The 57454-nt window shown below is 65.2% G+C and carries 47 protein-coding genes and 3 pseudogenes (2 of these 50 cut by a window edge); 25 read left to right on the forward strand and 25 right to left on the reverse strand.

Annotation, left to right across the window (positions count from 1 at the left end; all coding sequences use genetic code 11):
* Positions 1-747: the 5' end (the start) of a GMC family oxidoreductase gene (locus ACVMB0_RS20605; protein WP_461347474.1), read on the reverse strand. The gene continues 897 nt to the left of window position 1, outside the view; only the first 747 of its 1644 coding nucleotides appear in the window; its start codon is at positions 745-747; its stop codon lies off the left edge, out of view.
* 298 nt (positions 748-1045) lie between these two features.
* Between ACVMB0_RS20605 and ACVMB0_RS20610 the strand changes: the two genes are divergently transcribed.
* Positions 1046-1672 (forward strand): pyridoxamine 5'-phosphate oxidase family protein, encoded by a 627-nt coding sequence (locus tag ACVMB0_RS20610; RefSeq protein WP_456755849.1) that lies wholly within the window; start codon positions 1046-1048, stop codon positions 1670-1672.
* Positions 1673-1675: 3 nt separating this feature from the next.
* Here ACVMB0_RS20610 and ACVMB0_RS20615 read toward each other — a convergent pair whose 3' ends face one another.
* Positions 1676-2101, reverse strand: coding sequence for a hypothetical protein (locus tag ACVMB0_RS20615; protein WP_461347475.1), 426 nt, complete (start codon positions 2099-2101; stop codon positions 1676-1678).
* A gap of 274 nt (positions 2102-2375) precedes the next feature.
* Between ACVMB0_RS20615 and ACVMB0_RS20620 the strand changes: the two are divergent.
* Positions 2376-3002 (forward strand): annotated as a pseudogene (locus ACVMB0_RS20620) (amidohydrolase); the annotation flags it as partial.
* Complete coding sequence (locus ACVMB0_RS20625) at positions 2932-3549, forward strand: amidohydrolase (RefSeq protein ID WP_461347476.1); 618 nt, start codon at positions 2932-2934, stop codon at positions 3547-3549. The pseudogene ACVMB0_RS20620 and the gene ACVMB0_RS20625, both read left to right, overlap by 71 nt.
* Positions 3550-3720: 171 nt before the next feature.
* Here the strand turns inward: ACVMB0_RS20625 and ACVMB0_RS20630 are convergent, their stop codons facing one another.
* Positions 3721-4902 carry a cytochrome P450 gene (locus ACVMB0_RS20630; protein ID WP_461347477.1) on the reverse strand — a complete coding sequence of 394 codons (1182 nt, stop codon included), beginning with the start codon at positions 4900-4902 and terminating at the stop codon, positions 3721-3723.
* A 136-nt stretch (positions 4903-5038) separates the two neighbouring features.
* Between ACVMB0_RS20630 and ACVMB0_RS20635 the strand changes: the two genes are divergently transcribed.
* The gene (locus tag ACVMB0_RS20635) at positions 5039-5947 is read left to right on the forward strand and encodes a LysR family transcriptional regulator (protein WP_461347478.1); all 909 of its coding nucleotides are present in this window, start codon (positions 5039-5041) and stop codon (positions 5945-5947) included.
* Between the two features lie 85 nt (positions 5948-6032).
* Here the strand turns inward: ACVMB0_RS20635 and ACVMB0_RS20640 are convergent, their stop codons facing one another.
* Together ACVMB0_RS20640 and ACVMB0_RS20645 are read right to left on the reverse strand one after the other, a co-directional pair.
* Complete coding sequence (locus ACVMB0_RS20640; protein WP_461347479.1) at positions 6033-7655, reverse strand: inorganic phosphate transporter; 1623 nt, start codon at positions 7653-7655, stop codon at positions 6033-6035.
* 586 nt (positions 7656-8241) lie between these two features.
* Complete coding sequence (locus tag ACVMB0_RS20645) at positions 8242-9675, reverse strand: UdgX family uracil-DNA binding protein (RefSeq protein ID WP_461347480.1); 1434 nt, start codon at positions 9673-9675, stop codon at positions 8242-8244.
* A gap of 258 nt (positions 9676-9933) precedes the next feature.
* Here ACVMB0_RS20645 and ACVMB0_RS20650 point away from each other — a divergent pair, with 258 nt between their 5' ends.
* From ACVMB0_RS20650 to ACVMB0_RS20675, 6 genes are all read left to right on the forward strand, one after another.
* On the forward strand, positions 9934-10728 hold the full coding sequence (locus ACVMB0_RS20650; protein ID WP_461347481.1) for an ImuA family protein: 795 nt from the start codon (positions 9934-9936) through the stop codon (positions 10726-10728).
* 85 nt (positions 10729-10813) lie between these two features.
* The gene (locus ACVMB0_RS20655) at positions 10814-12424 is read left to right on the forward strand and encodes a Y-family DNA polymerase (RefSeq protein ID WP_461349690.1); all 1611 of its coding nucleotides are present in this window, start codon (positions 10814-10816) and stop codon (positions 12422-12424) included.
* A 67-nt stretch (positions 12425-12491) separates the two neighbouring features.
* Positions 12492-15953, forward strand: a complete 3462-nt coding sequence (locus ACVMB0_RS20660; RefSeq protein ID WP_461347482.1) for an error-prone DNA polymerase — start codon at positions 12492-12494, stop codon at positions 15951-15953.
* Between the two features lie 472 nt (positions 15954-16425).
* Positions 16426-16962, forward strand: a complete 537-nt coding sequence (locus tag ACVMB0_RS20665) for a GlcG/HbpS family heme-binding protein (RefSeq protein WP_456755839.1) — start codon at positions 16426-16428, stop codon at positions 16960-16962.
* A 236-nt stretch (positions 16963-17198) separates the two neighbouring features.
* Positions 17199-17432, forward strand: coding sequence for a hypothetical protein (locus ACVMB0_RS20670; RefSeq protein ID WP_461347483.1), 234 nt, complete (start codon positions 17199-17201; stop codon positions 17430-17432).
* Positions 17433-17447: 15 nt separating this feature from the next.
* Positions 17448-17858, forward strand: a complete 411-nt coding sequence (locus ACVMB0_RS20675) for a hypothetical protein (RefSeq protein WP_461347484.1) — start codon at positions 17448-17450, stop codon at positions 17856-17858.
* A gap of 548 nt (positions 17859-18406) precedes the next feature.
* On the opposite strand, the gene ACVMB0_RS20680 is transcribed toward ACVMB0_RS20675, so the two are convergent.
* The gene (locus tag ACVMB0_RS20680) at positions 18407-18694 is read right to left on the reverse strand and encodes a hypothetical protein (RefSeq protein ID WP_461347485.1); all 288 of its coding nucleotides are present in this window, start codon (positions 18692-18694) and stop codon (positions 18407-18409) included.
* Positions 18695-18842: 148 nt separating this feature from the next.
* Between ACVMB0_RS20680 and ACVMB0_RS20685 the strand changes: the two genes are divergently transcribed.
* From ACVMB0_RS20685 to ACVMB0_RS20695, 3 genes and pseudogenes are all read left to right on the forward strand, one after another.
* Positions 18843-20249: a CoA transferase gene (locus ACVMB0_RS20685; RefSeq protein ID WP_461347486.1), complete on the forward strand. Its 1407-nt coding sequence runs from the start codon at positions 18843-18845 to the stop codon at positions 20247-20249.
* 150 nt (positions 20250-20399) lie between these two features.
* Positions 20400-21650: an efflux RND transporter periplasmic adaptor subunit gene (locus tag ACVMB0_RS20690; RefSeq protein WP_461347487.1), complete on the forward strand. Its 1251-nt coding sequence runs from the start codon at positions 20400-20402 to the stop codon at positions 21648-21650.
* An 89-nt stretch (positions 21651-21739) separates the two neighbouring features.
* Positions 21740-24875 (forward strand): annotated as a pseudogene (locus tag ACVMB0_RS20695) (efflux RND transporter permease subunit).
* On the opposite strand, the gene ACVMB0_RS20700 reads toward ACVMB0_RS20695, so the two are convergent.
* The gene (locus tag ACVMB0_RS20700) at positions 24868-25836 is read right to left on the reverse strand and encodes an amidohydrolase family protein (protein ID WP_461347488.1); all 969 of its coding nucleotides are present in this window, start codon (positions 25834-25836) and stop codon (positions 24868-24870) included. The pseudogene ACVMB0_RS20695 and the gene ACVMB0_RS20700 sit on opposite strands and share 8 nt — an antisense overlap.
* A gap of 138 nt (positions 25837-25974) precedes the next feature.
* On the reverse strand, positions 25975-27393 hold the full coding sequence (locus ACVMB0_RS20705) for a TolC family outer membrane protein (protein ID WP_461347489.1): 1419 nt from the start codon (positions 27391-27393) through the stop codon (positions 25975-25977).
* Between the two features lie 241 nt (positions 27394-27634).
* Between ACVMB0_RS20705 and ACVMB0_RS20710 the strand changes: the two genes are divergently transcribed.
* Entirely contained in the window at positions 27635-29497 is a 1863-nt protein-coding gene (locus ACVMB0_RS20710; RefSeq protein ID WP_461347490.1) for an acetyl-CoA hydrolase/transferase C-terminal domain-containing protein, read from the forward strand.
* Here ACVMB0_RS20710 and ACVMB0_RS20715 read toward each other — a convergent pair.
* Together ACVMB0_RS20715 and ACVMB0_RS20720 are read right to left on the reverse strand one after the other, a co-directional pair.
* Complete coding sequence (locus tag ACVMB0_RS20715; protein WP_456755830.1) at positions 29494-30273, reverse strand: enoyl-CoA hydratase; 780 nt, start codon at positions 30271-30273, stop codon at positions 29494-29496. The genes ACVMB0_RS20710 and ACVMB0_RS20715 overlap by 4 nt on opposite strands.
* 119 nt (positions 30274-30392) lie before the next feature.
* Positions 30393-31064 (reverse strand): hypothetical protein, encoded by a 672-nt coding sequence (locus ACVMB0_RS20720; protein ID WP_456755829.1) that lies wholly within the window; start codon positions 31062-31064, stop codon positions 30393-30395.
* Positions 31065-31388: 324 nt separating this feature from the next.
* On the opposite strand from ACVMB0_RS20720, the gene ACVMB0_RS20725 reads away from it, so the two are divergent.
* Together ACVMB0_RS20725 and ACVMB0_RS20730 are read left to right on the forward strand one after the other, a co-directional pair.
* Positions 31389-31934 (forward strand): sigma-70 family RNA polymerase sigma factor, encoded by a 546-nt coding sequence (locus tag ACVMB0_RS20725; RefSeq protein WP_456755828.1) that lies wholly within the window; start codon positions 31389-31391, stop codon positions 31932-31934.
* Between the two features lie 2 nt (positions 31935-31936).
* Positions 31937-32575: an NrsF family protein gene (locus ACVMB0_RS20730; protein ID WP_456755827.1), complete on the forward strand. Its 639-nt coding sequence runs from the start codon at positions 31937-31939 to the stop codon at positions 32573-32575.
* Positions 32576-32889: 314 nt separating this feature from the next.
* Here the strand turns inward: ACVMB0_RS20730 and ACVMB0_RS20735 are convergent, their stop codons facing one another.
* Both ACVMB0_RS20735 and ACVMB0_RS20740 read right to left on the reverse strand, forming a co-directional pair.
* Positions 32890-33996, reverse strand: a complete 1107-nt coding sequence (locus ACVMB0_RS20735) for a DUF2336 domain-containing protein (RefSeq protein ID WP_456755826.1) — start codon at positions 33994-33996, stop codon at positions 32890-32892.
* Between the two features lie 60 nt (positions 33997-34056).
* A complete protein-coding gene (locus tag ACVMB0_RS20740; RefSeq protein WP_461347491.1) occupies positions 34057-35205 on the reverse strand; it encodes a GGDEF domain-containing protein in 1149 nt (382 codons plus the stop codon).
* Between the two features lie 415 nt (positions 35206-35620).
* Here ACVMB0_RS20740 and ACVMB0_RS20745 point away from each other — a divergent pair, with 415 nt between their 5' ends.
* The 3 genes from ACVMB0_RS20745 (at position 35621) to ACVMB0_RS20755 (ending at position 38196) form a co-directional block, all read left to right on the forward strand.
* Positions 35621-36190, forward strand: coding sequence for a sigma-70 family RNA polymerase sigma factor (locus tag ACVMB0_RS20745; RefSeq protein ID WP_456755824.1), 570 nt, complete (start codon positions 35621-35623; stop codon positions 36188-36190).
* Positions 36190-36939, forward strand: coding sequence for a hypothetical protein (locus tag ACVMB0_RS20750; RefSeq protein WP_456756586.1), 750 nt, complete (start codon positions 36190-36192; stop codon positions 36937-36939). The genes ACVMB0_RS20745 and ACVMB0_RS20750 overlap by 1 nt, the downstream gene beginning before the upstream one ends.
* A 762-nt stretch (positions 36940-37701) precedes the next feature.
* Entirely contained in the window at positions 37702-38196 is a 495-nt protein-coding gene (locus tag ACVMB0_RS20755) for a TIGR03809 family protein (RefSeq protein ID WP_456755823.1), read from the forward strand.
* Between the two features lie 59 nt (positions 38197-38255).
* On the opposite strand, the pseudogene ACVMB0_RS20760 reads toward ACVMB0_RS20755, so the two are convergent.
* Positions 38256-39627 (reverse strand): annotated as a pseudogene (locus tag ACVMB0_RS20760) (TIGR03808 family TAT-translocated repetitive protein).
* A gap of 444 nt (positions 39628-40071) precedes the next feature.
* Between ACVMB0_RS20760 and ACVMB0_RS20765 the strand changes: the two are divergent.
* From ACVMB0_RS20765 to cyoD, 4 genes are read left to right on the forward strand one after another with little or no spacing between them, the layout of a single operon-like run.
* Positions 40072-40905, forward strand: a complete 834-nt coding sequence (locus ACVMB0_RS20765; RefSeq protein WP_456798340.1) for a cytochrome ubiquinol oxidase subunit II family protein — start codon at positions 40072-40074, stop codon at positions 40903-40905.
* Positions 40895-42898 carry a cytochrome o ubiquinol oxidase subunit I gene (gene cyoB, locus ACVMB0_RS20770; RefSeq protein WP_461347492.1) on the forward strand — a complete coding sequence of 668 codons (2004 nt, stop codon included), beginning with the start codon at positions 40895-40897 and terminating at the stop codon, positions 42896-42898. The genes ACVMB0_RS20765 and cyoB overlap by 11 nt, the downstream gene beginning before the upstream one ends.
* The gene (locus ACVMB0_RS20775; protein ID WP_456755819.1) at positions 42898-43539 is read left to right on the forward strand and encodes a cytochrome (ubi)quinol oxidase subunit III; all 642 of its coding nucleotides are present in this window, start codon (positions 42898-42900) and stop codon (positions 43537-43539) included. Before cyoB ends, ACVMB0_RS20775 begins: the two co-directional genes overlap by 1 nt.
* Positions 43536-43925 (forward strand): cytochrome o ubiquinol oxidase subunit IV, encoded by a 390-nt coding sequence (gene cyoD / locus ACVMB0_RS20780; RefSeq protein WP_456755818.1) that lies wholly within the window; start codon positions 43536-43538, stop codon positions 43923-43925. Before ACVMB0_RS20775 ends, cyoD begins: the two co-directional genes overlap by 4 nt.
* A gap of 20 nt (positions 43926-43945) precedes the next feature.
* Here the strand turns inward: cyoD and ACVMB0_RS20785 are convergent, their stop codons facing one another.
* The 12 genes from ACVMB0_RS20785 to ACVMB0_RS20840 form a co-directional block, all read right to left on the reverse strand.
* Positions 43946-44593: a pyroglutamyl-peptidase I gene (locus ACVMB0_RS20785; protein WP_461347493.1), complete on the reverse strand. Its 648-nt coding sequence runs from the start codon at positions 44591-44593 to the stop codon at positions 43946-43948.
* On the reverse strand, positions 44590-45582 hold the full coding sequence (meaB, locus tag ACVMB0_RS20790) for a methylmalonyl Co-A mutase-associated GTPase MeaB (RefSeq protein WP_461347494.1): 993 nt from the start codon (positions 45580-45582) through the stop codon (positions 44590-44592). The genes ACVMB0_RS20785 and meaB overlap by 4 nt, the downstream gene beginning before the upstream one ends.
* A gap of 301 nt (positions 45583-45883) precedes the next feature.
* A complete protein-coding gene (locus tag ACVMB0_RS20795; RefSeq protein WP_461347495.1) occupies positions 45884-46684 on the reverse strand; it encodes an RsiV family protein in 801 nt (266 codons plus the stop codon).
* Between the two features lie 36 nt (positions 46685-46720).
* On the reverse strand, positions 46721-48877 hold the full coding sequence (gene scpA / locus ACVMB0_RS20800) for a methylmalonyl-CoA mutase (RefSeq protein ID WP_461347496.1): 2157 nt from the start codon (positions 48875-48877) through the stop codon (positions 46721-46723).
* Positions 48874-49035: a hypothetical protein gene (locus tag ACVMB0_RS20805; RefSeq protein WP_461347497.1), complete on the reverse strand. Its 162-nt coding sequence runs from the start codon at positions 49033-49035 to the stop codon at positions 48874-48876. The genes scpA and ACVMB0_RS20805 overlap by 4 nt, the downstream gene beginning before the upstream one ends.
* Before the next feature lie 50 nt (positions 49036-49085).
* Positions 49086-49556, reverse strand: a complete 471-nt coding sequence (locus ACVMB0_RS20810; protein WP_461347498.1) for a GFA family protein — start codon at positions 49554-49556, stop codon at positions 49086-49088.
* Positions 49553-51427: a methylmalonyl-CoA mutase family protein gene (locus ACVMB0_RS20815; protein WP_461347499.1), complete on the reverse strand. Its 1875-nt coding sequence runs from the start codon at positions 51425-51427 to the stop codon at positions 49553-49555. Before ACVMB0_RS20815 ends, ACVMB0_RS20810 begins: the two co-directional genes overlap by 4 nt.
* A gap of 105 nt (positions 51428-51532) precedes the next feature.
* A complete protein-coding gene (gene folK, locus ACVMB0_RS20820; RefSeq protein ID WP_461347500.1) occupies positions 51533-52024 on the reverse strand; it encodes a 2-amino-4-hydroxy-6-hydroxymethyldihydropteridine diphosphokinase in 492 nt (163 codons plus the stop codon).
* Entirely contained in the window at positions 52017-52397 is a 381-nt protein-coding gene (gene folB, locus ACVMB0_RS20825; protein WP_461347501.1) for a dihydroneopterin aldolase, read from the reverse strand. Before folB ends, folK begins: the two co-directional genes overlap by 8 nt.
* A complete protein-coding gene (gene folP, locus ACVMB0_RS20830; RefSeq protein ID WP_461347502.1) occupies positions 52394-53251 on the reverse strand; it encodes a dihydropteroate synthase in 858 nt (285 codons plus the stop codon). The genes folB and folP overlap by 4 nt, the downstream gene beginning before the upstream one ends.
* A 98-nt stretch (positions 53252-53349) precedes the next feature.
* A complete protein-coding gene (locus tag ACVMB0_RS20835; RefSeq protein WP_456755808.1) occupies positions 53350-53757 on the reverse strand; it encodes a DUF4332 domain-containing protein in 408 nt (135 codons plus the stop codon).
* Between the two features lie 57 nt (positions 53758-53814).
* Positions 53815-54180: a DUF2267 domain-containing protein gene (locus ACVMB0_RS20840; protein ID WP_461347503.1), complete on the reverse strand. Its 366-nt coding sequence runs from the start codon at positions 54178-54180 to the stop codon at positions 53815-53817.
* 389 nt (positions 54181-54569) lie between these two features.
* On the opposite strand from ACVMB0_RS20840, the gene ACVMB0_RS20845 reads away from it, so the two are divergent.
* Together ACVMB0_RS20845 and ACVMB0_RS20850 are read left to right on the forward strand one after the other, a co-directional pair.
* A complete protein-coding gene (locus tag ACVMB0_RS20845) occupies positions 54570-56189 on the forward strand; it encodes a helicase HerA-like domain-containing protein (RefSeq protein WP_461347504.1) in 1620 nt (539 codons plus the stop codon).
* Positions 56190-56284: 95 nt separating this feature from the next.
* Positions 56285-57454, forward strand: the 5' portion of a protein-coding gene (locus ACVMB0_RS20850; protein WP_461347505.1) for a M20/M25/M40 family metallo-hydrolase. It continues 231 nt past the right edge of the window; only the first 1170 of its 1401 coding nucleotides appear in the window; it begins with the start codon at positions 56285-56287; the stop codon falls past the right edge of the window.

Below are 57454 nucleotides of genomic sequence, written 5' to 3' on the forward strand. Positions count from 1 at the left end.
GCCTTGCCCGTTGCCTTGCTCGTTGCCTTGGCGGAACAGCACGCCGGCGGCCCGGCCGCTCTCGATGATCAGGCGGTCGACCAGCACGCCGGTCTCGAGCCTGAGATTGCTGCGGTTCAGCGCCGGCTTGAGGAAACCGCGCGCCGACGACCAGCGGCGGCCGCGCTTCTGGTTGACGTGGAAATAGCTGGTGCCTTCGTTGTCGCCGGTGTTGAAATCAGGGATGCGCTTGATGCCCATCTGCTCGGCGGCATCGCCGACCGCATCGAGGATCTGCCACGACAGCCGCGGCGCCTCGATGCGCCAGCCGCCGCCGGTGCCATGATGCTCGCTGGCGCCGAGGAAGTGATCCTCCAGCTTTTTGAATGCCGGCAGCACGTCGCTGTAGCTCCAGCCGGTGAGGCCGAGCTGCCGCCAGTGGTCGTAATCCGCGGCCTGGCCGCGCATCGAGATCATGGCGTTGATCGCCGACGAACCGCCGATCACCTTGCCGCGCGGATAGGCGAGCGATCGGCCGTTGAGGCCGGGTTCGGCCTCGGTCTTGAACATCCAGTCCGAGCGCGGATTGCCGATCGCGAAGAGATAGCCGACCGGGATGTGAAACCAGATCCAGTTGTCCTTGCCGCCGGCTTCCAGCAGCAGCACGCGCTTGCTCGGATCGGCCGACAGGCGGTTGGCCATGATGCAGCCTGCTGTGCCTGCGCCGACGATAATGTAGTCGTAATCACCCTCGAGCCTTCGCGGCATGTCCTCGTTCCCGGCAAACGTCTCTTGTTGGGCTCCTTCTATAGCGTTTTCGAGCGAAGTGGAGCCCGGTTCGCGTGATGAAAACGCGTAATACAAGAAAATAGAACTCGGTTCGGACCGAGTCGGGACCGAGTTCTATCCAGGCGCAGCCGGTCGAGACAAGCCCGGCGGTGGATGCCGGGCTCGGGCCTTTGCGCATAATTCGGACCGGATGTGGACTTGGGCGGCTTTTCACGCCCATTCCGAATGAATAGGCTTTCTCCTGATAGATGGTTGCTCAACTTGCCGGAGGATTGCCGTGGCAGACCCAGTCCGCGCCGCATTTTACCACGACGGAATGCGTGAGTTGCAGGATCGCTTCGATGGTCGTCGCGTCGCCGACGGCCTCGAGAAGCATCGCCTCCACTTCGAATTCTGGGAGCAGGATCGCAGGCTCATCGAGGAGACGCGTTTCTTCTTCATCGCGACGAGCTATCAGGACAACGTCGATTGTTCGATGCGTTCCGGCGATCCCGGCTTCGTGAAGATCACCGGGCCCGATACGCTTGAATTCCCGGAGTATGACGGCAACAACATGTACCGCACGCTCGGCAATATTCATCGCAACCCGAACGTCGGGTTGCTGTTTGTGCGCCTCGACGGCAAGACGTTTCGCACGCGCATCCGAGGCAAGGCAACGATCCACGACGACCCGGAGACGCTTGCCAGGCACCATGGCGCGAAGGTCGTCGTGCGCGTGACATGCGAGATCTTCCCGAATTGTCCGCGCTACGTTCCGGACCTGATGGGCGCTTCAGCGGATGTGCCGCCGAATCTGTTCGTTCCCCGGCCCGGCTACGAGCCGCCTGCACCGGAATGGAAGAGCCGGGATTACCTCAAGGACGTGCTTTCGAAATACGATCCGCATCGGAAGCGTGAGGTCTAGCGATCAAGGCAGCGGTGCCATGTAGGGAATGCTGGCCACCAGCGCGAACACCTGCACCGCATTGCACGCCATGCCGCCCCAATGCAGCCGGCGCAGCCGCCGCACGGCGGTCGGATCGCCTGAATCTCTCGCGTCTGCCTCGGCATCGAGCCGGCGCAGGAACCATCGCCGCGCCAGCACCGCGAAACCGGCGATCAGGGCGACGCAGAGTGCGGTGAGCGGCCGGCCCGCCGCGACAAAGGCGAGCGTCCCGATCACGCCGGAGACGGTCAGCACGAGGAAGTAGGCGTTGAACATACCGCGCAGCAGCCGGGTGACCGGCGGGACGTCGAGCTTCACCAGCAGGAACGCCGGCGCTGCCAGCAGGAAGTATCCCATCGGCACCAGCAGGATGATGGTGGAGAACAGGACCGCTTGATCCGGCGTCATGCAGCCGCTCCGTGTTGAAGGCGAGAGGATGTGCCGCGGAGAACCTGGGGTAGTATCCCTGCGGGATATCTCCTGCACCATTGGGCTTTGGTCGGATGCGGTCGCATCGCTCCTGACATAGCAGCATCGAAGCCGGTTGATCCTGTGCCGGAGGAACAGATGCATCCGGCTTGTGAATGCAGGTCCTAGCCAGAAGCATGCCACATCTGTTTGGGTGGACTGGCTCTTGCATGCTAGAGGTGACTTTCGTCCAACCTTCGAGGCCAGAATTCTCATGCCCATCGTCAACCGCGTCGCCGATCTGCAACCCGATATCCAGGCCTGGCGCCGCGACATCCATGAAAACCCCGAGCTGCTCTATGATGTGCACCGCACTGCATCATTCGTGGCCGACCGTCTCAGGGAGTTCGGCTGCGACGAGGTCGTGACCGGGCTCGGCAAGACCGGCGTGGTCGGGGTCATCAAGGGCAACAAGGGGCCGGCCAAGGGCGACGTCAAGGTGATCGGCCTGCGCGCCGACATGGACGCGCTGCCGATCCACGAAGAGACCAATTTGCCTTACGCCTCGAAGACGCCGGGCAAGATGCATGCTTGCGGCCATGACGGCCACACCGCGATGCTGCTCGGCGCCGCGCGCTATCTCGCCGAGACGCGCAATTTCGCCGGCGACGTGGCGGTGATCTTCCAGCCCGCCGAGGAGGGCGGGGCAGGAGCGGCCGCCATGATCAAGGACGGCCTGATGGACCGCTTCGGCATCGAGCAGGTCTACGGCATGCACAATGGGCCGGGAATTCCGATCGGCTCGTTCGCGATCCGTCCCGGGCCCGATCATGGCATCCACCGACGAGGTCAACATCAACATCGAAGGGCTCGGCGGCCATGCCGCGCGGCCGCACAAGTGCATCGATTCGGTGATGGTCGGCGCGCAGCTCATCACCGCGTTGCAGTCGATCGTGTCGCGCAGCGTCGATCCGTTGGATTCCGCCGTGATCTCGATCTGCGAATTCCACGCCGGCAACGCCCGCAACGTGATCCCGCAGACCGCGGTGTTGCGCGGCACGGTGCGCACCCTGACGCCGGAGGTCCGGCAATTGATCGAGAAGCGCATCGGCGAAGTGGTCAAGGGCGTGGCCCAATTGACCGGCGCGCGGATCGATCTCGACTACAAGCGCGGCTATCCCGTCACCGTCAATCACCCCTCGCAGACCGAATTCGCCACCCGCATCGCCAGGGAAGTGGCCGGCGACGGCAACGTGCACACGATGCCGCCGCTGATGGGCGGCGAGGACTTCTCCTACATGCTGGAAGCCCGCCCCGGCGCCTTCATCTTCTGCGGCAACGGCGACAGCGCGGGCCTGCACCATCCTGCCTACAATTTCAACGACGAGGCGATCGTGTACGGCACCTCGTATTTCGTGAAGATCGTGGAGGACGCGCTGGCGGCGTGAGCTTCGAAGTCGGCGTAACGCTTTCTACCGTCATTGCGAGGAGCGAAGCGACGAAGCGATCCATATCGCCGCTTGCGGTGCTGTGGATTGCTTCGCGGAGCCTGTCATCGGGCGCGCGTTTGCGCGACCCGTTAACTCGCAATGACGGTGAGCGTTGGTCTTGGCGCCGGCTCACGCGTCCCAGCGCACCGGCAGCGTCACCGGGCCGCGGAACACCCAGCCGCGGACGACCGGCGGCGCCTCCGCGCGGAGGCGCAGATTGCGCAGGCGGGCGAACAGCATCGGGGCCACGATCTTGCCGACGGTGAGCCGCGACACCCAGGTGCCGGCGCAGAAATGCGGTCCGGCGCCGAATGCCAGGTGCGATTGCCTGGGCCGCATCACGTCGAAGCGATCGGGCTGGGCGAAGCGATTGCCGTCGCGGTTGGCTGCGCCGACGCAGAGGCCGATCTGAAGGCCCTCGGGCAGCGCTGTGCCGGAGAGATCGACGTCGCGGGTGACGCGGCGCGGATACATGCCGATCGGCGAGATCCAGCGCACCGCTTCCTCGAGCGCCGCCGGCCACAGCTCCGGCTTCGCCAGCACGTTGTCCTTCTGCGCCGGGTTTTCCAGCAGACCGAGCACAAGGGTCAGGATCGCGTCGCGCGGCTCGTTCAAGCCGCCGCCGATGATTACCTTGATGTTGGCGCGGATGCCCTCGATCGGCATCGGCGGATCGGCATGGACCATCGAGGACAGGATCGATGGATTCGGCCGGCTGCGATGCTCGTCGAGCACCGCGTCGATCGCGGCATCGACAGCGGCGCTCGCCTGCATCGCCTTGCGCTCGATCTCGGCATCGGCGGCATAGTTGCCGGCGCCGTCGATCAGCGCCTGCGACCATTCGGCGAGCGTCTGCCACGGCATCGCGCGAAAGCCGATCATCGCCATCAGGCTGAGGGAAGCCATCGGCGCGGCCAGCGCGGCGAACAGATCGGCTTCTCCCGCCGCCGCCAGCTCATCGATCAGTCTGTCCGCGATCGCGGTGAATTGCGGCGCCCAATGCTCCTTGATCGTGGCCGGGCGGAACGAGGGCTCGATCGCCTTGCGGCCGATCGTATGCTCGGCGCCGTCCTTCCGCATGAATGTCGGCCCCATCACCCTGTTGACCAGCGAGGCGGGATTGTCGGCCGAGTAGGTCGCGCCATCGCGCTCGATTCGCGTGATGTCGTCGAAGCCCGTCACCAGCGTCAGCTTGGCGGCCTCGACATGGACCGCCGGCGCCAGCTCGCGCAGGCGGCGGAAGATCGGATAGGGGTCGTCGAGCAGGTCCTGATAGGCGATGTCGGTGACGATGGGCACGCTGCTGGCCATGGGTCCTCCCGGAGCGGTTTTTTGCGAAGGCTAGCGCCGGGCGGGTAATCGCTCAATTCGATGGGATTGATATCATCCATCGAATTATTCCATGACCTTGTGCTAGGCTGGACCGCAGCAATGCGGGAGGTGCAGCGTGGCGGTGAATTCCTCGATCGATCCGATCGACATCGGGACCTTGCGGACGCTGGTGCTGGTCTACGATCTGCAATCGTTCTCGGCGGCGGCCAAGCGGCTCGACGTCAACCAGTCCACCATCAGCTATGCGGTCGAACGGCTGCGCGGCGCGCTGCACGATCCGCTGTTCGTCCGCAACGGCAATGGCGTGACCGCGACCGAGCGCTGTGCGGTGCTGGTCGGCTGGGCGCGGGACATGATCGGCGAGATCGACGGGCTGGCCTCACCGGTCGAATTCGACCCGGCGATCGCGCAGGGCAGCGTGACCATCTCCTGCAACTATCACGAACGCCAGACCCTGATCCCGCAGTTCAGCGCGCGGCTGCGTGCCGGCGCGCCGCAGGTTCGTCTCGTCCTGCTCGATGCCGGAGGCCATGGCGACGTCCATCTCAAGCAGAACCAGTGCGACATCGTGCTCGGTCCGGTCGGGATCGTCGGCGAGAGCTTCTTCCGCCGCCACATCCTCACCGATCACTATGTCTGCGTGATGGATCCGGCCAATCCGCTGGCGCGGGGCCGGATCGCGCTGTCGGCCTATGCGAAGGCGGCGCATGTCTTCATCACCCATAGCGGCGAGTGGCAGCCGCTTTATCTCGCGGCGCTGAAGGCGAGGAAGATCGAGATCGCGCCGATCGTCAGCCTGCCGAACCACGACAGTCTGGAGCGGATCATCACCGGCACACGGCTGGTCGCGACCATCCCGCATCATCTGGCGCGGGCGATGCGCGGCGGCCTGCACGTCGCTGCGCTGCCGTTCCGGGTGCCGATCTCGATCGACATGTACTGGAGCGCCAGGACGGCCAAGTCAGGCCTGCACAAATGGGCGCGCGGCCTGCTGGCCGAAGTCGCCAAGGCCTACGCCGGCTGAGCGTGGAGCACGTCTTGCGTTCCAAATGCAAAAGGCCCGCACCTGAGGTGCGGGCCTTTCGTCTGTCGCGGCGAAAGCGGGGCCATCAGAACACGTGGTAGAACACGTAGTACAGAACGCCCGAGAGGATCATCGCGGCGGGCAGGGTCAGCACCCAGGCCATTGCGATGTTGCGGATCGTCGACCATTGCAGGCCGGAGCCGTTGGCGGCCATGGTGCCCGCGATGCCTGACGACAGCACGTGCGTGGTCGAGACCGGCAGGCCGTAGCCGTCGGCCGCGGCGATCGTCGCAGCCGCGGTGATCTCGGCGCAGGCGCCCTGCGCGTAGGTCAGGTGGGTCTTGCCGATCTTCTCGCCGACGGTGACGACGATGCGCTTCCAGCCGACCATGGTGCCGAGGCCGAGCGCGATGGCGACGGCGAACTTCACCCAGCTCGGGATGAACTTCGTCGCGGCGTCGAGCGAGCCCTTGTACTCGTTCAGCGTGGCGACGTCGGCGGCGGAGAGCTCGGCTTCCTTGTCCTTCATCAGGAAGCGGATCGCCTCGGACGCCAGGTACATGTCGTTGCGGGTGTTGCCGACCGCTTCGGCCGGGAACTTGGCCAGCGATCCGTACTCGGCGACCTGCTTGCCGATGTCGCGCACCAGCACCGCCAGCGACGGATAGGTGCCTTCGTTGATCTGGTGCTGCGCGACATAGTTGGTCACGGCCGGGCGCGGATTGCCGATCACGTTGTAGCCGGCGGCCTTGCCTTCGATGACCTTGCTGGCCGCGCTCGAGTGCGCGGCGAAGTACTCGATCTGGGCCGCCGGCAGCGCGCGGTTCAACGCGTAGGCGGTCGGCACGGTGCCGATCAGGATCAGCATGATCAGGCCCATGCCCTTCTGACCGTCGTTGGAGCCGTGGAAGAAGCTCACCAGCGTGCAGGTCAGGATCAGGATGCCCCGGATCCACCACGGCGGCGGCTGGTTGCCAACCGGCTCGCCGAACAGTGCCGGCGTTGCGCGCGCCAGCACGACCTTGAGGATGTAGAGCAGGCCGGCCGCGAGCACGAAGCCGAACAGCGGCGACAGCAGCAGCGCCTTGGCGATGCCGGCGGCCTGCGTCCAGTCCACGCCCGAGGTGCCGTCACGGCCGCGCAGCAGCGCATTGGTGATGCCGACGCCCATGATCGATCCGATCAGAGTGTGCGAGCTCGACGCCGGCAGGCCGAGCCACCAAGTGCCGAGATTCCAGAGGATGGCGGCGATCAACAGCGCGAACACCATCGCAAAGCCGGCGCTCGAGCCGACTTGCAGGATGAGTTCGACCGGCAGCAGCGAGACGATGCCGAACGCGACGGCGCCGCTCGAGAGCAGCACGCCGAACAGGTTGAACATGCCCGACCACACCACGGCGACATGCGCCGGCAGCGAGCGGGTGTAGATCACGGTGGCGACCGCGTTGGCGGTGTCGTGAAAGCCGTTGACGAATTCGAAGCCGAGCGCGATCAAGAGCGCGACGAACAGCATGATGTAGGGCAGGAACGACGTGACGCGCGTGCCGGTGGCGTCGACGTCGGCATAGATGCTGTAGGCAACGAACAGCAGCGCGGCCGCAACCACGCCCAAATAAATAACCCCGGTCATGGGGTGGAAGCCTTTGTCGAGGTCCGGGCCCTTTTTCAAGGCGGGCTCGATCGAGCCGGGTAACGCCATATCGCTCATGGTAAACTCCTGTCCCAATGCCTCCGATTTTGATCGATGCATATGACAGGCAATTGAAATCGGGCCGTGAAATGAGGCGTTCGTCTGCGGCCGTGGATATCGAGCGGAATTTATGTGCAACGCATTGATGGCTCACGCGCCTTGGCGGCCTCGTGGCAATCTTCAGCAATAGACGACCACCGATCACGACGGAGTTCACCGTCCGGTTTCGCGAGGTGAGGCAATTGAGGGAGGCGAGGACGTCGCCGGAGAGACGTGGGGCCACGTGGCCAGCACATCTGGATTTCAGCACGCCTGTATTTCAAGTCGCCTGGAATCTAAGTCGTCAAGACTCCGCGTCACCAGGAAGCCGGTGCGGACTGGAAGCGAGCGAGAAGGAAGGATTGCGAGATGAGGTGGCGCGCCGCACGATCGGGGCTAGCAAACCGCGCGGCGCGCCCGCCTCGGGGTACGCCATGGCGTGAACATGACGCCCGATTACCTGCGGAACATGTCACAGTACCACGGATCAATTAAAGGTTGTAGGTATTTGTTTGCAGCTTAGAACAATTTCACGTTGAAGTGTGGTTCCACAAACCGGTGGAACTCAGGCCGCGCGGGCCGAATTGCGCAACCGTTCCGCGGCGATTTTCAGGTCGCCGATAAAGCGCTGATATTCCAGCGCCTTGGCTTTCTCGTCGGGCAATCGCAACAGATAGGACGGGTGCACGGTGACGAGCACCTTGGTGGCGTCGTGGTTAATCAGATGGCCGCGGTTCTTGTTGATCGGCGTGATCTTGCCGAGCACGCTTTGCGCTGCGGTGGCGCCGAGCGCAACCACGAGTTCCGGCTTGATGGCGGCGAGCTCGCGCTCATACCACTGACGACAAGCGCGGATCTCCGGCGTGTTCGGCTTCTGGTGCAGCCGGATCTTGCCGCGCGGCACGAATTTGAAGTGCTTCACCGCATTGGTGATGTAGACCTTGCGGCGATCGATGCCGGCTTCCCCGAGCGCGCGATCGAGCAGCTGCCCGGCCGGTCCGACGAAGGGGTGGCCGACGAGATCCTCCTTGTCGCCGGGCTGCTCGCCGACCAGCATCAGCGTTGCGCTTTGCGGTCCTTCGCCGAACACGGTTTGCGTCGCGTCCTTCCACAGCGGGCAGGCGCGGCAAGCGGCGGCCTCGTCGCGCAAGGCGGCGATCGTGTCGTGGGCCTGTTTGTTTGCAGTCGGCTTGCGGGGCATCGGCTGATCCTGAGGCTGCTGCGGCTCGGCCGCCCTGCGTGCGACGAAGGGGCCGCTGGTCATGCGCATGGCGTCTTCGATCAGCGGCTTAATGATCGAATCCTCCGGCAGGTTCCTCCAATAGGCCTGCGGCATCTCCATCACTTTCAGCCGCGCCGGATTGGAGAAGCTGTTGTCATGACGCCGCCAGGCCTCTTCGAGCCGGTCCTCGCTCGGCACTTCGGATTTGGCGACGCCGGGCGTGATCGAGATCGCGTGCCCGTCCCAATGGGCGCAGACGTCGGGCGTGAGGATCGACCACGGCATGTCGGCGAAACGGCCGGCGAAGAAAGGCGCGGCGAGCTCGACGATGTGATGCTCCGGCTCGAACCAGGCGACGTAATGCGCCGTCCGCTCGCGGCCGATCTCGCGAAAGCGAAGCTGCGCGTGCATCCGGTCGATGTCGCGATAGACCGCGCGCGCCATCGCGTGGACCTCGGCGACGTCGGGATCGGCGGTCGCGCCGAGCAGATCGTGGTGGCTGCGCAGCCGCCACAGCAGGCGATAGAGCAGGGCGAAGCGCCGATCGTCGCGATGCAGGATCGCGGCCTTTGCCAGCTCGATGAATTTGGCCGACACGCTGAACTGCGCCTGCGGCGTGTCAGGCCATTCATTCGCGCAGGCGGCCGACGACAATTCGTCGTTGCGGCGTATGGTCCAGGTGACCTCAGCGGGCTCCACGTCATGTGTCGCCAGGCGCCGCGCGGCCTTGCGCCAGCCCTCGAAATCGGTGTCGTTATCGAGCACGATGATACGCATGCGATTGCTCCATTTCCGTCACGCCCGCCATTTTCGGGGCCTTCCGCGCCCGACGCTGCGGGCGATCCGGCTGCGGCCGCTGTTCGGCTGCTGAATCCCATTGATTCCACTGATGAATCGATGGGCTCACCAATCCGATTGACTCCGCGGGCCCTGTTAGCTTTATATTAGAACATATCATGAACAAATGAGCCAGTCCCTGGTTCTCTGTTCAGATCAGTGACGGCCTCAAATTTTGGTTGGGAAGGAGCAGCGCATATGAATGGCGCACGCATGGGTACGCTTGCGTCTCTGCGCGGCAGCATCGCGCGCATCGAGGCGCCATCGGAGGCGGCGATGCCGAACCGCGTCGCGCTCGGCCACGCGAGCGCGGACGCGATGTTGCGCGGCGGGCTTGCGCCGGCCGCGCTGCACGAGGTGTTCGCCGCCGGCCATCAAAGCGGTGCTGCGACCGGCTTCATCGCGGGGCTCGCCGGACGCGTGTCGACGCGCAAGCCCCTGGTCTGGGTGCGGCAGGATTTTTCCGATCGCGAGAACGGCGCGCTGTCGATGCGCGGCATCGCCGAACTCGGCCTCGATCCGCGCCTTTTGGTCACGGTGCGCGCCGCCGATGTCGACGGCGCCCTGCGCACCGCGGCCGATGCGCTGGCCTGCGATGCGCTCGGCGCGGTCGTGCTCGAAATCTGGGGCCAGGCGCGCCAGCTCGATCTCGTCGCCAGCCGCAAGCTGACTTTGGCCGCGCAAGCCTCCGGTGTCACCGCGCTGGTGCTGCGGATCGCGGCCACGCCAATCCCCTCGACCGCGGAGACGCGCTGGATCGTGCGCGCGGCGCATTCGCCGCCCGGCCACGCCGCAAGCGCCTGGGGCGCGCCGCGCGTCGAGGCCGAACTGGTGCGCAACCGTCATGGCCCGGTCGGGCGATGGATCATGGAATGGAAATGTGATGAGTGCCAATTCAGCGAACCGTCGGCGTATCCTCAGCCTGTGGCTGCCACGCCTGCCCATCGACCGCATCAAGCGCAAGCTCGCGCAGGACATCGCCTCGCAAGCTGATGGCCGCAACGTCGTGCCGACCGACACACGGGAGGTGACAGAACCTTCAAGTGAGGTGAGCACATCGGCAGGGCTCTCTCCCCCCGTGCGGGGGAGAGTTGGAGAGAGGGGTACCACGGACGCCGGCGTATGCGGCTTACCCCTCTCCCTCACCCTCCCCCGCAAGGGGGGAGGGAACCCGTCTGCCGATGCGTCCCTTACGAAAAGCAACGTTCTCCCCAGCGTCGTCGTCGCAAAGGACCACAACGCGATCCTGCTGCATGCCATCGACGAGGCCGCGGTGCGCGCCGGGCTGGCGATCGGGCTGCCGCTCGCCAATGCGCGGGCGATCTGCCCGGAGCTCACGGTCTATGACGTCGATCCGGCCGCCGACCTGAAGACGCTGAACGACATCGCCGACTGGTGCGACCGCTTCACGCCGCTGGTCGCGCTCGACGCGCCATACGGCCTGTTCCTCGACATCACCGGCTGCGCGCATCTGTTCGGCGGCGAGCGGGCGCTGCTGCAGATCGTGACCCATGCGCTGAGCCGGCGCGGCTTTGCCGTCAGCGCCGCGATTGCCGGCACCTCGATCGCGGCGCGCACGCTGACGCGTCATGTCTCGGGCAAGATCGTCGCCGATGGCGAGGAGGCGCAAGCGGTCAATCCGCTGCCGGTGTCGGCGCTCGGTGCCGATGCCGCTGTGACCACCGGTCTGCGCCGCGCCGGGTTGAAGACCATCGGCGATGTCGCCGCGCGCGCGCCGCATGAGATCTCGGCACGGTTCGGCGCCGCCTTCACCACCTTGCTCGGCCACGCGCTCGGGCGGGGCGATGCCCCGATCAGCCCGCGCAAGCCGCCGCCCGATTACATCGTCGAGAAGCGTTTCCCGGAACCGATCGCGACCGACACCGTGATCGCGCTGACGCTGCAAAACCTCGCCAAGATGCTGGTTGCGGCGATGGACAGGCAGGGCAAGGGCGCGCGGCAGCTGGAGGCGAGCTTCTTCCGCACCGACGGTGCGGTGCGCACGATCATGGTCGAGACCGGGCGGCCGGTGACGCGGCCGGAGATGATCGACCGCCTGTTCCGCGAGCGGCTCGATGCGCTCAACGATCCGCTCGATCCCGGCTTCGGCTTCGACCTCATTCGTCTTGCCGCCGGGCGTACCGAGATCGTGGTGCAGCAGCAGCGCGATCTCGACGCGACCGTGCACGACAATGACGAGCTCTCGGCGCTGATCGACCGCATCGCCGCCCGCATCGGGGGGAAACGCGTCGTCGTGCATCTGCCGCTCGAGAGCCACATCCCCGAACGATCTGCGCTCGCATTGCCGGCGCAGCATCATCTGGCCGCCGCCGGCGCCGCCGCCTGGCCGGAGCGCGTCATCGGCGAGCCGCCGCTGCGGCCGCTCAGGCTGTTCGAGCCGCCCGAGCCGATCAAGGTGCCGTTCGCGAGCGTGCCCGACGGCCCGCCGCATCAATTCACCTGGCGGCGCGCCCTGCACGCGGTGGTGCGGGTCGAGGGCCCCGAGCGCATCGCGATGGAATGGTGGAAGCAGGACGGCGCGGCACTGACGCGCGACTACTTCCGCGTCGAGGACGCCGAGGGCCAGCGCTTCTGGATCTTTCGCGACGGCCTCTACGAGAGCGAGCTGCGCGACGAACGAGGCAAGCCGGTTCCGGCCAACTGGTATGTGCACGGGTTGTTCGCATGAAGCAAAGCGTTTTCAAGCGAAGTGGAGGCCGGTTCGCGTGAAGAAAACGCGTCAAAACGAGAATCCCATGCCCGACTATGCCGAGATCGGTATCACCAGCAATTTCTCCTTCCTGCGCGGCGGCTCCGATCCGCGCGCCTATGTGCATCAGGCGAGCGAACTGAAGATTCCCGTGATCGGGCTCGCCGATCACAACACGCTGGCCGGCGTGGTGCGGGCCTGGAAGGAGCTCGACAGCGAGAAGGTCGCCCATCCACCAAAGTTTTTAGTAGGCGCCCGCATCGTCTTCATCGACGGCACGCCCGACATCCTGGTCTATCCGCGCGATCGCGCCGCCTACGGCCGGCTGTGTCAGCTCTTGACCCGCGGCAAGCGCGGCCGTGGCATCGAGCGGGTCGAGAAGGGCGACTGCCGGCTCACGCTGCCCGATCTGATCGATTTCGCCGAAGGCCAGCTTCTGGTGCTGGCACTGCCGCATCGGTTCGAGGCGTCGAAAGCGCTCGATCTGCTCGCGCAACTGAAGGCCAGCGCCGCCGACGGCGTCTGGCTGGCCGCAAGCCTGCTCTATTGTGGCGACGACCGGCGCCGCCTGGCGCGGCTGCATGGTCTCGCCACCGAGGCCGGTGTGCCGCTGCTCGCCACCAACGAGGTGCTCTATCACCATCCCGCGCGCCGCCCGTTGCAGGACGTGCTGACCTGCATCCGCGAAAAGACCACGATCGAGGCGGTGGGCCGCAAGCTCGAGGCCAATGCCGAACGGCATCTCAAGCCGGCGCATGAAATGATCAGGCTGTTTCGCGACTGGCCTGCCGCGATCGCGGAGACCATGCGCTTTGCCGCGCGCATCTCGTTCTCGCTCGACCAGCTCAAATATCAGTATCCCGACGAACCGGTGCCGCCGGGCAAGACCGCGCAGCAGCATCTGGAAGATCTGACCTGGGCCGGCGTCGACAAATATTTCGGCGGCGTAGACAACATCGACACCAAGCTCCGCGCCACTTTGAACAAGGAGCTGGCGCTGATCGCCGAGCTGAAATACGCGCATTACTTCCTCACCGTGCACGACATCGTGCACTATGCGAGGAGCCAGAACATCCTGTGCCAGGGGCGGGGCTCGGCGGCGAATTCCGCGGTCTGCTACGTGCTCGGCGTCACCTCGGTCGATCCGACCAAGGTCGATCTGTTGTTCGAGCGCTTCATCTCCAAGGAGCGGCTGGAGCCGCCCGACATCGACGTCGATTTCGAGCATTCGCGGCGCGAGGAGGTGATGCAATATGTCTATCGCCGCTACGGCCGCCACCGCGCCGCGATCATCGCCACCGTCATTCATTATCGTCCGCGCAGCGCGATCCGCGATGTCGGCAAGGCGCTCGGGCTGACCGAGGACGTCACCGCGGCGCTCGCCGACACCGTGTGGGGCAGCTGGGGCAAGGGCCTCAACGACATGCAGGTGCGGCAGGCCGGGCTCGATCCGAAAAATGCGATGATCAATCTCGCGGTCGAACTGGCCACCGAGCTGATCGAGTTTCCGCGCCATCTCTCGCAGCATGTCGGCGGCTATGTGCTGACCCAGGACCGGCTCGACACCTATGTGCCGATCGGCAATGCCGCGATGGAGGACCGCACCTTCATCGAATGGGACAAGGACGACGTCGACGCGCTGCATATGATGAAGGTCGACGTGCTGGCGCTGGGCATGCTGACCTGCATCCGCAAATGCTTCGACCTGATCGCCGACCACAAGGGCAAGCGCTGGGAGCTCGCCTCGGTCCCGCAGGATGAAAAGCCGGTCTACGACATGCTGTGCCGCGGCGAGTCGCTCGGCGTGTTCCAGGTCGAGAGCCGGGCGCAGATGAACATGCTGCCGCGCTTGAAACCGCGCACCTTCTACGATCTCGTCATCGAGGTCGCGATCGTACGCCCCGGCCCGATCCAGGGCGACATGGTGCATCCCTATCTGCGCCGCCGGAATGGCCAGGAAAAGGTGAGCTATCCGGCGCCGGCGCCTGATAAAGGCGACAAGGACGAACTCTACAAGGTGCTGCACAAGACGCTCGGCGTGCCGCTGTTCCAGGAGCAGGCGATGCGGATCGCGATCGAGGCGGCGCATTTCACCTCGGAGGAGGCCAACGGCCTGCGCCGCTCGATGGCGACCTTCCGCAACCTCGGCACCATCGGCAGCTATGAGGAGAAGCTGGTCGGCAACATGGTGGCGCGCGGCTACGATCCGGAGTTCGCGCGCAGCTGCTTCGACCAGATCAAGGGCTTTGGCTCCTACGGCTTCCCGGAAAGCCACGCCGCAAGTTTCGCGCAGCTCGTCTACATCTCCTCATGGCTGAAGCACCATCATCCCGACGCGTTCTGCTGCGGGTTGTTGAACTCGCAGCCGATGGGCTTCTATGCCCCGGCGCAGATCGTCGGCGACGCCCGTAAGAACGGCGTCACCGTGCGCGAGGTCGATGTCTCCTTCAGCTTCGCGCAGAACACGCTGGAGGAAAAGGTCGGCGAGCACTGCGCAGTGCGCCTCGGCTTTCGCCAGATCGACGGGTTTCACTGGCTGGATGAGGACGAGGAGCGGCTGAAATCCCTCCAATTGTCATTCCGGGATGCGCCGTTAGGCGCAGGCCCGGAATCCATTTTTCAGCATAGACGCGGCCCGATGGATTCCGGGCTCTCGCTTCGCGAGCCCCGGAATGACGATGCGGAGAAAGCCGAGGACTGGGCCGACCGCATCGTCGCCGCGCGCAACCGAAAACCGTTCACCTCGCTGGAGGATTTCGCCCGCGACACCGCTCTGCCCAAGCGGGCGCTGATCCTGCTTGCCGATGCCGATGCGTTCCGCTCGCTCGGGCTCGACCGCCGCGAGGCGCTGTGGGCGGTGCGGCGGCTGCCCGACGACGTGCCGCTGCCGCTGTTTCAGGCCGCCACCGCGCGCGAGCAGCCGGACGAGGGCGCCAAGCCGCTGCCGGAGATGCCGCGTCCCGAGCAGGTGGTCGCCGACTATCAGACCATCCGCCTGTCGCTGAAGGGCCATCCGATGGAGTTTTTGCGCGAGATGTTCACCAGGGAGCGGGTCGTCGCCTGCCACACCATCAACCAAAGCAACGACCGCCGCCGCGTCCGTTGCGCCGGCGTGGTGCTGGTGCGGCAGCGGCCGGGCAGCGCCAAGGGCGTCGTGTTCATGACGCTGGAGGACGAGACCGGCATCGCCAACATCGTGGTGTGGCCGAAGGTGATGGAGCAGTACCGCAAGGAGGTGATGGGCGCGCGCCTGATCCTGGTCGAGGGCTATATCCAGAGCAGCCCCGAGGGCGTGACGCATCTGGTGGCGCAGCGCATGACCGACCGCTCCCACGATCTGATCGGCCTCGCCAACGACTCCCTCTCCCGCAAGCATCCAGTGCCGGCCGGCCCCGCGCTGATCGAGCCGCTGAACGACGACCGCCGCGATCACGGCGACAACTCGCCGCAAAAAATCCGCCACCCCCGCAACGTCCGCATCCTGCCGCCGTCGCGCGATTTTCATTGAAACGCGTGCGACGGCGCTGCTCTCTCACCGTCACCCTGAGAGGATGTGAAGCTTTCACCGCCGTCATTGCGAGGAGCGGTAGCGACGAAGCAATCCATGCTTCCGCGTGTGCCGCGCGATGGATTGCTTCGCGGAGCCTGTCATCCGGCGGCGCTTCGCGCCGACCGGTTGGCTCGCAATGACGAAGATAGACCCGTCACCCTGAGGAGGCCGCGAGGCGGCCGTCTCGAAGGGCGACGGCCCGTCTTACTTCGCGGGGCCGCCAGCGGGGCCGTGCATCCTTCGAGGCGCGCAACGGCGCGCACCTCGGGATGACGGTAGCCCCTATCCTCACACGGTTTTCATCGCAGCGGAATGCATACCGCGCTGCACACCGATCGCTGCCGACTTGTGCGCCGCGGATCAGTTGCTATCGTCCCGCCGCCCGGACGATCGATCCGGGGTTTGCAACGACAACATTCGGGAGCACTCCATGCGTTATCTCACGGCGCTCATCGGCGCGGCCTGCATCGCGTTCGTCACGGCCACCGGCGCGTTTGCCCAGGTGCCCTCCAATCCCGACAATCCCAACGACGTCGTCCCCGATGCGCTGACGCCGCCGCCCTATGGCGAGCCGATCAATCTCGAGACCGCCAAGAAGGTTGCCGCCGCCGCGGTCGCCGAGACCCAGAAGCGAAACTGGAATGCGTTCTGCATCGCGATCGTCAATCCGGCCGGCGAACTCGTCTATTTCGAGAAGCAGGACAATTGCCAATACGCCTCGATCGGCGTCTCGCAGCACAAGGCCCGCACCGCGACGCGCTATCGCCGGCCCACGCTGACCTTCGAGAACCTGATCGGCAAGGGTGCCTACTTCAACTATCTCACGACCCTCGACGACGTGATCGCCTCGCGCGGCGGCAATCTGCTGATCGTCGACGGCAAGATCGTCGGCGCCATCGGCGTCAGCGGCGGCACCGGCTCGCAGGACAATGTGATCTCGCTCGCCGGGCAAGCCGCGCTGAAGTAAAACGAACTACGTTCCATGCCATCTGCCGGAACACCGCTCCGGCAGATGGCAGCGAATTCCCTGGTATTTGAATCAACCTCCTAAAGCGATCGAAAGGAGTATCTGCTACAAGCGTTACGGAAAACCGACCACGACGAGGGCACTTGCCGCAGCACTTGGATAGGCGACGCGATCTGTGCGGACCGGCTGTTGCGAAGCCGTCGAGACCGAAACCGCCCTTCATTGATCGGCTGTTCATGCGCTTCTCGAAAAACCGGACCATTGATGGCCTCTGGGTCGGGACCTCCGAAAGCAAGCCGCATCCTGCCCTGCATCGCGTCGTCGAGGCGCTCACCCAGATCAAGCACTATCACGCGCTGCATTACTCCCGTGTCATCACCAGGCTCGACCGGATATGGGTGCATCTGATTCCGAGTGCTCAGGCGCATTACGAACGATCGCTGAATGGCTGCGTCCTCGATGAGCGCTAAGTGCTCCATGAGACGATGACGATCGAACGGATCGCGTCCACCATCGTTCATGAGGCGACCCATGCGCGGCTCGAGAGCTGCGGCATCGAATATTACGAGAAGGATCGACACCGCATCGAGGCGATTTGCCTGCGACGCGAACTGAGCTTTCTCGCCGGTCTGCCTGATGTGGAATTGATGCGAGAGGAGATCAGGCAGACGATCGCGTGGTGCGCCAGTGACCGGGAATACCTATCCGATCCTAGTTTTCAGCAACGACAGGAGCAGGGCCAGATCGAAACCCTCCGTCACCTGAATGTGCCGGAGTGGTTTATCAGACTGATACTGGGGGTGATCTGGCGACGGCGGTTGCGTCGTTTTGCAGTAGAAAATGCCGCGGATCCGGAGCCCGCTGCGACAAAACAACCCGACGGGCAACTCAGCTAAACCCTGTCAATCAACGCGCGTGAAAATATTTCGCTTTATCCGAAGCGTAATTTGGTGTATGAATTTCCTGTCTCACCCGATCGAGGGGCGCTTCGCGGTCGTCACGAACGTGGGTCGAGATGCGGTGGACGCCGATTGCGCGGTCGACGAATGCGCATGACGCGGACGGCGAAATCGTGCAGGCCTGACGCCCTAGCGGTAGGTGTCTTTTCCGATTGCGCAATGCGCGTTGCGAAGACGGTGACAACAAAGCCAAGTCTCGCCGGGGAGAGCACGTATAAGCCGTAACCCATCGCGCAGGGAAAGCCGGGTTGTTTCCGGTTACACCTGTGGTCCTACCCCCGTGCTTTCTACCTATTGCACGGGGCCCATGGGTGCGATCGGCACCCGGCTTTCCCTGCGCCCTCACCAACGGAGAGGGCGGAACGACAAGCAAAGCTCGGACAGTTCGTGTCGCGAGAATGCTGACACGTAGCTTACGCGAAACTGACGTGAAGCTTACAAGCGGTCTGCCTTCGCAGACGGATCAATCCTTGCGCAGCTGCACACTATTCCACCGCGGCGCCCACCGGCGGTCCGCCCGGCGGACGGTGCAGGAAGGTGATCGACGCATAGGCGCCGACCCAGGAGCCAGCTGCCGCGAAGGCGACATACATCCAGTTTTCGGTGTAGCTGATCACCGCATAGGAGGAGAGCAGATACCAGATGCTGCTCCAGGTCGCCGCCGGCACGCGCTTGCGCGCCACCACCGCCGACGTAAACATGACATAGACCGCGTCGGTGGCCGCGGTCGCGATGAAGACTGCGCCGGCAGTGATGGGATCGATGGCAGCCATTGCAACTCCTGTTGGGGTCGGGCAGAAGGCATGAGATGTGAAGCGGTTTTCCGAGAAGATTATGCCCGACAAGGTATGATGGATGAGATCGGACAACGCTAATTTGTCATCAAGCTCGGGCATAGATTAATCGCAAACGGGAACGCGCATGCAGAGCATCCGTGAGATCCTTGCCGATATCTGGACCGGCGCCGGTGGTGCGCCGTCCGCGCTCGATGCTATCAGGCTTACCGGCAGCGAACCGCAATTGCCGTCGTCGTTTCGGGTCGCCGCCGCCGCGCAGGCGCCGATCGCGGCGGCCGGCCTTGCCGCGGCCGAGATCTGGAAGGCCCGCCGCGGCGAGGGGCAGGAGGTCGCGGTCGACATCCGCCATGCCGTCGTCGAATGCCGCAGCGAGCGCTATCTGCGCGTCGACGGCAAGCCGCCGCCGCCGGCCTGGGACAAGATCGCCGGCGTCTATCGTGTCAGGGACAACCGCTTCGTCCGCCTCCACACCAATTTCCCGCATCATCGCGACGCCGTCTGCAAGGTGCTCGGCTGCAACGCCGAGCGCGACGAGGTCCAGGCCGCGCTGCTGCAATGGGACGGCGAGGCGTTCGAGACCGCGGCCTATGCCGAAGGCGGCGTCGTGGCCCTGATGCGCTCATATGACGAATGGTCGGCGACGCCGCATGCCAAGGAACTGGCAAGACTGCCGCTGATCTCGATCGAGAAGATCGGCGAGGCGGCGCCCAGGCCCTGGCCCGCCGGCGATCGGCCATTGGCCGGCATCCGGGTGCTCGACCTGTCGCGCGTGATTGCAGGCCCCGTCGCCGGCCGCACGCTCGCGGCGCATGGCGCCGACGTACTGCTGATCTCCGGTCCCGGCCTGCCGGCGATTCCCTGGCTGACCATCGACACCGGCCGCGGCAAGCTGACGAGCCTCATCGAGCTGAAAAGCGCGCAGGGGCGCGCCGTGATGCGCGGCCTGGTGGCGCAGGCCGACATCCTCTCGCAGGGCTATCGCCCGCAGGCGATCGCGCGGCTCGGCTTCGCTCCGGAGGACGCGGCGCGGATCAATCCCGGGATCGTCTATGTGACGCTGTCCGCCTATGGCCATGCCGGACCATGGGCGGAGCGCCGCGGCTTCGATTCGCTGGTGCAGACCACGACCGGCTTCAATCACGCCGAGGGGCAGGCGGCCGGCGTCGACGGACCGAAGGAATTGCCGGCCCAGATGCTCGACCACGCCACCGGATATTTCATGGCGTTCGGCGCCATGATGGCCAGGGCCCGCCAGGCCCGCGAGGGCGGCAGCTGGCACGTCCGGGTGTCGCTGGCGCAGACCGGGCGCTGGCTGTGGAATCTCGGCCGCCTCGACACCGGCCTTGCCACCGAGGACCTCAAGGCGGAGACGGTGCGGCCCTTCATCGAGCAGCTTCCGTCCGGTTTCGGCACGCTGAGCTCGGTCCGGCACGCGGCGATCCTGTCGCGGACCCCGGCGCATTGGTCCCGCCCGGCCATGCCGCTCGGCAGCCAACCCCCAGAGTTTCCTGCCCCGGAGTTTCCCGGATGAGACGTTCAGCCGCCGTTCATGCCGCCGAAACTTTAACCTCAAGCGCAGCCGAACCGCGTTTTTTAGGTTGTTTGCGACACCAATTCGGCACTATTAGCGCACCGCTGCGGCCGTATCGTCGGCAGCGGCAGCGACCGGGCCCCGGACCGCATGCTTAGAGAGCTTAGCAAACGAATGCAGACCCTTAGCCGACCGCGGCTGGTGACGGTGGTGGTGGTGGCGGCGCTGGCCGGTGCCGCCGTATACGGCTATACGCGTCTCAGCGCAGCCAAGCCGACGCCGTCGTCCGAGGTTTCCAGCCAGTCCCGCAAGGGCGGATCGCGTTACACCCCCACCGCGCCCGAATGGGCCAGCCTGACCTTCCAGGCGGTGGCCGAGCATACCTTCCGTTCCGAATTGGTGACCGAGGGCAAGATCGGAATCGATGAAGATCGTTCGACCCCGGTGTATTCGCCCTATACCGGCCGCGTCACCCGCCTGCTGGTGCGGCCGGGCGAGAGCGTGACCAAGGGACAGCCGCTGTTCGTGATCGAAGCCGCCGACACGGTGCAGGCGCAAAACGATTATGTCGCGGCGATGACAGGCCTCAACAAGGCGCAGTCGGCGCTCGACCTCGCTGCGATCCAGGAGAAGCGCGCCAAGGACCTGTCCGACGGCAAGGCGATCCCGCTGAAGGATTATCAGCAGGCGCAGGCCACGCTGGTGCAGGCCCAGAACGACGCGCGCTCGGCGCAGACCTTGCTCGAGGCCGCGCAGAACAAGCTGCACATCCTCGGCTTCGGCGACGATGCCATCACCACGCTGCAGCAGAAGGGCCGGCTCAATCCGGAGACGACGGTGTTCGCGCCGCTCGGCGGCACCATCGTGCAGCGCAAGGCCGGTCCGGGCCAGTACGTCTCGACCGGTGCCAGCGATCCGGTCTATGTGATCGGCGATCTCTCCACCGTCTGGCTGATCGCCTATGTCCGCGAGTCCGATGCCGATAATGTCGCGGTCGGGCAGGACGTCAGCTTCAGCGTGATGGCGCTGCCGGGCAAGGTGTTCTCGGCCCGGATCAACTACGTGGCCGCGGCGATCGATCCGACTTCGCGCCGGCTCTTGGTCCGCGCCACCATCGACAATGCCGACAACCGGCTGAAGCCGGAGATGTTCGCCAACGTGACGCTGTATTCGAAGGGCGAGCATCCGGCGGTCGGCGTGCCGAAGCAGGCGCTGATCTACGAGGGCGATCAGGTTCGCGTCTGGGTCGCGAAGCCCGACGACAAGACCATCGAGCTGCGTCAGATCAAGCCCGGCCTCATCAACGGCGATCTCGTCGAGGTCGCCGGCAACCTCAAGCCGGGCGAGCAGATCGTGACGAAGGGAAGCCTCTTCATCGACCGCGCCGCGTCCGGCACGTAACGACGCATGATCCGGAAAACGGGGACCCGGCGTTCCGGATCGACTATGCTCAGCAAGAAAAATCCTCACCGTTGAAAGCTCCGATCTGAATGGATCGCCTGGTCGCAATCGCCGTCAACCGCCGCTACTTGATGGTGGCCTTGTTCGCCATCGTCTTCATCGGCGGTCTGCTCGCATTCCAGCAGCTCAACATCGAGGCCTATCCCGACCCGACCCCGCCGATGGTCGACATCGTGACCCAGAGCCCGGGCCTCTCGGGCCGAGGAGATCGAGCGCTACATCACGATCCCGATCGAGACCCAGGTCGCCGGCATCAAGAACCTGAAGACCATCCGTACTATCTCGCTGTACGGCCTCTCCGACGTCAAACTGCAGTTCTCGTTCGACTACACCTATGACGAGGCGCTGCAGCAGGTGCTGAACCGGCTGTCGCAGCTCGCCCCGTTGCCGGGCAACGTGCAGCCTGGCATCTCGCCGACCAGCCCGATCGGCGAGATCTTCCGCTACCGGCTGAAGGGGCCGCCGAACTACAGCGTGCTCGACCTCAAGACGCTGCAGGACTGGGTGCTGCAGCGCCGCTTCCGCGCCGTGCCCGGCGTGATCGACGTCACCGGCTGGGGCGGCAAGACCAAGACCTACGAGATTCAGGTCGACTTCAACAAGCTGGTCGCCAACGGCCTGACGCTGCCGCAGGTGCTGCAGGCGGTCTCCAACGCCAACATCAATGTCGGCGGCAACACCGTGAATATCGGCTCGCAGTCGGCTGTGGTGCGCGGCGTCGGCCTGATCCGCTCGATCGACGATCTCGCCAACACCATGATCGCGCAATCCGGCGGCAATCCGGTGCTGGTCAAGGACATCGGCGCGGTCACGATCGGCGAGAAGCCGCGGCTCGGCATCGCCGGCATCGACGGCGACGACGACATCGTGCAGGGCATCGTGCTGATGCGCCGCGGCGAGCAATCGTCGCCGACGATCGCCCGCGTCGAGCAGCTGGTCAACCAGATCAACAATTCGACGATCCTGCCGCCCGGCGTCAAGATCGAGCGCATCTATGACCGCAAGGACCTGATCGAGCTCACCACGCACACCGTGCTGCACAACATGGTGGTCGGCATCCTCTTGATCGTGCTGCTGCAGTGGATCTTCCTCGGCGATCTCCGCAGCGCGCTGATCGTCGGTGCGACGATCCCGTTCGCGCTGTTCTTCGCCGTGATCATCCTGGTGCTGCGCGGCGAATCCGCCAATTTGCTGTCGGTCGGCGCGATCGATTTCGGCCTGATCGTCGATGCCACCGTCATCATGGTGGAGGCGATCTTCCGCCGGCTGTCGCAGACCACGGCGCTGTCGGAGATCGAGCGGGCGCACATCTCCGAGGATACGGTGATGGGGATGAAGAGCCATGCGATCCTGTCGGCCGCGGCCGACGTCTCGCGCTCGATCTTCTTCGCCGCCACCATCATCGTCGCCGCGTTCCTGCCGCTGTTCACGTTGGGCGGCGTCGAGGGCAACATCTTCGGGCCGATGGCGCGGACTTATGCCTATGCGTTGGCGGGCGGACTGTTGGCGACCTTCACGATCACGCCGGCGCTGAGCGCGATCATCCTGCCGGCGCATATCCACGAAACCGAGACCTGGATCGTCAAGAAGCTCGACGCGATCTACCTGCCGGTGCTGAACTGGGCGATCGCCAACCGCAAGATCGTGATGGCCGGCGCCGCCGGCCTCGTGGTCATGACCATCATCTTCGTGCGCTTCCTCGGCCTCGAATTCCTGCCCAAGCTGGAAGAAGGCAATCTGTGGATCCGCGCCACGCTGCCGCCGACGATCTCGCTGCAGGAGGGCAACGCCTACGTCAACGAGATGCGCAAGCTGATCCGCAGCCGCCCCGAGGTGGTGTCGGTGGTGTCGCAGCACGGCCGCCCCGACGACGGCACCGACGCGGCCGGATTCTTCAATGCCGAGTTCTTCGCACCGTTGAAGCCGGCCAGCGAATGGCCAAACACGCATGACAAGGACGAACTCACCGCGCAATTGCTCAGCCAGTTGCAGGACAAGTTTCCCGGCGTCGAGTTCAACTTCTCGCAATATCTGCAGGATAACGTCTCGGAGGCGGTGTCCGGCGTCAAGGGCGAGAACTCGATCAAGCTCTATGGCAACGACTTGCAGGCGCTGACCGACACCGCCAACAAGATCAAGTCGGTGTTGTCGACCGTGCAGGGCGTCACCGACCTCGCCGTGTTCACCTCGCTCGGCCAGCCGACCGTCCAGATCGACGTCGATCGTGCGCGGGCGGCGCGTTACGGCCTGTCCCCGGGCGACATCAACGCGACGATCAAGGTCGCGGTCGGCGGCGACACCGCGGGCGATCTCTATGAACCCGGCAGCGACCGCCACTTCCCGATCATCGTGCGGCTCGCGCCGGACTACCGCAAGAGCGCCGAGGCGATCCAGAACCTGCGGGTCGGGGCGAGCAATCCCAATGGCGGGATCACGCAGATCCCGCTGAGCGAGGTCGCCTCGATCAAGCTGGTCTCGGGCGCGGCCTACATCTATCGCGAGCAGCAGGAACGCTATCTGCCGATCAAGTTCTCGGTGCGCGACCGCGATCTCGGCAGCGCGATCCTGGAAGCGCAGCAGAAAGTCAACGAGCAGGTCCAGTTGCCGCCCGGCTCTCGGCTCGAATGGGTCGGCGAGTTCGGCAATCTGCAGGATGCGATCAAGCGGCTGTCGATCGTGGTGCCGATCAGCCTGGTGCTGATCGCGGTGCTGCTGTTCTTCAATTTCGGCTCGATGGTCGACACCATGCTGGCGATGAGCGTGATCCCGATGGCGATCTTCGGCGGCGTGCTCGGGCTCTTGATCTCCGGCATCCCGTTCAGCGTGTCGGCGGCGATCGGCTTCATCGCGCTGTTCGGCATCGCCGTGATGGACGGCATCATCATCCTGTCGCAGTTCAACCAGCTGATCGACGAGGGCTACGACCGGATGCGCGCGGTGATCCGCACCGGCGAGTTGCAGCTTCGTCCGGTGCTGATGACCTGCGTCGTCGCCGGCATCGGCCTGCTGCCGGCGGCGGTGTCCGAGGGCATCGGCTCGCAGGTGCAGAAGCCGCTCGCCATCGTCGTCGTCACCGGCATGATGCTGGCGCCGCTGGTGATCCTGGTTACGCTGCCGGTGCTGATCTCCTACTTCTCGCGCCGGCCGAGGGATAGCGTCAGGTGAAGCCGTAGAGCCGTGCCGGATTGTCGACCAGGATGGTCTTGCGCACCGCGGCGTCCGGCGCCCAGACCGGAAGCTGGTTGAGGAGGCGGCCGTCGTCGATCTGATACAGCGGCGTCACGTCGGTGACCTTCCTGCCTGGTGGCGTCACCGAATCCGGGTGCGGCCAGTCGGTGCCCCAGACGATGCGCTCGGCATTGGCCGCGATCAGCGCCTGCGCCAGCGGCGCGGCGTCGGCATAGTCGGGCGCGAGCTTGGAGGCGCGGTAGGCGCCGGAAATCTTGACATAGGCCTTGCCGGACCTGACCAGCGCGAGCAGGTCGTCGAACCGCGGCTGGCCGGTGCCGAGCGCGGCCTCGGCGCCGCCGAAATGGTCGAACACGACCGGCACCGGCGCCGTGGCTACCAGGTCCTTGATCGCGGAGATCATGGCGAGGCTGGTGAACAGCTGGACATGCCAGCCGCGCGCCTTCATCCGCTCGATCGCGGCCGAGAAGCGCTGCCGGCCGACATTGGGATCGTTGACGCCGCCGGTCGCGAGGTTGAGGCGGATGCCGCGGAAGCCGGCCTTGTGCATGGCATCAAGATCGCCCTCGCTGGTCTTGTCGTCGATCACGGCGACGCCGCGTGCGGTCGGCCCGCGCGCGATCATGCCGAACAGCGTCGACGAATTGTCGGGGCCGTAGACGCTCGGCGTCACGATCACCACGCGCTCGACATGCAGCGCCTTGTGCAGCGCGCTCATCTCCTCCGGCGAGGCCGGCTCGGGGGTGTAGACGCGGCCGGCGAAGAACGGGAACTTGGCGGGATCACCATGGATGTGGGTGTGGCAGTCGCACGCACCGGCAGGCACGTCGAAATTCACCGCGGTCGATGGTTGTGCGGCCCTGGAAAATGCGTTGCTGCTGGTCATGGTCACTCCGGCTGCGATGGAAGCCAGCATCATATCGCGTCGCGTCAGCATTGGACGTCTCCCTGCGTGCTCGGCTGTTATGCGCGCACTCCGCGCACCGGCTTTGTTGATGGCCGGCGGGGCGGGAGGTTATCGGCGGAGAAAGCGGGCGGGAAGGGTGCGTTCGCTGCGCGACCGGTTCCACAAAGCCTATTGTCCCGATGGCGTGCGCAAGCCGTGCCAGGCGTCGCGGACCTGGTGGTAGTGCACCTCGGGCAGATAGTCCGGCGTCTTGAGATTGAGCGTCTTGACGTCGAGACGCCCGACCGCGCTGAGCAGCGTGTAGGAAGCGACCACGCGGTCGCGCTGCGCACCGATCAACCGCGCCCGCGCCGTGATCAAATCCTGCTGGGCGTTGAGCACGTCGACCGTGGTGCGCTGGCCGCCGGCGGCTTCCTTCTGCACGCCGGCCAGCGCAACCTCGGCGGCCTTCACCTCCGACTCGGAGGCCGACACCGCGATCTTGGCGCCCTCATTGGCGACCCAGGCGCTGACCACGGCGGTCTTGGCCTGATTGCGCACCTGATCCAGCACCAGCCGGCTCTGCGCCGCCACTTCCTTGGCCTGCCGGGTCTGCGAGGCCGCGGTGCCGCCGTCGTAGATCGGCTGGGTGATCTGGCCGATCACCGATGCCTGATCGGTGCCGAAGGTGCCGAGCGTCTGGTCGGTATCACGGGCGCGGCTGACGCTGCCCTGCACCGAGACGTTCGGCATCAGGCTGCTCTCGGCGACGCGGATCGAGGTCGAGGCGACGTCGACGTCGAAGCCGGCCGCGGTCACGGCGGGGTGCTCGCGGAGCGACAATGCGATCGCGTCCTCGCGGCTGCGCGGCAGCAGCCGGTCGGTGGTCTCGGCTGGCCGCAATTGCGACGGCGGGTTGCCGATCACCTGCGCATAGGTGGCCTGGCTGATCGCGAGGTTGACCTCGGCGGCATTGAGATCGGCGAGGCCGCGGTTGAGCCGGGCCTCGGCCTGGGCGGTGTCAGTCGGCGTGACGTCGCCGGCATTGAGGCGGCGCTGGGTGATCGCCTGGGTCTCCTTCAGGAAGGCGACGTTGGAGCGCTGCGCCTCGACCAGGGTCTGGTTGGCCAGCACGTTGGTATAGGCGGTGACGGCGTCGAGCAGCACGCCCTGGCCGACATTGCGCAGCGCCTCGCGGCCGGATTGCACCTGCAGCTCGGCGACGCGGACGCTGTTGGCGGTCTTGAAGCCGTTGAACAGGGTCTGGGTCACCGTGACGCCGATCTGCCAGGGCTTCAGCGTCGCGGTCTGGATGACGTTGCCGGGCAGCTGGTCGCGCACTGCCTGCAGGCCGACCGAGAGACCGGCTGTGATCTGGGGGCGATAGCCGGCCAGCGCCTGCGGCACGTTCTCGTCGGTGGCGCGCTGGCGCGCTCGTTCGGCATTGAGCTGCGGATTGGTCTGATAGGCCTTGACCAGGGCTTCGGGCAGGCTCTCTGCGCGGGCGGCAGGACAGGTCAGCAGCGCGCACGCCAAGGCGCCAAGGCCGATGCCCGACAAAAGCACGCGCCTCGCCACCTCGCCGATCTCAGCGGCACGCTCAACCATGTGATCCCGCACACCAAAGCCCCGGCAGTCCGCACCCGCAGACGCCATCGACACATCTACCTGTTTACGGGCCACGACGGCCACAGGCAAACCGCCACGCGACATCTGCACATCATTTCGGTTCTTGTCTGTTGCCGGTTCGTCACAGGCGAACGCAACTGTCATATGAAGTATAAGTTCGAACCGCCGGCCGTCGATTCAGCGGTGCCGGTTATCCACTGCCTGCCCGGGTTCATTGCAGATGCCCAAGTTTTTCTCTGACCCCGAGGCGATCGCCGAGCACATCGTTCGTGACGTCGGAACCGAGCTGGTGGTCGGGCTGCCGCTCGGCCTCGGCAAGGCCAACCACATCGTCAATGCGCTGTATGCGCGGGCGGCCGCCGACCGCTCCATCAACCTGACGCTGTTCTCGGCGCTGACGCTGGAAAAGCCGAAGCCGAACAGCCTGCTCGAACAGCGCTTCATCGGCCCGGTGATCGATCGCCTGTTCGGCGGTTATCCGGATCTCGTTTATGCGGATGAGCTGCGTCACGGCGCGCTTCCGCCCAACGTCAAGGTGATCGAATTCTTCTTCCTCGCGGGCCAGTGGCTGTATCGGCCCTTCGCGCAGCAGAACTACATCTCCGCCAATTACACCCATGCGGCGTCCTACCTGCTGTCGCGCGGATTGAACGTCGTCCCCCAGCTGGTCGCCAAGCGCATGGTCGACGGCGTGCCGCGCTACAGTTTGAGCTGCAACACCGACACGACGCTCGACGTGCTGCGCGCCCGCGCGCAGCGGCGGGCGTCGTTCAAGCTGATCGGCCAGGTCAATTCCGAGCTGCCGTTCATGCCCGGGCCCGGCGACTTGCCCGCGGATGAATTCGCTGCTGTGCTCGACAGTCCGGATACCGATTTCCCGCTGTTCGCGCCGCCATCGGAGCCGATCAGCGATACCAAATATGCGATCGGATTGCATGCCGCGGGCCTGGTCCGCGACGGCGGCACGCTGCAGATCGGGATCGGGCAGGTCGGCGATGCGCTGGCGCAGGGGCTCGTGGTCCGCCATCGCGACAACGCCCAATTCCACGGCATCATGCAGCGCCTTGCACCCGGCACCGAGCAGCTCGCGGCGGCCGAGACCGGGCCATTCGAGAAGGGACTCTATGGTGTCAGTGAGATGCTGTTCGAGGCATTCCTCGGACTGATCGATGCCGGCATCCTCAAGCGCGACGTCGACGGTGTGATCCTGCACGGCGCGTTCTTCCTGGGGCCGCAATCCTTCTACCGCGCGCTGCGCGAGATGCCGGGCGAGCAGCTGGCGCGAATCCAGATGATGCCGGTGTCCTTCACCAACGAGATCTTCGGCGACGAAGCGGGCAAGCGCCGCGCCCGGGTCGAAGCGCGCTTCGTCAACAACGCGATGATGGCGACGCTGCTCGGGGCGGCGGTCTCCGACGGGCTCGAGAATGGCCAGGTTGTGAGCGGCGTCGGCGGCCAGTACAATTTCGTCGCGCAGGCCTTCGCGCTGGAGGGCGCGCGTTCGGTGCTGGCACTGGAGGCGACCCACCAGTCCGGCAAGCAGGTGCAGTCGAACATCCGCTGGTCCTACGGCCACGAGACCATTCCGAGACACCTGCGCGACATCTTCGTCACGGAATATGGCGTTGCGGATACGCGCGGGAAATCCGACGCGGACGTGATCGCCGCGATGTTGCAGGTATCGGACTCGCGCTTCCAAGGCGAGCTGATGCGGCAGGCCAAGGACGCCGGCAAGCTGCCGCGCAGCCACGAGATCGCCGCGGCCCATCGCGAAAATTATCCCGAGCGCATCGGCGCTGCGCTGAAGCCCGCGCGCGAGGCTGGGCTGCTGCCGTCATTTCCGTTCGGCAGCGACTTCACCGATGTCGAGCAGCGGCTGATTCCGGCCTTGCAGATCTTGCAGCAGGCGCAGCGTGCGCCGCTGCAGCTCGCCGGCCTGCTGTGGCAGGGCATGCACCATCCGCCCGATGCCGCCGACCGCGAATGCCTGGCGCGGCTCGGCCTCGACAAGCCGACGCATGTTGCCGAGCGCGCCTATCGCGCACTCGTCACCGCGGCCTTGCAACGAAGCCGAAGGGGTTAGCGGTTCTTGTTGACCGGCTTGCGCTTCTCGATGAAGGCCGCCATGCCCTCGGCGCGATCCTCGAGCGCGAAGGTCGAGTGAAACAGATTGCGCTCGACATTCATGCCTTCGGCGAGCGGCGTCTCGAACGCGCGGTTGACGGCTTCCTTGGCCATCGCGACCGCCGGGCGCGACATCGAGGCGATCTTCTCGGCCGCGGCGAGCGCCTCTTCCATCAGCTTGTCGGCCGGAACGATCCGCGACACCAGGCCGGAGCGCTCGGCTTCCGCCGCGTCCATCATCCGCCCGGTGAGGCAGAGGTCCATCGCCTTCGACTTGCCGATCGCGCGGGTCAGCCGCTGGGTGCCGCCGATGCCGGGAATGGTGCCGAGGGTGATTTCCGGCTGGCCGAACTTGGCGGTGTCGGCGGCGATGATGATGTCGCACATCATCGCGAGCTCGCAGCCGCCGCCGAGCGCATAGCCCGCGACCGCCGCGATGGTCGGCTTGCGGCACCGCGCGACGCGGTCGCCGCCGATCGCGGTGAAGTCGCTGTTGAACATGTCGATGAAGCCCTTCGGCTGCATCTCCTTGATGTCCGCGCCGGCGGCGAACGCCTTTTCGCTCCCGGTGATCAGGATGCAGCCGATCTTGTCGTCGGCCTCGAGATCGTCGACCGCCGCGGCGATCTCGCGGAACACGCCGAACGACAGCGCATTCAGCATTTTCGGCCGGTTCAGCGTGATGACGCCGACCGGTCCCTTGCTCTCGACGATGATGAATTCGAACGTAGCCATGACGCAAACCCCGTGCCTGATTTGGCGGGCAATGTGCCCGCTGGCGGGATGCGCTTCAAGGGGCAGCAACGGGGCTTTGGGCCGCGCCTGCGGCGCTGCTGCGCCGCAGGCCGGCTCGGCTAGGCCATGAACATCCGTGCGGCGGAGGCGACCGTGAGCAGGGCGCCGAAGCCGATGAAGATCTTCCCGATCAGCGAGGTCTGGTCCAGGGTCGCGCTGTCGCTGCTCGCCAGCACGGGAGCCGGCTTGGGGGCGGCCGTGGCGGCAGGCGGGGGCTGCGGCGCAGGCGCTTCCTGTTGCGCGGTCTGCGGTTGAGCCGGTTGCGGCTGTTCCGCCGGCTGCTCCTGCTGGAGGGCCCGGTCGACGTCGTTGAGCTGGTCGGACGCGACCACGTTGCTATCGGGCTGCGCGTCGGCGGGCTTGTCGGAGGCGGCCATCACAGGATTGACACTGGCGGGCGCGGGGCTCGCATTGCCTTCGCCGGAGGTCAGCTCCGCGTTGGCATTGGCGACCGTGGCGGGCATGCCCACCGAGGTCACGCTGCCGGCGTCGCTCGCGGCCTTCTTGGCCTCGGATTTGTCAGCCGTCTTCGACGATTGGTGACGCGCATGGCGCCGGCCATGCCGCGAACTCTGCTGCGCAGACGTGTCGGTGGTTGCGTTGTCGGATTTTGATGCGGACGCGTCCGAACCGGCCGCGGAGGCCGGCAACGGAGCTGCGAGACACACGACAAGTCCTGTCAGCCCTGTCGCAATCATCAAGGCCAAGCGCCCGCTGGCTTTGATCTTCATTCTGATGATCTCCCCATGATGCCCACCCAAATGCGAAAAGAGACCCGGCTGCGTGTCCACACCGGGGCAGAAAGAGGGAATCTTCGGGCCTGAGGGGGCAAAAGCTGGGCAATTTCGTCCCACCGGCCCGTCGGCGGCGACAGGCGGTGCTTGTCGAACCGATCGGTGTTATGAGCCGTTCCGTCTGCAAACCCGCCGGAGCGATTCTTTGCGGCTGATGCTCGGCGCGGCCTGGCCGAAGGATCGCGATCACGAATTCGTGATGCTGTCGGCTTGCCGCGTAACGAACTGAAAGATCGGCCGAATTGCAATTCAGGAGCCTGCGTGCGCGAACGTGAGGATGAATGGACCGACCTGATGCGGTCGGCCATTTCAGGCGATGACGCGGCGTATCATCGCCTGCTCAGGGCCATCACGCCGGTACTCCGTGCCGCGGCGCGACGTGGCTTGGCGCGTGCGGGTCAACCGGTCGATCAGTCCGAGGACATTGTGCAGGACATCTTGTTGGCGGTGCATTTGAAGCGACAGACCTGGGACACCAGCGCGCCGTTCGCGCCGTGGCTGTTCGCGATCGCGCGCAACAAGCTGATCGACGCGCTGCGCCGCCGCGGCCGGCGCATCTTCGTCAACATCGATGATTTCGCCGAGACGCTGCCGGGAGAAACACCGGAGCCGACCGCTTCGCCCGGCGAGGTCACCGCGCAGCTGCAGACGCTGCCGGCGCGGCAGCGCGACGTGCTGCAATCGATTGCGGTCGACAGCGCCTCGATCAAGGATACCGCGACGAAACTCTCGATGACCGAGGGCGCGGTGCGGGTCGCGCTGCATCGCGGGCTTGCGAGCCTCACCGCGAAATTACGGGACCGATGAGCATGGATACCGATCAACTCATTCGAACCCTTGCCGCAGACAACGCCTATCGCGCGCGCCCGATCGGTCTGGCCCTGATGCTGGCGCTGCTGGCGGCGGCGCCGGTCTCGCTGCTGATCTTCTTCGCCGAGCTCGGCGTGCGCCCGGACGTGATGAGCGCGATGCACAATCCGTTCTTCGACCTGAAATTCGCGGTGACCCTGGCGCTCGCCGCCTCGGCGATCGCGGTCAGCCTGCATCTGTCGCGGCCGGAAGCCTCGCTGCGCAGCTTCGGCTGGTGGCTGCTGATTCCGGCCGGCATCCTCGTTGCCGCCATCAGCGGCGAGATGATGATGCCGCAGCGGACGCCGATGATGACGCGCCTGATCGGCAAGAACTCGATGGCGTGCATGACCGCGATTCCCGCGATGTCGCTGCCGCTCTTGGTCGGCGCGCTGTATGGGCTGCGGCAGGGCGCTCCGGCGCGGCCGGCGGTCGCCGGCGCGGTGGCCGGCCTGCTGTCGGCTGGGCTCGCGGCGACCGTCTATGCCTCGCATTGCACCGACGACTCGCCGCTGTTCGTCGCGACCTGGTACACGCTGGCGACCGTGATCGTCGCAAGCGTCGGCGCGTTGATGGGAAGTCGAGCGCTACGGTATTGAGTGATCGTAGCCCGGATGCAGCGGAGCGACTGGGCAAGAATTGTGTTGTGAGCTGATTAGTTGGCGGGAGCGAAATCCGGCTGCGCTCTAACCTCCCCTTGAAAAGGGGAGGTCGCTTTGCTCGCCAGAGCAAAGCGGGTGGGGATCAGCTCTCTCCACGAACAACGTCGCCTGCGGCTGACCCCCATCCCGACCTTCCCCCTTCAGGGGGAAGGAGAAGACCGTAGCCGGATGGAGCGCAGCGAAATCCGGGGAGCCTTTGCGCGGTTGCATTGAATCCCGGATTGCGCTGCGCTCCATCCGCGCTACGGAAATCAGGCCGCGGGCGCGGACTGCTGCATGCGGTGGAAGCGCAGCACCTGCTGCGCGGTCGACGGCCGCAGCCGCTCATAGGTGTCCTTGCAGGCCTGCAAGTCGGTCGGCTCTGCGCCCGAGATCTCGTCGCGCAGGTTGATGATCGATCGCACCGTCGACCATGACAGGCTCGAGACCTTGGCCAGGATCATCACGCCTTCGGCGCGGGTTTCGATCATCATGTTCTCTGCGATGCTGACCGAGACGTTGGCGAGCGCGGCGAGCGAGGCGTTGGTCTCGTCGAACTTGCCGGCCTCGGCGAAGGCCGCGAGCTGGAATTCGTCAAGCCGTCCGTCCTGGTAGAGCGATTTGACCAGCGCATGCGCAATGGTGGTGTCCGACGTCACGGCAGCCGGCGCCGAGCGCGCGCGTCGCGTGGCTTCCTTCACCGCGATCGGAATCTCCTTGGCCTGCTGCGGATTGGCAGCCTCGAGGCGTTGCCTGACCGTATCCGAGGCCTTGGCGACCAGCTTGAGATAGAGATGCCGCGGGATGTTCGGGCGCAGCCCGACGCAGGTCGACAGGTTCTCGTCGCCCTCGGCGCGGCTGACCAGTCGGGTGAAGCCGCGCTCGGTGAATTCCGCGCCGGGATTGTTGACCGCGCTCTGGATCACCTCGTCATTGCCGCGCAGCACCAGCACATCGGTGACGGCACCGCTCAGCGACTTGCGGTTGGAGATCGCGAGCAGATGCGCCTGGCTCTTGCTGCGCGCCATCTCGATCAGGGTGTCGTCGTCGAGCCGCGGCGACAGCGTCAGCACGGGGCCTGCGACCTCGATCAGGTCGTCGAATGCCAGCGTGCGGATGGTCTGCGGCGGCGCGGTGTCGATCGGGGCGAGGCGGTTGGCGAGCAGCGCCTTGGCCGAGCTTTCGATGTGCTCGAGCAGGCATTGGAAGACGTCGTCGAACAGCACGATCTGCTCGTCCGAATAATTCACCGAGCCGTTGATGAAGAGGTCGGTCACCCGGCGCAGGGTCTCGACACGGCGTGCGACGGTGCCGTGGGCGAGGGTGGTCTGCAACTCGTCGAGCAGACTTTCGGGGGCGGTCGCGGGCTTCGAACTCATGACTCTGTCCTGGAGCGGTGGCGGCGGTTTCTCCGTCGCCGAATAGGGAAACGAAAGGGGTCAGGCGCTGGCGATGCGGTTGCGTCCCCTGGCCTTGGCTGCGTAAAGCGCGCCATCGGCGCGGGCGAGCAATGTGTCGGAGGTTTCCTGCGGCTTCAGTGTCGTGACGCCCGCGGAGATCGTGACCCGCATTCCCGGCGAGAACGCGCTCCAGTCGAGGTCGGCGATGATCGCGCGCAGCCGCTCGAGCGCACGCGTCGCCTGGTCCTGCGACAGCCCGGGCAGCACCAGCAGGAATTCCTCGCCGCCGTAACGGCCGAAGCGATCGATGCTGCGCAGATTGGCGAACATGCCGATGGCGAAGGTGCGCAGCGCCTCGTCGCCGATCGGATGGCCGTAGACGTCGTTGATGCGCTTGAAATGGTCGAGGTCGATCAGCGCGACCGCGCAGGAGCTGCCGTTGCGGGCGCAGCGCGCGATCTCGTCCTCGAGCGTGCGCATGATGCTGCGGCGGTTGGAGGTGCCGGTCAGTTCGTCGAGCTCGGCGAGCTCCTCGATGCGGCGGTAGGCCTCCTTCAGCTTCAGTCCGCTCTGATACAGCGATTGCTGCATCGCGCTCGAGAAGATCCCGAGATACATGCAGCGCCCGATGGTCAGCGCGAACACGATCATGGTGGCGAGGCGCTCGACCTTGGTGGCGGTCGGCATCCCGATCAGCCTGTCGGTTCCGAGGAACAGCGCGGCCAGGCCCAGCACCATGATGGTCCAGACCACAGCGGTCTGCCGCGCCGAGGTCCGCAGCGCGCCGAAGCTGAACACCACGAACAGGTTGCAGAGGAACAGCACGCCGACTTCCGGCGCGATGTAGGTGAACAGCAGCAGGTTCACCATGTTGACGGCCGATTGCGGCGCGACCAGATAGTGGTCGCGAAAGCGCTCGTGAAAGCCGCGCTCCGAGAGCACGACGTAGACGGCGACCAGGGACAGGCCGGTCAGGGCATAGCCGGTCGCCACCGCAACCGTCGTGGTGCCGGCATGCGCGTAGATCAACAGCACGACCGCATCGAGCGCGAAACAGGCGGCAATCATCGATTGGATCTGGCGGCGCTGCCTCGCCCGGCGCGCCAGGCGCTCGCGCGTCAGCGTGGGACGGCCGCTGTCCGGTGCGTCCGCGATCGGGCCGGGAAGTGACGACGCAGCGCTGCCCATGGTCTCGCCATTGCTGAAATCCCGCGAAATCTAAGTGGGAAAGCCTTTAGGTTTGGTATCTTTTGGAACCGACGCAACCCCGGTGAAACCCGGCCACGGCCCTTGTTTCGTAAGGAGAATCCGGTTGGCCGGGCCGATCGGGAGCGATCATGTGGCGGGCCTGCGCCGCGGCCCGCCTCGCGACGGCGCTGGCGTGGCGGCGAAGCCTTGCTATGGTCGCGCCACGGAGCGTGCCTGCGAGAGTATGCGGTGTTATGATACCATTTTTGGAGTCGCCAACGATTTTCCCTCATCGGAATCGTCGGCTGTGTCATAGATCACACATGCGGTCCGGACATTGCCGTAATGTGAAGAATCTTGGCTCTCGCGTCGAACCACGCGCCACCACCCTCAGACCAACTTTGCGAGACGGCCATTGAGCGCGACACAGGCGGCTTCAGACGATGTTCTGATCGCTCGGATCGCTCAAGGCGACCGGCTTGCCATGCAGGTGCTGTACGGACGGCATCATGTCAGGGTGTACCGCTTCGGGCTTCGGCTGGTGCGGGACGAACAGGTGGCGGAGGACCTCATCAGCGAGGTCTTTCTGGACGTGTGGCGTCAGGCGGGCAAATTCGAGGGACGATCCGCCGTTTCAACCTGGCTTCTGGCGATTACCCGGTTCAAGGCCTTGTCTTCGCTGCGGCGAAGGAAAGACGCCGAACTGGACGACGAGGCCGCGAACGCGATCGAGGACACGTCCGACGATCCGGAAACGGCAGTGCAGAAGAAGGACACCGGTGACACGCTGCGCAAGTGCCTGACGGGACTATCGGCGGAACATCGGGAAATTGTCGATCTTGTCTACTATCACGAGAAATCCGTGGAAGATGTCGCTGAGATCGTGGGGATTCCGGAGAATACCGTGAAGACGCGCCTGTTCTATGCGCGCAAGAAACTTGCCGAGTTGCTGAAGGCAGCCGGTGTCGAGCGAGGTTGGCCATGATGGCTGCGAGCAACAAGAAAGTGCAGGGCCAGGATCCTGACGACGTCGAGATGCTGCTGCCTTGGCACGCGGCCGGCACGCTGAACGCGCGTGACGCGCGCCGTGTCGAGGACGCGCTCGCGTCCGATCCGGAGCTCGCCCGGCAATATGCCGTCATCCGCGAGGAATATGCCGAGACCATCGGCCTCAACGAGAGCCTCGGTGCGCCCTCGGCGCGCGCCATGCAGAAGCTGTTTGCCGCGATCGATGCCGAGCCGGAGCGCAAGCCGTCGGCGGGCGCGCGGGTGTCGGCCGGGATCTCGGAGTTCTTTTCCAAATTGTCGCCGCGGACGCTGGCCTGGTCGTCCAGCCTCGGTGCGGTCGTGGTGTTGCTGCAGGCTGGCGTGATCGGGGCGGTGCTGATGCGCAGCCAGCCGGCCTCGTTCCAGACCGCCTCGCTTGATGCCGTCGAGCAACGCAGCGTGCCGGCCGCACCGAGCCCGGCCATTGCGCCCAGTGCGCCGATCACGCGTGACCTCGGTGCCAGCGTGGCGGCGACGCTGCCGACGCGGCTGTTGGTGCGCTTCACGCCCGACGCCCGGATCGCCGACATCACCGCGCTGCTGGACAGTTACCAGGGCGCGATCGTCGACGGGAAGGGCGGCATGTTCCGCTTGCAGTTCCGCGCGATGGACAAGGACAGTATCGCCGCGCTGATCGCCCGTTTGCAGAAAGAGAAGATCGTCAGCCTCGCCGTCGAAACGCCGTAAGCGACCGCAGACGGTTTTCGGGTCGAGGTCATTTGCGGCCAGACCGGACCGGACGCGGCGATTGCCGCGGTCGCGGACAAACCGTCGCAGCCTCGCAAACTCCCCATCGCAATAACACTTCCGTGAGCCTCACGTTGAATGAACCCGCGCGGTCGTTCGCATCGGAGGTTTCTGCCGCAAATTGCCTTGCCGCACAGTGATTTTCGGCGCGCAGCGCCTGAAACGGTACGGCGGAACCGGGCGGGGAAAGTGTTAAAAAAATCGCGGAGGATTTGAACGTCCGCCATCCTCTCACGACTTATGTGTGTGGGAGCGGTTTATCCCTCCCCGGCTATATCAGGCGCGAGCGCCCATCCACCCCAAGCGCCCATATGGCTTTGACCCGTCCGGTTGTCCCCCCGGACGGGTCTTTGCTTTTGGGGGCACCCTTGCATGACCGGCTGGCGCCGAACCCGGCGGATGCTTCAGGCCTTGCGCAGCGCGATCGCGAACGGCATGGGTGCGCGACGGCGGCGATAATTGCTGTGGATCATCCGGCTGCGCGGGGCGTGCACAGGATGCACACGGCCACCATGCAAGCCGATGACCTGACGATGGTTCGCGCAAGAAACTCCGTAGTCGAGCGGACTTCTTTGATCGCCCATTCCCGATTAAGAATTCAGTTAGACTTTATTTACCTTTTCCACAGAATATCAGGGTCGCGTCCAGTTGATTCGGTTCGGTTGCGTCTGCGTCCGTCTCTTTCCCTGCGGGCAAGTTTGAATGACACATCGGACCGACGTGGCCAGAGGCCAGGAAATTGTTGCGCGCTGGTGCAACCTTGCCGAGCAAAGGCTGGAACACCTTACCGAACTGTTCGAGACCGGACGCTGGCGCCGCTATCACAGCGAGCAGGCCTTTCTCGAGAACATCAGGGAAGCACGGGCCGCGGTCGAGATCTGGCGGGAATTGCTGACGCGCGAAGCTGCGCTCGACAATTCGCCGATCGACTTGTCCTGGCTCGGCCGCGGCAGCTCGATCCTGCCGCCGCGCCGCATCTCGCCGGCACCGGAGCGCCGGTCGGAGGCCGCCACACTGGCGGAGGCCGCGATGACCGCGGTTGCAGCCGCGCTGGAGACGGCAGCCGAGGTGCTGGAGGAGCCGCCCACCGTGACCGACGCGCCGCCGCTGGAGATGCCGCCTCCGGCTGCGCGGCCGCCGGTGCTCGATCTCGACACCATTCAGCGCCGCTATCCGCTGCTGCGCAACGCGCTGTAGAGCATGATCCGGAAAACTGTGAAGCGGTTTTCCGAAAGATCATGCTCAAACAAGAGGCGCTAACGCCGCACTGCATTGGCGCCGACAACGAGCTGGGCAACTTGCTGGGCGCCGCCCGCCGACAGATCCGACGTGATCGGGCGGGCGTGGTCGAGCCCGACCACCGCGCCGCCTGGGGTTTCCGCGATCATGTTGTTGTTGATCAGCGCGGAGCCGGCGCCCGGCACCACCGAGACGCCGATGCCGACGAACGCCTTGCGGATCACATTGCCTGATATCGCGACATCGCGCAGGTACTTGCCCCAGCCGGCGACGATGCCGAAGGTCGGCGCATTCTCGATCACGTTGCCGGTCACGGTGCTGTCGGCCTCGACATAGATGCCGATGCCGGCGCCGTCGTTCGGGTCGGTACCGACGGGGCGCTTCGGCAGCAGATTGCGGATGATGTTGCCCTGGACCACCGCGATGCGGCCGCCCTCGTTGAAGTTGCAGACGGAGACGCCGATTGCGGCGCCGTCGACGGTGTTGTTGGCGATCACAGCGGCCTCGAATGAGAATTCCGAATAGAGCGCCACCTCGCGGACATTGCTGACGCTGTTGTCGGTGATGTGGATGTTGGACGCCGAATTGCCGCGCACCGCGGAGAAGTCGCAGTTCCTGATGCGGTTGCCGCGCACGATCACATTGCCGGCGCGGAACGCGTTGATGGCGTTGCCGTACTGCCCGGAGCCGCCGGGGGCCGGCCTTGATGTCCTCGATGCGGTTGTCGGCAACGATCGAGCCGTCGTCGCCGATCGCACTGCGCAGGATCTCGATGCCGTTATCGTTGGTGCCCTTGATGGTGTTGCGCGCGACCATCAGGCCGAGCGCGTCGAACGACACCAATGCCGTGCTCGCGATGTCGGTGAAGACATTGTTGCTGACGTCGCCCGACATCTGCTCGAACCAGATGCCGGCGCCGCCGCTGCCTGTGAGCTGGCAATCGGTGATGCGGATGTCGCGCCCGGACAGGCAATGCAGCAGGCCGCGCCGCGCCGGCAGCGGGATGCTGCCGCCGTCGAAGGTGAGGCCCATCAGGACGATGCCGTCGGCGCCTTCGGCTTCCAGCAGCGCGGCGCCGCCGTTGAAGACGAGCCGGCTGGCGCCGCGCACGCCGATCAGCTGGCTGCCGGGCGCAAGCCGCAACAGGCCGCTGCGATAGATGCCGGGCGGGAACGCCAGCGGCACCTGCGCGCGCGCGGCGTCGTCGATCGCGCGTTGCAGATTGCGGGTCTGGTCGTCGGGGCTGCCGGGGCGGACACCATATTGGGTGACGTCGCGGCCGAGCGAGCCGGCCGATTGCGCCGCGCGCGCGGCATCCGGCGACATCGCAAGCGCACCGGCTGCGCCTGCGGCGGTTGCTCCGATCAGATGGCGGCGGTTGACGTCCATGGGCATGGCCCTCGCACATAGTCGCGAGCGGTGACGTTCGCGGATCGAGTGGTAGCGCGAAACCCGGTGCTGCATGGTGAACACGCCGACGCAACCGGGCGATTGTTGGCGGTAGGGTTAATCCCGGGTGCAACCTATTCACGTCAAGCAGTCAAGCAATCGGATGACCTGCGCGAGGCGAGGCCACTGTCGCCAGTCAGGGCCTCGATCGCGCGCCAGCTCGGTTTGGCAGAGACAGATGCCGGCATCGCGTGCCGCCCCCGCATTCCCACCCGCCCGGGAGGATCGCGAGACGCCCTCTTCCAGGACCTGCAAGATTCCTGCCGGATACGTTCGATCGAACTCCATCTCAGCTTAGGAACCGCGACGTTCCCGGCGCGTTTGGGCAGGTCACGCAGGGCGCGTGTCTGCAACCACTCAAGCCATACTTGAGATCGGCTTCCCGTGAACATCCTCCATCCGCAAGGTCCAGTCGCTATCGCCGACAAGATGATCCTGATCGACTCGATCGCGATCATGCTGGCGATCGTGGTGCCGACCATTGTCGCTATCCTGGCGTTCGCCTGGTGGTTTCGCGCTTCGAATCCGCACGCCCGATATCAGCCGTCCTTCGTCTATTCCGGACGTGTCGAAATGGTGGTCTGGGCGATCCCTGCGCTCACGATCATCCTGCTCGGCGGCGTGGCTTGGATCGGCTCGCATCAGCTCGATCCCGCAGCGCCGGTGCCGGGAACCGGGGCGCCCGTCCGCGTTCAGGCCGTCTCGCTCGATTGGAAATGGCTCTTCATCTACCCGGACCAGCGCATCGCCACCGTCAATGCGCTGACCGTGCCGGCTGGAGCTGAGCTGAATTTCGAGCTGACATCCTCGAGCGTGATGAACGTCTTCTTCGTCCCGCAACTCGGCAGCATGATCTACACCATGAACGGCATGGTGACGAAGCTGAACCTGCGTGCCGACAATGAAGGCAAGCTGCAGGGACTTTCGGCGCATTTCTCCGGCGACGGATTTCCCGACATGATGTTCGACGTCAACGTCATCTCGCCGCTCGCTTTCCCGGACTGGGTGGCCGAGACGGCGAAATCCGATTCCATACTCAACGAGGCCTCCTACAGGAAGCTGATGCAGCAATCGGTCGAAAAGGGAAGGCCGACTTTCCGGCTGGAGGACCCACGGCTGTTCGACATGATCGCAACCCAGCACATTCCGCCGGGTCCGGGGCCGCAGATCAGCGCGAATGCCGGACGCGAGCGCAGTGGAGAGCACGATGCTCGGTAAGCTTGATTGGTCGGCGATTCCGCTCGATCAGCCGATTCCGCTGGTCGCGGGCGCCGTGGTGCTGATCGCGATACTGGCGGTGCTCGCTTGGGTCATCGCCAAGGGACATCTGCCCTATCTCTGGCATGAATGGATCACCAGCGTCGATCACAAACGGATCGGCGTCATGTACATCCTGCTTGCTTCGGTGATGCTGCTGCGCGGCGGCAGCGACGCCATCATGATGCGAATCCAGCAGGCGATCGCCTATCAATCGCAAGGCTATCTGCCGCCGGAGCATTACAACCAGATCTTCTCGGCTCACGGCACCATCATGATTTTCTTCGTGGCGATGCCGTTCGTGATCGGGTTGATGAACCTCGTCGTGCCTTTGCAACTCGGCGTGCGCGACGTCGCCTTTCCAACCCTCAATTCGGTCGGCTTCTGGTTGACTGCGACCGGCGCGTTGCTGGTCAATGTCTCGCTCGTGGTCGGCGAATTCGCGCGCACCGGCTGGCTGGCCTTTCCGCCACTCTCAGAGCTGTCCTACTCGCCGGGCGTCGGCGTCGACTATTACGCCTGGTCGCTCCAGATCTCCGGAGTAGGAACGCTGGTGGCGGGTATCAATCTCGTCACCACTGTGCTGAAGCTGCGCACCAGGGGCATGAACTATCTGCGCATGCCGATGTTCTGCTGGACCACCCTTGCTTCGAACCTGCTGATTGTCGCGGCTTTTCCGATCCTGACCGCGACCCTCGCGATGCTTCTGCTCGACCGCTATCTCGGCTTCCACTTCTTCACCAACGAAGCCGGCGGCAATGTCATGATGTTCATGAACCTGATCTGGGCGTGGGGACATCCCGAAGTCTACATCCTTGTGCTGCCGGCCTTCGGCATCTATTCGGAGGTGGTGTCGACCTTCTCCGGGAAGCCGTTGTTCGGTTACCGCTCCATGGTGCTCGCCACGATGGCGATCTGCGTCATCTCCTTCATGGTGTGGCTCCATCACTTCTTCACCATGGGCGCGGGACCCGACGTCAATTCGATCTTCGGCATCGCCAGCATGATCATCGCTGTGCCGACGGGCGTGAAGATCTACAACTGGCTGTTCACCATGTATGGCGGCCGCATCCGCTTCGCGACGCCGATGCTGTGGTCGGTCGGCTTCATGGTCACCTTCATCATCGGTGGGTTGACCGGCGTTCTCGTCGCGGTGCCGCCAGCCGATTTTCTGCTCCACAACAGCATGTTCCTGGTCGCTCATTTCCACAACGTGATCATCGGCGGCGTGCTGTTCGGCGCCTTCGCCGGCCTTGAATACTGGTTTCCGAAGGCTTTCGGCTTCCGTCTCGACGAACGCTGGGGCAAAGCGGCGTTCTGGTTCACCTTCACCGGCTTTTACCTCACCTTCATGCCGCTTTACGTCGTGGGACTGCTCGGCATGACCCGGCGCATGCAACATTACGACGTTGCGGAGTGGCGGCCGTGGATGCTCGTGGCCGCGGCCGGCATGGCGGTGCTGACGATCGGCGTACTGTGCCAGGTCATACAGCTCGTGGTGAGCATCCGCAACCGTGCGGCGTTGTGCGATCGCACCGGCGATCCCTGGGACGGCCGTTCACTGGAATGGGCAACGTCGTCACCGCCGCCGGTGTTCAACTTCGCCTTCTATCCGAACGTACGCGGTGAGGATGCCTATTGGGCGCTCAAGCTGCACGCCAAGGGGCAGCAGCTCGAGGATCGCTTCGAGCACGAGTATGAGGATATCGAAATGCCGAGGAACTCGCCGACCGGCTTCGTCTGCGCATTCTTCGCCACCGTCATGGGTTTTGCGCTGATCTGGCACATCTGGTGGATGGTGATCCTCGGCGGTCTGGGCGCATTCGCGACATTCGTGGTGTTCGCCTGGCGCGACCATGACGAGTACGTCATTCCGGCGGCCGAGGTCTCGCGGATCGACCGCCTCAATATCGAGGAGCGCCGAGACCTCGTCAGCGCTGCGGGTACGCTGTGATGGCAATCGCCGCGACCATCACCGACGCGCATGCCGACCCGCATCACCTCGGGCGTGCAGTCGAACATCCGGGGCCTGCGCCGAAACGCATCGTGACGGCCTATGGCTTCTGGATATTCCTGCTCTCCGACATCGTGATGTTCTCCTGCTTCTTCGCGGCCTACGCGGTGCTGGTCAATCAGACCGCCGACGGCCCGAAGGGGTCGGAGATATTCGACCAGAAGAGTCTCGCGGTCGAGACCGTATGTCTGTTGCTGTCGAGTTTCTCCTGCGGCATGGCCAGCATCGCAGCCGACCTCCGCAACAGGCTCTGGTTCTACCTGTCGATGGCGGTCACCTGCGTGCTGGGGCTTGCATTCCTCGCCATCGAGTTCCGGGAGTTCGCCGATCTGGTGTCCCGCGGCTTCGGGCCGTCGCGCAGCGCCTTCCTGACGGCATTCTTCTCGCTGGTCGGATGCCATGGCCTCCATGTCTCGGCCGGGATCTTGTGGCTGCTCACGATGATGGCCCAAGTGTTCGCCAAGGGCTTTCGCGCCGATATTATGCGCCGCATCATCTGCTTCGCGCTGTTCTGGCATGCGCTCGACATCATCTGGGTCGCCGTGTTTTCGGTCGTTTACCTGCTCGGAGGTGCGCCATGACCGAGTCGTCCGAACATCTCATCGAACGGCACGACGTTGCCCCGGGCGATGAAGGGGAACATGATCTTCGCGCCAGATTGCTGGGTTATGTGCTCGGCCTTGGCCTGGCGTTGCTGCTGACCGCCACCTCATTCTTCATCGCCGGAACCGATCTGGTCTGGCAGCCGAGCATTCCGATCGCCATCATCGTGCTCGCAATCGCGCAGATGGGCGTGCATCTCGTGTTCTTCCTGCACATCACGACAGGACCTGACAACACCAATAACGTCCTGGCATTGGCGTTCGGCCTGCTGATTGTCTTCCTGGTTGTTGGCGGCTCCATCTGGATCATGCAGCACCTCAATCAGAACATGCCGCCGATGGATCGCATCATGCAGATGCAGTGAGCGAGGGCTGCGCCGTGCGCTCACGCGCGCGCGGCCTGCCGGGTCAGCTTGACCAGCTCCAGCAGCATGGCTTCGCCGGCATCGACCAACGCTTCCAGCGTGATCGATGATTTGCCCGCTGCCGCCGTTCCGTCATGGGCGAGCGGCGGCACATGGACGAACTGCGCGAGGTGCAGGCCGTTGTCGCCGTTGACGGCCTCGATCGCGCGCCAGCTCAGATAGTTGCAGAGATAGCTGCCGGCATCGCGCGAGGCCCGCGCGTCGATGCCGGTCGCGAGCGCCGCACGCAGCAATTTTTCGGTGTGTGGCCCGAACACCTTCGCATCGGCACCGCCCTCGATCGATCCCTTGCGCGCATGCTGGCGGCCGGCATCGGGGAACAGGGTGGTGACCGCGTTGCGGGCGCGGCTTTCGATCCGCAGATGGGCGCCGCGGCCGGCGAGGCCGAACATCAACAGCGCCTGCGGGCGATGCCCTGCGATCAGCTCCGGCAATTCGCGGTCGACGGTGGCATAGGTGACGTCGAAGATGTGGCTCGATAGCGCAACGTCGTCGAAGGCGGGGCGGCGCAGCGCGGTCAGCCGTCTCACCAGCGGCATGGTCGGATTGAACGGCGCGCCCGGGAACGGGCCGAAGCCGGTGAGCAGGATGCGCAGCTTCCCGCTCAATGCAGCATCTCCGCGATCTGTTCCGCGGCGATCGCGGGCGAGATGCGGCCGGCGGCGACCTCGGCTTCCATCTTCTTCACCTTGGTGCGGATCGTAGCGTCCGTGCGCAGCCGCGCCATCATCCGGCTCTCCAGCATCGACCACATCCACTTCACCTGCTGCTCCCTGCGGCGACCCGCGAACTCGCCCGAAGCGTTCATCGCGGTGCGGTGGTCGAGGATCTTCTGCCAGAGCCTGTCGAGCCCGGCGCCGGTCAGCGCCGAATAGGTCTCGACCGGCGGATGCCAATGCTCGGAGCGCGGCGCCAGGATGTGCAGCGCGCTGCGATAGTCCGCGGCGGCGAGGTTGGCGCGCTTGAGATTGTCGCCGTCGGCCTTGTTGATCGCGATCATGTCGGCGAGCTCGACCAGGCCCTTCTTGAGGCCCTGCAGCTCGTCGCCGGCGCCGGGCAGCATCAGCGCCAGGAAGAAGTCGGTCATGTCGCAGACCGCGGTCTCGGACTGGCCGATGCCGACGGTCTCGACCAGCACCACGTCGAAGCCGGCGGCCTCGCAGAGCAGCATCGCCTCGCGGGTCTTCGCGGCGACGCCGCCGAGCGTGCCCGAGGAGGGCGAGGGGCGGATGAAGGCCTGATCGGAGCCGGCGAGCCGCGCCATCCGCGTCTTGTCGCCGAGGATCGAGCCGCCGGTGCGCGCCGAGGAGGGATCGACCGCCAGCACCGCGACCTTGTGGCCGCGCTCGATCAGGAACATGCCGAGTGCATCGATGGTGGTCGATTTGCCGACGCCGGGCGAGCCGGTGATGCCGACCCGCACCGCCTTGCCGGTGTCGGGCAGCAGCGCCTGCACCAGCTCGCGCGCGGAGGCCTGGTGATCGCCGCGCCGGCTCTCGACCAGCGTGATCGCCCGCGCCAGCGCGGCGCGGTGGCCGGCACGCAGGTCACGGGCAAGGGCGCGGATGTCGGGAGATGCGGGCTTCGATGCGGTCATGGCCTTGGTTTACAACGGCTGCTGGTTGCAGGCGAGGGGAACGCGGATTGGCACGTCGCAGGGGCGCACTACCAAAATGTCGAGGAACAACCCCATGCAAAGGAGGCGGCGGCTACCGGCGCTCGACAAGACGACTTGACACGTCGGGCAACTCAGCGGCAATCTTCCATTATCCAGAAATCGTGCAGTAACCCGTAGCCCGGGTGAGCCAGCGGCTCGCGCAAACGCGCATCCGATGACAGGCTCCGCAATGTCAGGGGAAACCGGTCCCGCATATCGCTTCGCTCATGCGGGATACGACCTATTGCTGCTCGTCCGTGTCGCCCGTCGGCCGCATGCCGGCGAAGATCCTTGCGCCTTCCGGCGTCAGATACGGCTTCAGCGTCTCCCACGGCACGAAGATCACATATTGGCCTTCGGCGTAAGGGCCGACGGCATAGGGCGGGTAGTGGAAGGTCAGTCCGGAGCTCTTGCCCGATACGGTCGACGACGCCAGCGTCACGGCGCCGATCTTGAGCAGCGTCGGCTTGAGCTCCTTGTACCACTGGGCGCTCGCCGTCTCGCCGGCGTCGCGCCGCTTCTTCTCGGCGTTGAGCGCCGCGATGACCGCCTTGCGGATCGCCGCTAGCGTCGGGCCGTTATCCGCGGTCTCGGTGAAGAACGGGCGGATGCTGATGCGCTTCTTCTCTGTCGTGTCCCAAAGAATGGTGTTGACGTCGGAGTTCGGACGCGCGCCCAGAGTGTTCATGTAGTCGTCGCGCAGCACGCTGACATAGCGGCCGTCGACGACGGAGTGCACCGAATATTTGCGCTCGAACGAATAGCCGCCGCGTTCCTTGAACAGCTCAGGCTCCTGCTTGCGGTCGTTGGCAGCCTCGGCGGCGTTCTTGTCGATCCATTTCTTGCCCTCGGCGAGGCAATCGGCCGCCAGCGCGCTATCCGCCTTGATCTTGTCGTCGAGATAGACGCTGGCCTCGATGCTCGCGTTCTTGATCGTGGCGTCGGGTTTGGGATCGGCGGCGCGTGCCGGAAGGCAGAGGCAAGCCAGCAGGCCGGCAAGGCCCAAGATGCGGACAGGCGTCAGCAAGCGAGCGGCGCGCATGGAAAGCTCCTGGTGGGAGAGAGCAGCGCGGCAGCGCTACTCCGCCGCCTCGCTATGGCCGAGCCGGGCGTTGAGCTTGTGGATCAGCTCCTCGGCAGCCTCCGAGATCACGGTGCCCGGCGGGAAGATCGCCTCCGCGCCTGAGGCGTAGAGCGCATCGTAATCCTGCGGCGGCACCACGCCGCCGATGATGATCATGATGTCCTCGCGGCCATGCTTCTTCAGCGCGGCCTTCAATTCTGGCACCGCGGTGAGATGCGCTGCGGCGAGCGAGGAGACGCCGAGAATGTGGACGTCGTTCTCGACCGCTTGCCGCGCGGCCTCGTCGGCGGTCGCGAACAGCGGCCCGATATCGACGTCGAAGCCGACATCGGCGAAGGCGGATGCGATCACCTTCTGGCCGCGGTCATGGCCGTCCTGGCCGATCTTTGCGACCAGGATGCGCGGGCGGCGGCCTTCGGCCTCCTCGAACGCATCGATCAGCGCCTGCACCTTCTCGACCTTGTTGGACATCGCCGCTGCCTCTCGCTTGTAGACGCCGGTGATGGACTTGATCTCGGCGCGGTGGCGGCCGAACACTTTTTCCATCGCGTCCGAAATCTCGCCGACGGTGGCCTTGGCGCGCGCCGCGTCGATCGCCAGCGCCAGCAGATTGCCGTTGCCTTCGCCGGCCGAGCGGGTCAGCGCGGCCAGCGCCGCATCGACGTCGGCCTGGTTACGCTCCTTCTTGAGCCGCGCCAGCTTGTCGATCTGCAACCGCCGCACGGTGGAGTTCTCCACCTTCAGCACGTCGATCGGCTTCTCGTTCTCGGGCTTGAACTTGTTGACGCCGATCACCGCCTGGCGGCCGGCATCGATCCGCGCCTGGGTCTTGGCGGAGGCTTCCTCGATCCTGAGTTTCGGCACGCCGGCCTCGATCGCCTTGGCCATGCCGCCGAGTTCCTCGACCTCCTGGATGTGACCCCAGGCCTTCTTCGCGAGATCCTGGGTCAGCCGCTCGACATAATATGAGCCGCCCCAGGGATCGATGATGCGGTTGGTGCCGCTCTCCTGCTGCAGGAACAATTGCGTGTTGCGGGCGATGCGCGCCGAGAAGTCGGTCGGCAACGCCAGGGCCTCGTCGAGCGCGTTGGTGTGCAGCGACTGGGTGTGGCCTTGCGTTGCCGCCATCGCCTCGATCGTGGTGCGCATCACGTTGTTGAACACGTCCTGCGCGGTCAGCGACCAGCCCGAGGTCTGGCAGTGCGTGCGCAGGCTGAGCGAGCGCGGATCCTTGGGGTTGAACTGCTTCAAGAGCTTGGCCCACAGCAGCCGCGCCGCGCGCATCTTGGCGACTTCCATGAAGAAGTTCATGCCGATCGCCCAGAAGAACGACAGCCGCGGCGCAAAGCGGTCGACGTCGAGGCCGGCGGCGAGACCTGCGCGCAGATATTCGACGCCGTCCGCCAGCGTATAGGCGAGCTCGAGGTCCTGCGTCGCGCCGGCTTCCTGCATGTGGTAGCCGGAGATCGAAATCGAATTGTATTTCGGCATCCGCTGCGAGGTATAGGCGAAGATGTCGGAGATGATCCGCATCGAGGGCGCCGGCGGATAGATGTAGGTGTTGCGCACCATGAACTCTTTCAGAATGTCGTTCTGAATGGTGCCCGACAGTTTCTCCGGCGGCACGCCCTGTTCCTCGGCGGCGGCGACGAACAGCGCGAGGATCGGCAGCACCGCTCCGTTCATGGTCATCGACACGCTCATCTGGTCGAGCGGGATGCCGGCGAACAGCGTGCGCATGTCGTAGATGGAATCGATCGCAACACCGGCCATGCCGACGTCGCCGGAGACGCGCGGATGATCCGAGTCGTAGCCGCGGTGGGTGGCGAGGTCGAACGCGACCGAGAGACCCTTCTGTCCCGCTGCAAGGTTGCGGCGATAGAAGGCATTGGAATCCTCCGCCGTGGAGAACCCGGCATATTGCCGGATGGTCCAGGGCTGGTTGACATACATGGTCGGGTAGGGGCCGCGCAGATAGGGCGCGATGCCCGGCCAGGTCTCGAGGAAGTCGATGCCTGCGAGATCGGCCTCGCCATAGACGGACTTCACCGGAATGCCCTCGGGCGTCAGCCACGGCTCGGCGCTCGCGGCCGGCGCGGCGGCGGCAACGGGCTGGAAGGCGACATCGGCGAAATTGGGAATGCGGGTCATTCCTTGGCTTCCTCAAACTGGCGATTGCGTTCGATCAATCGCTGTAGATTCTTCTTGTAGGTGGGATCGTCCCGATAGTCGGCCGTGAACACTCTCTTAGCCTTGGGGGCAACCCAGGCAGTGACGAGTCCGATCGCCGCGAACCATAGTAAGCTCACTAGGGTCTCCTCGGTGTCTCAGTCGACCAAAGGGACAGCATATCTGATCTCTAGTCATGATCCGGATGCTGATGGCTGACGATGGTCGCCATCTTGTCCGGTCCGTAATTCTGCATCGTGGTCTGGCTCGGCAAATTGGCGATGCCGACCACCCAGCCTTGGCGGGACTCGGTTCCGAATTGCTGGGTCGGGATCACCCGGTCGGGCCGGTCGAAAGCGCCGGTCATGATCTCGATGCGCGGACCGTCGGTCCGGCGGAAGCTGAGCGGCGTGCCGCAGGCGGCGCAGAAGTCGCGCTCGGCGATCGAGGAGGATCTGAACGCCGCCGGCTTGCCGCGGGTCCAGGCGAAATCCTCCTTGTTGATGTCGGCGAACGAGGCGAACGGCGCACCGGAGGCCTTCTGGCACATCCGGCAGTGACAGATGCTGACCCGGTTCGGCGCCGCGGACACCGCAAATCGGACGGCGCCGCACTGGCAGCCGCCGGTCAGAACGGGTTTCGCTGGTGTCTCTGCCGTCATGCCTGCTCCATCCGCCGATAGGCGTCGCGCAATGTCGCCAGCGCGTCACCGCCGGCGAAGACGAACTCACCGATGCCGGCCGCCCGCAACGCCGCTTCCTGGTCGCCGGGCCGCCCTGCCAGATAGATATGCCTTGCTCCGGCGCCGTGAAGGGCCTTGGCGGCCTCAGCGGCGCTGGCGGCATAGACCTTATCCGAGGAACAAATGCACGCCATCGCGGCGCCGGAGGCCTTGAAGGCCGCGGCGAGCGCCGCCGGGTCGGCAAAGCCTTCGTTGTCGACCGTCTCAATCCCGCCGGTCTCGAAGAAGCTCTTCGCGAAGGTGGCGCGGGCTGTGAAATCCGCCGGCGTGCCGAGATTGGCGAGGAAGATTTTCGGCCGCGCACCGCGCGCCTTGAGCGCGGCGTCCGACTTGTCGCGCAGCGCCTCGAACGGTTCCGCGAGCCGCATCGGCGTGAGTGCGTCGAACCGGATCTTGGCGTCGGCCGTGGATACCGGCGCCGACGGTTTCACGTTCAACACTGCGGGGACGTCTTCGTGCAGGTTGGGGAATTCGCTGGCGCCGGTCAGGACGTCGCGGCGCTTCGCGACATTGGCTTCGCGCTGCGCCCGCGTCGCGGCAACTTTCTGCTGGATGAGCCCCTGCTCGAGCGCGGGGAAGATGCCGCCGGCCTTCTCGATCTCCTGGAACAGCGTCCACGCCGCCTCGCAGAGCTGCGCGGTCAGCGTCTCGATGCCGCCGGCACCGGCCGCCGGATCGGAGACCTTGGCGAGGTTGGACTCGTCGAGCAGCACGAGCTGGGTGTTGCGCGCCACCCGGCGGGCGAAATCATCCGGCAGGCCGAGCGCCAGCGTGTGCGGCAGGACGGTGATCGCATTGGCGCCGCCGAGCCCGGCCGCGAAGGTCGCGATCGTCGCGCGCAGCATGTTCACGTTGGGATCGCGCTGGGTCAGCATCCGCCAGGCGGTCTGCGCGTTGACGAAGATCGGCTTCGGGGCGAGGCCGCAGGCTTGTTCGATCCGCGCCCACAGGAGTCGCAGCGCGCGGAATTTCGCCATGGTCAGGAACTGGTCGGCATCGGCGCTGAGCCGGAACGAGACGGCTGCGCGCGCCGCATCGAGATCGATCCCGGCAGCTTCCAGCATCCGCAGATAAGCGAGGCCAAGCGCGAGCGTGAAGGCGAGTTCCTGCACCTCGGATCCGCCGGCGTCATGCACCGGCCGGCCGTCGGCCAGCACGAACGGCCCCTTGAAGCCGCGCTTGATCAGGCCGTTGACGACCTGGCCGAACGGCTTTTCGTAATCGGCCCACGCGCCGGGCGCAGCACCGCGCACGGCAACCGAGCTGAGCGCCTGGTAGTTGAAATGCAGGTCGAGCTTGGCCGGGTCGAGCTTGCGGGCCTCGACCATGTCGGCAAAGGTCTCGCCGGCGTTCTCGCGGCCGAGCACCGGGTTGAGCGCGATCATGATGCCGGCATCGAGATGGACGCCGCCGCAGGCCCGCGCCAGCGTCTTCTTGCTGGCGTCAGTGAGGCCGAAGCCGCGCGCGCCGGGCCCGCCGGCGAACTCGAATTCGAGGCCGGTCGCGCCGTTCTCGAGATCGTGCAAGGCCAGCGCATTGGCCTGTGCGGCATCGGGATGATCGACCCGCTGAAGGATGTGCCAGGGGGTTGCGGCGGCGCGGCCGGCAAGCGGGCTTGCGTTGGTGGCGCGGCGGTAGATCGGATCGATCTTCAGGCCATCATAGGTCTTGCCGACCAGCTTCTCGAACGGGGCGCCCTTCAGCACGCCGTCGACCAGCTTGCGCCAGTCGTCATAGGTCGCCGCTGCAAAATCCGAAGCCAGAGACAAATCGTCAGTCGAGGTCGTCATCCGCCCAAATCGTCCTTCATCGGCCCCACAAGGGCGCCCTTGATTTGGCCGGAAATTGCCACGGGCGGGCGGCCAAGCCAAACTTTTGTTTGCGGTCGTTCGGCTTTAATCGAGGTCCGCAAGGCGGAAAATACCGTCGGTCGAGACCCCTGCGACCGCATCGGCGATGCGGCGCCCGGCGATGATGCGGTCGGGAACGATCTCGGCCAGCGGCACCAGCACGAAGGCGCGTTCGAACAAACGCGGATGCGGCAGCGTCAGTTCCGGCTTGTCGAGTGTGACGTCGTCATAGGCGATCAAATCGAGGTCGAGGGTGCGCGGCCCCCAGCGCTGCTCGTTCTTGCGGTCGCGGCCGAACTTGGTTTCGATCTTGTGCAGGGTGAACAGCAGCGCATGCGGATCGAGGCTGGTGTCGATCTCGATGCAGGCATTGATGAAGCTGTCCTGCTGCTGCTCGCCCCAGGGCGGCGTCGAATAATCCGACGAGCGCGCCACGAGCGCCGCCTGCGTCATACCGCAGATATTGGCGATCGCCTTGCGAAACGTCGTGCGGACGTCGCCGACATTGCCGCCGAGTGCGATCAAGACGTCAGCCATGTGCAAGCGGATGGCGCGAGCGGGTCAGCACCACGCCGACATCGTCGAAGATCGCGGCGATCGGCGCATGCGGCTTGTGCACGGTGACCTTGACCGCCCTGACGCGCGGGAAGCTCGCCAGGATGTCCTCGGCGACCGCGCCGGCGGCGCGCTCCAGCAGCTTGTAATTGGTGTTCTTGAACGCCGACGTCGCGGTCGCCACCACGTTGGAATAGGACACCGTGTCGGAGAGGCGGTCGGTGCGCGAGGATTCCGAGAGGTCGGTATAGAGCTCGAGATCGATCACGAAGCGCTGCCCGACTTCGGTCTCATGTTCCATCACGCCATGGCGGGCATGGATGACGATCCCGGTGATGAAGATCGTGTCGGTCATTGTTGTTCCTCGATTGCCGCGGCCACCCGCAGCGCCTGAACGGTTTCGGCGACGTCATGCGCGCGGACGATGCGGGCGCCATTTTGCGCGGCGATCAGATGCGCCGCGAGCGAGCCGCCGATCCGCTGTTGCGGCTCCGACGGCACGACCGTGCTGATGAAGCGCTTGCGCGAGGCGCCGACCAGCACCGGCAGGCGGAACGCGTCGAGCTCGGCGAGCCGCGCCAGCGCGATCATGCTCTGCGCCGGTGTCTTGCCGAAGCCGATGCCGGGATCGAGCACGATCCGGTCGGGCGCAATGCCGGCGCTTGCGGCGATCGCGAGCGAGCGTTCGAAGAAGGCCGTGATGTCCTGCATGATGTCGATCGCGGGATCGGCGCTTTCGCGATTGTGCATGACGATCACGGGCACGCCGCGGGCGGCGACGACGGCCGCCATGCCGGCATCGCGCTGCAAGCCCCAGACGTCGTTGGCGATCACAGCGCCCTGGTCGAGTGCCCAGGCCACGACCTCGGATTTCATGCTGTCGATCGAGACCGGCACGCCGAGCGCGATCACCTCGGCCAGCACAGGCTTCAGCCGCGCCAGTTCATCGTCGGCCGTGACCGGCTGTGAGCCATAGGGGCGGGTCGATTCCGCGCCGATGTCGATGATGTCGGCGCCGTCGGCCACCAGTGTGCGGGCCTGCGCCAGCGCCTGTTCGGGCGCGATGAACTTGCCGCCGTCGGAGAACGAGTCCGGCGTGACGTTCAGGATGCCCATCACCGCCGGATAAGGCCGCGACAGCAAGGCCGGCAGCAGCGCAGCTCCGGCCGGGCCGGCCACCGCCGATGCTATGGGCTTGGTCGCCATCATGCGGTGGCTTTGCGCTGACGGCAGCGCCAAGTCAAGGTGTCGCGATGACCGCTGGCGCCGGCGGCCGCTTGTCCGGTTAAGACTGGCTAATAGGTGAGCTAATAGGTGATTTTTGGAGGCAGCTTGCGTGCCTCTTCAATCAGCAACTCGACCGATTTTTCCGACGGCATCACGCGGACCAGCTTACGCCGCACGTTGGCGTCCTTCATGCTCTGCGCCAGCCGCGACGGGTTGCGGTGGGCAAGCTCGCGCACGGTGGTGACGCCGGCGGCGCGAACCAGCCCGACCTTCGCCTTGCCCATGCCGGGAATCCGCATGTAGTCGGAGATGTTGGCCCATTCGAGCAGTTGCTGTTCGCTGATCCCGGTCTTGGCGGCGAGCGCCTTGCGTCCCCTAACGGTGCGAGCGGCTTCAAGCAGCGCGTCGGTCGTGCGGATTCCCTGTGATTTCAGTTTGGTGGCGCAATAGGCGGACAGGCCTTCGATCTCGGAGAGGGGGTATGTCATGATACTCGTATGCAGGTAGAAGGGAGCGCACGTGCAACGGCGTCGAGAGGAGGGGCTTCAGGCGAACTGGCTGAGGCCCGGTGTCCCCGAGATGATCTCGCCCATTTGATCCGCTCCGATTTTGTCGCGGCCGAACCTGAAAAGTTCACGCGCGACGTTCTGAATCTCACTCATGCCAAGGCCAAGCGCCATCAGCCGGGTGCCGACAGCCATCAGGCCGCCGCCCATCAACCGCGACAATCCACCGCTGTTGTTGGAAGCGGCGATCGCCGCTTCGGCGCCGGGGATTTGATCGATCAGAGCCTGGACCTTGTCGGAAGGTCCCTCGTTACGGAGGAAACCCAGAACGATGCCGACGGTTTTTTCAGCGACAGCGCCATCGATGCCGGCCTTTGCGGCCAGCTGCCCAACCAATTCGTCCATCTTGCCCCGCCTCAACCGGACTTTGCCGGATCGTTCTTGGAGATTTATCTTGAGCGCCTGTGTCACGAAATACAAGCGATCCGCGCATTTCAGTTCGTATTCTTTTTCGATCGCGTCGTGACTGTGGCCTCGCTGCAAGAGTGAGCGGCGGATTCACACCATCTTGTCGCAATGCGCAATGCCTTTCGTCACTTTGCCGGGAATAAAATCTGAGGAACTGCTGGCGCGACGATAGACGACGGCATCCGCTGACGGTTTCAATCGGCCCGCAACATGCAATATGATGGCTTGGGTTCATGACGGCATGGGCTCGCATCTCGAACCGGGTTCGAGTTTCGAACCGGCTGTGATGATCGAAACGATCTAAATTTTCGTGAAGAGGCGAAGCGATGGCGACCTCCGACAACAAGTTGGCCGATACCGACGAGAAGATTTTTATCGGCAAGGGCGAGGAGACAGCCTGGTTGACGCTGGCACTTGCCAATCGGCATGGCCTTGTCACCGGCGCGACCGGAACCGGCAAGACCGTCTCGCTTCAAGTGATGGCCGAAGGGTTCGCGCGCGCCGGCGTTCCGGTTTTCGCAGCCGACATCAAGGGTGATCTCTCCGGTATCTCCGAGGTCGGCGAGGCCAAGGACTTTATCGTGAAGCGGGCCCAGCAAATGGGCTTGACCTTCCAGCCGGATCAGTTCTCGACCGTATTCTGGGATGTGTTCGGCGAGCAGGGCCATCCGGTGCGTGCCACCGTCACCGAGATGGGACCGCTGCTGCTCGCGCGGATGCTCGATCTGAACGACGTGCAGGAGGGCGTGCTCAATGTCGCCTTCCGCGTCGCCGACGAGAATGGCCTGACGCTGATCGACATGAAGGATCTGCGCGCGCTGCTGGATGCGATCGCACCCGACGGCAGCAAGAAGGCCGCCGACGACGGCGAGGATCCGCTGGCGTCGATCCGCAAGGCCGCGCAGAGCTACGGTAACGTGTCCAAGGCGACGGTCGGAACGATCCAGCGCCAGCTGCTGGTGCTCGAAAACCAGGGTGGCGCGAAATTCTTCGGCGAGCCGGCGCTGACGCTGAAGGATTTCATGCGCACCGACCGCGACGGCCGTGGCGTGGTTAATATCCTGGTCGCCGACAAGCTGATGCAGAGCCCGCGGCTCTACGCCACGTTCCTGCTCTGGATGCTCTCGGAGCTGTTCGAGGAATTGCCGGAGGCCGGCGACCTGCCGAAGCCCAAGCTGGTGTTCTTCTTCGACGAGGCGCATCTGCTGTTCACCGATGCGCCGAAGGCGCTGATGGACAAGATCGAGCAGGTGGTGCGGTTGATCCGCTCCAAGGGCGTCGGCGTCTATTTCGTTACCCAGAATCCGATCGACGTGCCGGACAAGGTGCTGGCGCAGCTCGGCAACCGCGTCCAGCACGCGCTGCGCGCCTTCACGCCGCGCGATCAGAAGGCGGTCGCTGCGGCGGCGCAGACCTTCCGGCCCAATCCAAAGCTCGACACCGCGCGGGTGATCATGGAGCTCGGCAAGGGCGAGGCGCTGGTGTCGTTCCTCGAGGGCGGCGGCACGCCGTCGATGGTGGAGCGTATCATGGTGCGGCCGCCGTCGGCGCGGATCGGACCGATCACGCCGGAGGAGCGCAAGGCGATCATGGATGCGAGCCCGGTGAAGGGCAAATACGACACCGCGATCGACGCTGAATCCGCCTACGAGATCATCCAGAAGCGGCTCGCCGGCGGCGCCGCGCCGGCGGATGGCTCAGGAGGCGAGGGCGGCGGCATCCTCGGCCACATCGGCGCCATCGCCGCCACGATCTTCGGCACCAACGTCAAGCGCGGCCGGCTCTCGACCGGGCAGGTGATCGCGCGCAACGTCACGCGCTCGGTGACCGACAAGGTGGTCGGCGGCGTGGTGGCCGATCTCGGCAAGTCGGTCGGTGGATCGGTCGGCGGATCGATCGGCCGCGCATTGGTGCGCGGCGCGCTCGGCGGCATCCTGCGCAGGTAGCATCGCGACGATCCGAGCCGAACGGGCAACCGGCTTTGCCTCCGGCGGCCGGCGCGCTACAACGGCGGCAACGTCCAAGCAATAGGATCCAAGCGATGTCCAACGCCAAGCTGCAGCCGGTCCTCGACCGCATCGATGCCGATTTCGATAACAGCCTCGAGCGGCTGTTCACGCTGCTGCGGATCAAATCGATCTCGGCCGATCCGGCCTTTGCCAATGACTGCAAGGCGGCTGCCGATCATCTCGCCAAGGATATCGCGACCCTCGGCTTCAAGACCGAGGTGCGCCCGACCGCCGGTCATCCGGCCGTGGTCGGCAAGCTGAACGGTGCGACCGACGGGCGGCCGCATGTGCTGTTCTACGGCCACTATGACGTGCAGCCGGTCGATCCCCTGAATCTCTGGCATCGGCCGCCGTTCGAGCCTGTGGTGACCGACCATGCCGACGGCCGCAAGATCATCGTCGCGCGCGGCGCCGAGGACGACAAGGGACAGTTGATGACCTTCGTCGAGGCGTGCCGCGCCTGGAAAACCGTGACGGGATCGCTGCCGGTCGACATCACCATCGTCATCGAGGGCGAGGAGGAGATCGGCTCGAAGAATTTCGTGCCGTTCCTCGAGGCCAACAAGGCCGAGCTCAAGGCCGACTTCGCACTGGTCTGCGACACCGGCATGTGGGACCCCAACACGCCGGCGATCACAACCTCGCTGCGCGGCCTGGTCTATGACGAGGTCAAGATCAAGGCCGCCAACCGCGACCTGCATTCCGGCGTGTTCGGCGGCGGCGCGCAGAACCCGATCCGCGTGCTGACGCGGATTCTCGGCGGCCTGCATGACGACAACGGCCACATCACCATCCCCGGTTTCTATGACGGCGTGAAGGATCTGCCGCCGGACATCCTGGCGCAGTGGAAGCAGCTCAACCTGACGCCGGACAGCTTCCTCAAGCCGATTGGCCTCTCGGTGCCGGCCGGCGAAAAGGATCGGCTCCTGATCGAGCAGGTCTCCTCGCGCCCGACTTGCGACATCAACGGCATCGTCGGCGGCTACACCGGCGAGGGCTCCAAGACGGTGATCGCCGCCGAGGCCTCGGCGAAGGTCTCGTTCCGCCTGGTCGAGGGACAGGATCCCGAGAAGATCCGAAAAGCGTTCCGCGATTATGTGACGGCGCGCCTGCCGGCCGACTGCAAGGCCGAGTTCATCGATCATTCCGGTGCGCCGGCGATCGCGCTCGACTGGAACATGAAGCCGCTGGCGGCGGCCCGC

It is taken from the genome of Bradyrhizobium sp. USDA 4451, from assembly GCF_054822585.1.

What these genes read in the sequence shown, in the direction of transcription:
- ACVMB0_RS20645 (WP_461347480.1), bottom strand. Translation starts at nt 9,675, where the DNA reads ATGCGTATCATCGTGCTCGATAACGACACCGATTTCGAGGGCTGGCGC.
- ACVMB0_RS20750 (WP_456756586.1), top strand. Translation starts at nt 36,190, where the DNA reads ATGGCTGCGAGCAACAAGAAAGTGCAGGGCCAGGATCCTGACGACGTC.
- ACVMB0_RS20735 (WP_456755826.1), bottom strand. Translation starts at nt 33,996, where the DNA reads ATGAGTTCGAAGCCCGCGACCGCCCCCGAAAGTCTGCTCGACGAGTTG.
- ACVMB0_RS20840 (WP_461347503.1), bottom strand. Translation starts at nt 54,180, where the DNA reads ATGGACGAATTGGTTGGGCAGCTGGCCGCAAAGGCCGGCATCGATGGC.
- ACVMB0_RS20615 (WP_461347475.1), bottom strand. Translation starts at nt 2,101, where the DNA reads ATGACGCCGGATCAAGCGGTCCTGTTCTCCACCATCATCCTGCTGGTG.
- folB (WP_461347501.1), bottom strand. Translation starts at nt 52,397, where the DNA reads ATGACCGACACGATCTTCATCACCGGGATCGTCATCCATGCCCGCCAT.
- ACVMB0_RS20700 (WP_461347488.1), bottom strand. Translation starts at nt 25,836, where the DNA reads ATGCTGACGCGACGCGATATGATGCTGGCTTCCATCGCAGCCGGAGTG.
- ACVMB0_RS20775 (WP_456755819.1), top strand. Translation starts at nt 42,898, where the DNA reads ATGGCAATCGCCGCGACCATCACCGACGCGCATGCCGACCCGCATCAC.
- ACVMB0_RS20680 (WP_461347485.1), bottom strand. Translation starts at nt 18,694, where the DNA reads ATGGCTGCCATCGATCCCATCACTGCCGGCGCAGTCTTCATCGCGACC.
- ACVMB0_RS20845 (WP_461347504.1), top strand. Translation starts at nt 54,570, where the DNA reads ATGGCGACCTCCGACAACAAGTTGGCCGATACCGACGAGAAGATTTTT.
- ACVMB0_RS20755 (WP_456755823.1), top strand. Translation starts at nt 37,702, where the DNA reads ATGACACATCGGACCGACGTGGCCAGAGGCCAGGAAATTGTTGCGCGC.
- folP (WP_461347502.1), bottom strand. Translation starts at nt 53,251, where the DNA reads ATGATGGCGACCAAGCCCATAGCATCGGCGGTGGCCGGCCCGGCCGGA.
- cyoB (WP_461347492.1), top strand. Translation starts at nt 40,895, where the DNA reads ATGCTCGGTAAGCTTGATTGGTCGGCGATTCCGCTCGATCAGCCGATT.
- ACVMB0_RS20660 (WP_461347482.1), top strand. Translation starts at nt 12,492, where the DNA reads ATGCCCGACTATGCCGAGATCGGTATCACCAGCAATTTCTCCTTCCTG.
- ACVMB0_RS20795 (WP_461347495.1), bottom strand. Translation starts at nt 46,684, where the DNA reads ATGCGCGCCGCTCGCTTGCTGACGCCTGTCCGCATCTTGGGCCTTGCC.
- meaB (WP_461347494.1), bottom strand. Translation starts at nt 45,582, where the DNA reads ATGACCGCATCGAAGCCCGCATCTCCCGACATCCGCGCCCTTGCCCGT.
- ACVMB0_RS20835 (WP_456755808.1), bottom strand. Translation starts at nt 53,757, where the DNA reads ATGACATACCCCCTCTCCGAGATCGAAGGCCTGTCCGCCTATTGCGCC.
- ACVMB0_RS20630 (WP_461347477.1), bottom strand. Translation starts at nt 4,902, where the DNA reads ATGGCCAGCAGCGTGCCCATCGTCACCGACATCGCCTATCAGGACCTG.
- ACVMB0_RS20715 (WP_456755830.1), bottom strand. Translation starts at nt 30,273, where the DNA reads ATGGCTACGTTCGAATTCATCATCGTCGAGAGCAAGGGACCGGTCGGC.
- ACVMB0_RS20625 (WP_461347476.1), top strand. Translation starts at nt 2,932, where the DNA reads ATGGCATCCACCGACGAGGTCAACATCAACATCGAAGGGCTCGGCGGC.
- ACVMB0_RS20720 (WP_456755829.1), bottom strand. Translation starts at nt 31,064, where the DNA reads ATGAAGATCAAAGCCAGCGGGCGCTTGGCCTTGATGATTGCGACAGGG.
- ACVMB0_RS20730 (WP_456755827.1), top strand. Translation starts at nt 31,937, where the DNA reads ATGGATACCGATCAACTCATTCGAACCCTTGCCGCAGACAACGCCTAT.
- ACVMB0_RS20810 (WP_461347498.1), bottom strand. Translation starts at nt 49,556, where the DNA reads ATGACGGCAGAGACACCAGCGAAACCCGTTCTGACCGGCGGCTGCCAG.
- scpA (WP_461347496.1), bottom strand. Translation starts at nt 48,877, where the DNA reads ATGACCCGCATTCCCAATTTCGCCGATGTCGCCTTCCAGCCCGTTGCC.
- ACVMB0_RS20665 (WP_456755839.1), top strand. Translation starts at nt 16,426, where the DNA reads ATGCGTTATCTCACGGCGCTCATCGGCGCGGCCTGCATCGCGTTCGTC.
- cyoD (WP_456755818.1), top strand. Translation starts at nt 43,536, where the DNA reads ATGACCGAGTCGTCCGAACATCTCATCGAACGGCACGACGTTGCCCCG.
- ACVMB0_RS20740 (WP_461347491.1), bottom strand. Translation starts at nt 35,205, where the DNA reads ATGGGCAGCGCTGCGTCGTCACTTCCCGGCCCGATCGCGGACGCACCG.
- ACVMB0_RS20710 (WP_461347490.1), top strand. Translation starts at nt 27,635, where the DNA reads ATGCCCAAGTTTTTCTCTGACCCCGAGGCGATCGCCGAGCACATCGTT.
- ACVMB0_RS20815 (WP_461347499.1), bottom strand. Translation starts at nt 51,427, where the DNA reads ATGACGACCTCGACTGACGATTTGTCTCTGGCTTCGGATTTTGCAGCG.
- ACVMB0_RS20690 (WP_461347487.1), top strand. Translation starts at nt 20,400, where the DNA reads ATGCTTAGAGAGCTTAGCAAACGAATGCAGACCCTTAGCCGACCGCGG.
- ACVMB0_RS20650 (WP_461347481.1), top strand. Translation starts at nt 9,934, where the DNA reads ATGAATGGCGCACGCATGGGTACGCTTGCGTCTCTGCGCGGCAGCATC.
- ACVMB0_RS20670 (WP_461347483.1), top strand. Translation starts at nt 17,199, where the DNA reads ATGCGCTTCTCGAAAAACCGGACCATTGATGGCCTCTGGGTCGGGACC.
- ACVMB0_RS20640 (WP_461347479.1), bottom strand. Translation starts at nt 7,655, where the DNA reads ATGAGCGATATGGCGTTACCCGGCTCGATCGAGCCCGCCTTGAAAAAG.
- folK (WP_461347500.1), bottom strand. Translation starts at nt 52,024, where the DNA reads ATGGCTGACGTCTTGATCGCACTCGGCGGCAATGTCGGCGACGTCCGC.
- ACVMB0_RS20685 (WP_461347486.1), top strand. Translation starts at nt 18,843, where the DNA reads ATGCAGAGCATCCGTGAGATCCTTGCCGATATCTGGACCGGCGCCGGT.
- ACVMB0_RS20705 (WP_461347489.1), bottom strand. Translation starts at nt 27,393, where the DNA reads ATGGTTGAGCGTGCCGCTGAGATCGGCGAGGTGGCGAGGCGCGTGCTT.
- ACVMB0_RS20675 (WP_461347484.1), top strand. Translation starts at nt 17,448, where the DNA reads ATGACGATCGAACGGATCGCGTCCACCATCGTTCATGAGGCGACCCAT.